Origin of the sequence: Dermatophilus congolensis, assembly GCF_900447215.1 — a bacterium.
GTDB classification, from domain to species: Bacteria; Actinomycetota; Actinomycetes; order Actinomycetales; family Dermatophilaceae; genus Dermatophilus; species Dermatophilus congolensis_A.
Window position 1 is genome coordinate 2,418,716 of sequence record NZ_UFYA01000001.1, and the last position, 57,409, is coordinate 2,476,124.

Sequence of the window (57,409 nt, forward strand, 5' to 3'; positions counted from 1 at the left end):
ACCGCGACCACCGCGTCTACACAGGACACGGCAACACCACAGGTACCGCCGTTCACCCCGGCCTCTACGTCATCGACGGTGCAGCCAGCCCAACATCCCTGGGCGCCAACCCCGCACTCACTATCGCTGCACTCGCAGAACGCGCAGCCGAACGCCTCCTCCACCACGAGAACGAGACCCCATGAACACCTTCCTCAACGCCATACGCAACTGCCTACGCGGCAGCTTCCTCGTCCTCGCCCTCATCATCTCCATCATCGCCACAATCCTTCTCGACGTCCGCGACCTGCGCAGCCCAGCCAACGCAAAAACCGACATGCCACCGGCATCAGTCGCCCCCTGGCACGACCCCTCTTGGACACCTTCTACCACCGTCCCCGGATTACACACCCGCCAACTCGACATAGGCGACCTTGCTGGCGGCGGAACCACCCGCGTCGGTGTCCTCGAACCCACCATTCCAGCCGTCGCCGATGTTCTCTTCATCCACGGCCACGCCGACCGACTCGACAACCACCGCGCACTCTTCACCAGCCTCGCGCAACGCGGCATGCGCGTCATCTCCTACGACCTGCCCTCCCACGGCAAATCCCGCCTAGCTCCCATTGACCGCTGGAGCATCGACGACCTCACCGAACTCACAGCCCGAGTCGAACACGCCACCCACACCAAACACCCACTCATCCTCTCCGGATGGTCCTTCGGCGGACTCATCGCCACCCGCATCGCACAAGAACCAACCCGCCTACATCGATTCTCCCGCCCCATTCGCGCACTTATCCTCGAAACCCCCGCCGTCGCCCCTCTGCCCTTCGTCGGAGGCGACGGCATCGCTCGAGCACGCACCCTCACCCACGACACAGACGCTCCCGTAGCCGCCCCACCCACACCCGCATCACCCTTCTATAACCCTCTCTTCGCCACCCGACTTCTCACCGAAGCCACCATTGCTGCAGCACACCCCCTTCCGGTCGGGCTACCTACGCTCATCATCGGATCCGACCCCGAACACGACCGCTACATCGACGCTAAAAAAGTTGCCACGTGGGCTACAGGTGTAGCTAAAAAGACCGGTGCCAACATCACCTTCCGAACCTGCCACGGTGCTCGCCATGGCGTTGACATCGAAGCCTGGCCAATCGGACCAGCCGCCAATCACCACATCACCAACTTCATCGCCAAAACTCTCACCCTCGCTACTGCTGCTACCCGCACCAGCAACTCAACCCCCACACCCACGGAAGTGACCACAGCATGTCGGTGACCACCTTCACAGAAACCATGCGCGGACAAGGGTTCGACCTCTGCCACTTGCGCGTCCGCCTCAACCACCCCGAAAACCATGACCAAGGGTTCACCGGAATCATTGAAAGTGGGAAAGCGACTGGCCCAGGTTTCTCCGGTTCCATCACCGGAGGAGATGTCACCATCCTCGCCCGCGAAGGCAACGCCCGTGTAATGCGTTATCGACTCGACGTAGCCGACCTAAACGGGCCAGTCGAACTTCACGGTGTCAAAACGCTACGAGCTACCCGCCGGCTCCTGCCTAACCCCCTGCGTGTGTGGAAATCCACGACCACCATCACTCTTGAAGCCACACAGAACGGGACTAGAATTTCTACCGGGACCGCACGCGTTCACGTCAGCGACCTTCTGCCCCAACTTTGTTCACTTCACGGTGCAGTACCGAGATTCATTCTCGGATTTCTCACCCGCGTCATTCGCTGACAGTATTTTCAACCCGAAAAATTTGTCACCACGCGAGCCTGTTTGTAGTAGCGTCATACACGAACTATCGCTCGTTATCAGGCTTGTAACTTTCGGCAAAACCTGAGGCGCGCAATCGAGCCGTGCTGCCCGATTAACGTCGTCAACGTCGCCGAGGAAACATGTCCCCCGTACTGCTCCGCCACTCTGCAGGTGTCACCACCCCTGACCGCGATCCCGCCCAGGCAATAGGCACAGCCCTGGGATGAGCAGAAGCAGGCGTTTCACCCCCTCATCGCGCATGGCAACGTCCCACCTCGCGGGAGTCGATGCCCCCTTCACAACACCTCACACAGTGCGTTCATATCGCGCCTGATTTTTAAGCCCCAGAGCTGGCTCTTACGCCGCGGCTTCAAGGACCAACAATGTGCACCCATCTCCACACGAGCGATCACATCCCTGAGCGCTTTATCTCGCCCCGAAAATCTGTTTATCGCATTCATCGATCATGAGCAGCTCATGTTGCTCTGTGTCGACGCCGTATGTGAGGACGTGGCCAAGGAACACATCAGCTACGCCGTAATCCCGAAAGCGCTAAAGCATTCACGAATGCGCTCAGTTTCGATGACTGAGCCTGAGAAAGGACAGACAAATGTTGGACCTGCTGCGTAAATGGAAACGACAGATCGTCGGAGAGACGCACATGGAGCCGCACGTTGCGCATGAAGCTTTATATCGGCCGGTACAAGGCCGAGCTGTTGATATCACGGAGGTACCGGACCCCGTATTCGCTCAAAAAATTATGGGAGATGGCTTCGCAGTTCTTCCGGATGAGGGTGTGTTCCGTGCTCCGGTGGCAGGTGAGCTTGTGCTGGTAGCTGAGACCATGCACGCGTTTGCGATTCGCACGGACGCTGGTGCAGAAGTATTGGTTCACATCGGTATCGACACAGTGGGTCTTAAAGGTGAGGGGTTTACGGCGCATGCTCAGGCTGGGCGGTGGGTGCAAGCTGGGGAACCGATCATCTCGTGTGACCTTAGGTCACAGGAGGCAAAGGTTCCATCGATGATTACGCCCGTAGTTGTGACAAACGGTGACCGTTTCACAATGACAGGACGCAATTTGAGCGCTGCGAACGATGGTGCTGTTGCAGTCATCGTGTCGAACTGAGGCGTTCTCTACCGATGGGGTCACAGGTAACAGTTCGGCGGGTTTACAACAACAATGTCGTCCTCGGCGTTGAGGATGGCGCGGAGGTTGTTCTTCTCGGTAAAGGCATTGGATTTGGGCGTAAGCCAGGCGATGAGGTTGACACCGAGGGGGTACAGCGTTTCGTTGAGGAGCTGCCATATAAGGCGGCGCGTGTTGCCGATGTGCTCAGCGGGGCGACGATGGAAGAGACAGAGGTTGCGCGTGCCATCGTCGCCATCGGTAGAGATGCGTTGGGGCTTTCGGTAGGGCAGGCGCTGTTGTTGCCAGTGCTGGACCACCTGTCGGTTGCGGTGAAGCGAGTGAAGATGGGTATCACGGTCGACTTCCCGTTGCGGTGGGAGGTTGGGCATGTGTTTCCGGAGGAGAGCGCGGCAGGCCGTGAGGCGATGCATTTGGCGAATGCGCGCCTGGGGGTGGTGTTACAGGAAGACGAGTGGGTGGCGTTTGCTTTGCACTTTGTGAATCATCGGTGGGCTGGTGGTGATTTGAGTCGGACGTTGAGCATGACTGAAACGATTCGGCGGTCGTTCTCGCTATTGGAGGAGTCGTGGGGGAGGGCAATTGACGAGAACTCGATGAATGCTGCTCGGTTTGTGACGCATATGCGTTATTTATTTGTGCGGGCTTTGGAGAGCCGGCAGTTAGATGATGTGGGTGTGGATTTGTTGGCGCCGGTGCGGGCGCGTTCGCCGGAGGCGGTGCGGGCTGCGTTGGGGTTACGTGAGTTGGTAGAGGAGGCGTTGGGGGTGTCTCTGACTGAGGGAGAGGTGGGTTATTTGGTGTTGCATACGGTGCGTTTGTATGCGGAGTTAGGGATGGAACGTCCAGGTTCTGGTGGGTGAGTTGGGCGTGGTTGGGGTGGTTTTTTCGTGTGTGAGAAGCCATTTTTTGGCTTCGGTGCCGCCTCGGTACTGTCCGGGGTTGCCGTTGGCGCGGATGATGCGGTGACAGGGCAGGAGGAGAGGTAGCGGGTTGGTAGCGCATGCGGTGGCTGCGGCGCGGATAGCTGTGGGGTGTCCTGCTTGGGTGGCGAGTTGGGTGTAGGTGAGGGTGGATCCGTAGGGGATGGTGGTGAGGTGAGTTTGGATGGTGCGTCGGAAGGGCGTGCTCATGCGGTGGTCTAGGGGGAGGGTGAAGTGGTGGCGTGTGCCGGTGAAGTATTCGGTGAGTTGGGTTCTGGCGGTGTGGAGGATGGGTGTTTCGTGGTGTGTGCCGGGGCCGGTGGTGTTGGTAATGCGGGTGAGGGCGGTGGTGTGGTTTTCGCTGCCGAAGGCGATGTAGATGACGCGTTCTTGGGCTTGTGCGATGAGTAGTTCGCCGATGGGGGTGTTGATGGTTATGTAGGTGAAGTGGTGAGTGGTCATGGTGTCAGTGTGCTGGTGGGGTCGGGGTGGTTGGTAGGGGCGGGCGAAGTGGCATGCTAGTCCGGGTAGCCTGGGTGTGTCGGTCATCACCGCACCCGAGAAAGGCCGCAGCATGTCTTCGCCGTCTGTTCCTTCCGCATCATTGTTGAGCGCTGGCTCTGTGTTGGAGGGAAGTTCTGATCCTGTGTATGAAGTTACTTTTATTCCTGGTGGGTCGGCGCTTTCTGATTTTCGGGTAGCTGCGCTGCTTCGCCGTTTGCGTAGTGTTGATGAGCGCATTGTTGGTGTTGATGCGCAGTTTGTGCATGTGGTGGCTTCTGATTCGCCGTTGGATGAGGCGGGTTGTGAGCGGTTGGCGTCGATTCTTGAGTACGGGGATGCGTATTCAGGGCCATCAGTGGGTGAGGGCCGGGTTGGTGTGGTTGTGGCGCCGCGGTTTGGAACTATTTCGCCGTGGGCGAGTAAGGCCACGGATATCCTGCACAACTGCGGGATTGCTATTCACCGTGTGGAGCGGGTGACTCAGTTTGTTTTGACGTTGAGTGGGGTGGGTGCAGAGGCTGGTTTGGCTGATGAGCAGTGGGTTGATGCTGCTGGGGTGTTGCATGACCGTATGACGGAGACGGTTTTGCGGGGGGTGGATGAGGCGAGGTTGGTGTTTGCTGAGCGTGAGCCTGCCGATTTGGGGCGGGTTGATGTGTTGGGTCTGGGGCGTGATTCGTTGGTGGAGGCGAACACGGCGCTGGGTTTGGCGCTTTCTGATGATGAGATTGATTACTTGGTGGACGCGTTTGTGGGGTTGGGGCGTAATCCGAGTGATGTTGAGTTGATGATGTTCGCGCAGGCGAATTCGGAGCATTGCCGTCACAAGATTTTTAATGCTGATTTTGTGATTGATGGGCAGCGTCAGGATTTGTCGCTGTTCGGGATGATTCGGCACACCGAGAAGATGAATGGCCAGAACACGATTGTGGCGTATAAGGATAATGCCGCGATTATGGCTGGTGGGGAGGTTACTCGGTGGTTGCCTGCGGTTACTGATGCTCAGGGTGAGGCACATAAGTATTCGGGCCGTATGGGTGATGTGCATGTGTTGATGAAGGTGGAGACGCATAATCACCCGACGGCGATTTCACCGTTCCCGGGTGCTGCTACGGGTGCTGGTGGTGAGATTCGTGATGAGGGTGCTACGGGTCGGGGTTCGGCGCCGAAGGCGGGGCTGACTGGGTTTGTGGTGTCGAATCTGCATCTTCCGGGTACGAATGAGCCCTGGGAGGTGGGTGATTGTGATGAGCAGGGGCGCCGTCGTTTCCCGGCGCATGTGGCTTCTCCGTTGGACATCATGATTGAGGCGCCGATTGGTGCGGCTGCGTTCAACAATGAGTTTGGACGCCCAGGTTTGGGTGGCTTTTTCCGTGTGTATGAGCAGACGGTGGATGGGGTGCGCCGTGGCTATCACAAGCCGATCATGTCTGCTGGTGGTTTGGGCTCTATTGATGCTGGTCAGACGGAGAAGGTTCCGTTTGAGGCTGGTTCGCTTTTGGTTCAGCTGGGTGGGCCGGGTATGCGTATTGGTATGGGTGGTGGCGCTGCCAGTTCGATGGCTGCGGGGACGAATGCTGCTGATTTGGACTTTGATTCTGTTCAGCGTGGTAACCCGGAGATGGAGCGTCGTGCGCAGGAAGTGATTAACGCGTGTTGGTCGTTGGGGTCGGGGAACCCGATTTTGGCGATTCACGATGTTGGTGCCGGTGGTTTGTCTAATGCTTTTCCTGAGCTGGTTAGTGATGCCGGTCGAGGGGCGCGGTTCGATATTCGTGCGGTTCCGGTAGAGGAAAGTGGTCTGACGCCGGCGGAGATTTGGTGTAACGAGTCGCAGGAACGGTACGTGTTGGCGATTGCGCCGGAGTCGTTGCCTATGTTCCGTGAAATTGCTGAGCGTGAGCGGTGTCCGTTCGCTGTTGTTGGTGCGGCTACTGATGATGGCCGGTTGGTGTTGGAAGCTGCGGATGTGCTCTGTGCTGAGGCTGGGGGTGACGGCGCGGTTGAGAGCGGTGCGGATGCGCCGATTGATATGCCTCTTGAGGTGTTGTTGGGTAAGGCACCGAAGATGACACGTGATGTGGCTCGGGTGAGGCGGAGTACGCCTCGTTTGGATGTGGCTGCGTTCCACGGGTCGAAGAAGGGTGCTGGGGCTCTTCGGGATGCTGCGTATGCGGTGTTGCGGCATCCGTCGGTGGCCAGTAAGCGTTTCTTGATCACTATTGGTGACCGCACGGTGGGTGGTTTTTCGCATCGTGACCAGATGGTTGGGCCTCACCAGGTTCCTGTTGCTGATGTTGCGGTGACGTTGTCTGATCATTTCTCTTTCGCGGGTCAGGCGATGAGTTCGGGGGAGCGGATGCCGGTTGCGGCGGTGAATGCTCCTGCTTCTGGTCGTTTGGCTGTGGGTGAGGCCATCACGAATTTGCTGGCTGCTCCGGTTGAGTCACTTGAGAGTGTGAAGATTTCGGCTAACTGGATGGCTGCTGCTGGTGAGGAGGGTGAAGACGCAGCGCTGTATGACACGGTTCGTGCTGTGGCGATGGATTTGCTTCCTGAGCTGGGGATTGGTGTGCCGGTTGGCAAGGATTCGTTGTCTATGCGTACGCAGTGGACTGATGAGGTTACGGGGGAGACGTGCAAGGTTACGTCCCCGGTCTCTTTGGTTATTTCTGCGTTTGCGTCGTTGTCGGATGTGCGTGGCACGCTTACTCCGGCTTTGCCGAAGAATCGTGAGACGACGCTTTTGCTTGTTGATTTGGGTGAGGGCGAGCGTCGTTTGGGTGGTTCGATGTTTGCTCAGGTCAATGGTGTTTTCGGGGGGGCTACGCCTGATGTGGTGAGGCCGTCTCATCTTGTTGACCTGACGCGGGCGATGACTGCGTTGCGGGAAGCGGGAGTGATTGTGGCTTACCACGACCGTTCTGATGGTGGTTTGTGGGCTGCCACGGTTGAGATGGGTTTTGCTGGTAGCACGGGGTTGACTCTCGATGTGCCGGATGTGGCGACGCTTTTCACTGAAGAGCTTGGGGTTGTGCTTGGCATTCCTTCTGAACGGGCAGGTAAGGCTGAGGCTATTCTGGCTGCTCACGGGTTGGGTGAGATCACGCATCGTGTGGGTACTACGCGTGGTGACCGGCGTGTTCAGGTTGTTATTGATGGTGCGAAGGTCATGGATGAGGCTTTGGCTGATCTGGGTGCGGTCTGGGATGAGACGTCTGTTCGGATTAGTCAGCTGCGCGATAACCCTGAGTGTGCGCGACAGGAGCATGAGGCTTTTACGGCGGCGTTGGCTGGTAAATGTGAGGGTGTTACTGAGCTTTCGGTTGCTCCGACGTTTGATCCCAATGATGATGTTGCTGCGCCGTTCTATAACGCTGGGGCGCGTCCACGTCTTGCTGTGTTGCGTGAGCAGGGCGTGAACTCTCATGTGGAGACGGCGTGGGCGTTTGATCAGGCCGGTTTTGACACGTTTGACGTGCACATGACTGATCTGCAGACGGGGCGGATTGACCTGTCGAGCATGGTTGGTTTGGTTGCTGCAGGTGGATTCTCTTATGGAGACACGCTGGGTGCTGGTGAGGGCTGGGCGCGTTCGGTGCTGTACAACCCTCATTTGCTTGAGATTTTCACTGACTTCTTTGCTCGTCCGGACACTTTTGGTTTGGGTATTTGCAACGGATGTCAGATGTTTGCGGCGTTGGCTGACCTTATTCCGGGTGCGCAGGCGTGGCCGCGTTTTTCTCGGAATCTTTCTGAGCAGTATGAGGCGCGTCTTGCTCAAATCGAGGTGTTGGATTCGCCATCGATTTTCTTTGCGGGCATGGCTGGTTCGAGTTTGCCGATTGTGGTGGCTCATGGTGAGGGGCGTGCTGACTTCTCGGTGCGTGGTGATGCTGCCGAGGTGGTGCGTGTGATGCGGTACACGGATGCTAGTGGTGCACCGGCTGTTTCTTATCCCGCTAACCCGAATGGCTCAGCGGAGGGTCTGACTGCGGTGACTACCCCTGATGGGCGTTTCACTGCGATGATGCCTCACCCGGAGCGGGTAGCTCGAAATGTGCAGTTCTCGTGGACGGATCAGCCTGTTGAGGGCACGAGTCCGTGGATGAGGCTGTTCCGGAATGCGCGGGCTCACATCGGGTGATTCGTCGCGTTTGTTTTGGTGAAAGGGCGGTGCAGGGCTCCTTGGTGGTGGTCCTGCACGGCCTTTTCTTTTCGTTGGTGTGGGCTGTTGTTTTTGCGCTGATCGGGTGGGGTGTTCTTCGTTTTGAGGCTGTGGGCGATTCGTTTGCGGCCAAGGTTGCGCGCGGTGTTGATGAGGGGTTTGTCAGGGCGGGGACAGATGCGGTTCGTTCGCATGCTGTTATGCGTGAGTTTTTTGTGGCGTGGCAGTGGCTGAGTGAGCCGTGGCGTGTTTATGCGTGTGGGTTGGTGGTTTTGGGGGTGTTGTGGTGGTGGCGTCGGGCTGGGGTTGTTGGGGCGGGGCAGCGTGTTGGGTGTGGCGTTGTGGGAATGATGTGGGCGTGGTTATTGGCTGCGGTTGTGAAGTGGGTGGTGGCTAGGCCGCGGCCGGTGGTGGAGCCGCCGGTGTGGTGTGCGGAGGGCTTTTCTTTTCCTAGTGGCCATGCAGCGAATGCGACTGCTGTGGTGTGTGGTTTTGTGTTTGTGTTGTGGCCGTTTTTGGGCTGGATGGGGCGTGTTGGTGTGTTGGTCGGTGGGGTGCTTTTTGTGGTGGTGACAGTGGTGGATCGGGTGATGCTGGGTGGTTGTGACAGCTTGGTTCGGCCCCGTTGTGACGGCCTGATCTGGCCCCGCGTGCGACTTGCCGGGGTGTTGACGGTCTGAACTGGCCCCACCCCTTCACGCTGGTCCCCATCACTGGGAACCAGTCGCGAGGGCAAGGGAGCCAAGATGGGATCACGAGTGCAGCTGTACGCCGACATCCGCCACGACGCGCGAGTCGATGGCCTGTCCATCCGCGAGCTCGCCCGCAAACACGGAGTGCACCGCCGCACCGTCCGCCAGGCACTCGCCGCGGCCGAACCCCCACCCCGCAAGAGGCCGGTCCGCACGGCACCGCGTTTGGACCCGTACAAGCCGGCCATCGACCAGATGCTGCTCTACGACCTGACCGCCCCGCGCAAGCAGCGCCACACCGCCACGAGGATCCTGGCCCGGTTGCGTGACGAGCACGGCGCCACGGACCTGTCGTACTCGACGGTGCGGGACTACGTCCGGATCCGGCGCGCGCAGATCGATCTGGAGGCCGGGCGCCGGGTGGAGGCGATGGTGCCGCAGGACCACGCCCCCGGCGCGGAGGCCGAGGTCGACTTCGGCGAGGTCTACGTGATCCTGGACGGCGTCAAGACCAAGTGCCACATGTTCGTCTACCGCCTGTCGCACTCTGGCAAGGCCATTCACCGCGTCTACCCGACGGGCGGGCAGGAGGCCTTCCTCGAGGGACACATCGAGGCCTTCCACGCCCTGGGTGGTATCCCGACCCGTCACATCCGCTACGACAACCTCACCTCGGCCGTGGTGCAGGTCATCCACGGCGGGAACCGGCTGCGCGACGAGAACGAACGCTGGGTGCTGTTCCGCTCCCACTACGGCTTCGACGCGTTCTACTGCCAGCCAGGCATCGACGGCGCCCACGAGAAAGGTGGCGTCGAGGGCGAGGTCGGCTGGTTCCGCCGCAACCACCTCACCCCCATGCCCGAAGTCGCCACCCTGGACGAACTCAACGACAAGATCCGCGCCTGGGAAGTCGACGACAACACCCGCCGCATCACCGGACACGTCAACACGATCGGGCAGGACTACCACGCCGAACTGCCCCACCTGGCACCGTTGCCGGCCGACGACTTCGACCCCGGCCTGATCCTCCACCCGCGCGTCGACCGCTCCGCCCTGATCACCGTCCGCATGGTCAAGTACTCCGTCCCCGCGCACCTCATCGGCCAACGCGTCCGCGTGTCGTTGCGGGCCTCCTGCGTGGTCGTGTTCGAGGGCCGCAGCGTCGTCGCCACCCACCCTCGCCTCGGCACCCGGGGCGTGATCCGTGTCGAGCTGGACCACTACCTCGAGGTCCTACGCCACAAGCCCGGCGCGTTCCCCGGCTCCACCGCCCTCGCGCAGGCCCGCGCCGCGGGGGCGTTCACCGCGGCCCACGACGCGTTCTGGGCCGCGGCCCGCAAGACCAGCGGCGACGTCGCGGGCACCCAGGAGTTGATCGACGTGCTCCTGCTCCACCGATCCCTTCCGGCCGAGGCGGTGATCGCCGGCATCACCTCAGCCCTGTCCGTTGGTGCGATCAGCCCCGACGTCGTCGCCGTGGAAGCCCGCCGCCACGCCACCACCCACACACCCGCCCCAGTCAGCCCGACCAGGCGGGGGACGGTCGTGAACCTGCCACCACGACGCCCCACCGACCCGCACCAGGTCATCGCGCACCTGCCCGAGGACACCCGACCCCTGCCCACCGTCACCGCCTACGACGAACTCCTGCGTCGACGCCAACCCGATCCCGCCCCGGCCTCCGCCGAGACTCACCACCACACCCCGACAGGAACCCCATGACCACCACCAGCACCAGCCGCCCCGCGAGCCTTCGCCGGCGTCAGGGCCTGACCGAACAAGCCGCGCAGGCCGCGATCGACCAGGCCTGCCGCCGCCTACGACTGCCCACCATCCGGTCCGTCGTCGATGAGGCGATCACCACCGCCACCAAGGAACAACTCACCTACCAGGGCTTCCTCGCCGAGCTGCTCCTGGCCGAGGTCGACGACCGTGACCGGCGCTCTACCCTGCGCCGTATCAAGAGCGCCGGCTTCCCGCGCGAGAAGTGGCTGGCCGACTTCGACTTCACCGCGAACCCGAACATCAACCCCGCCACCATCAACGAGCTCGCCACCGGCGACTGGATCCGCCGCGGCGACCCGCTGTGCCTGATCGGGGACTCCGGCACCGGCAAGTCCCACCTGCTCATCGCACTCGGCACCGCCGCCGCAGAACAGGGCTACCGCGTCCGCTACACCCTCGCAACCCGCCTGGTGAACGAGCTCGTCGAGGCCGCTGACGAGAAGCAACTCACCAAGACCATCAACCGCTACGGAAGAGTGGATCTCCTGGTCATTGACGAACTGGGATACATGGAGCTCGACCGGCGCGGCGCCGAGCTGTTGTTCCAGGTCCTCACAGAGCGGGAGGAGAAGAACGCCATCGCGATCGCGTCCAACCAGTCCTTCTCCGCCTGGACCGACACCTTCACTGACCCCAGGCTCTGTGCAGCGATCGTCGACCGCCTCACCTACAACGCCACCATCATCGAGACCGGAACCAACTCCTATCGCCTCGCCCACACCCGAGCCCGACAGGCCGGGTGACACCCTGCAAATAGGCAGTCGCCTACCGCCGGATCCACCAGTTGGGTCCGGCGGGTAGGCGTCACTCCCTGAGTCAGTTGCTGAGAGCGGTGAGCTGTTGCGTGCCGACGGGTTCGCGGGTCTGGGTGGGGATGACGGCCATGCGGTTGGTGGTGGCGGCCACCGCGTCCAGCTGCTGTTGCTCGGAGCGTGCGCGGGTGGCGAGCAGTGGGCTGGTGGGGTGGGCTGCCGCGAGGGAGTTGTTCACGACCCACGCCCACGGGTGGATGTTGGCGCGTTCCAGGTCGCTGGCCAGGGCCTGCGCCTCGGTGACGGGGGTGGTCTCGGGCAGGGTGACCACGATGATCTTGGTGTGGTCGGGGTCTTGGAGCCGCATCAGCGGGGTGGTGACGTGGCCGCGCTGGTCGTCGTCGAGGTGGCGGGTGATGTCGCGGTGGTAGGAACCGGTGGCGTCCATCAGGAGCAGGGTGTGGCCGGTGGGGGCGGTGTCCATGATGACGAACTGGTCGCGGGCCTTGTTCACGGCGCGGCTGAACTGCTGGAAGACGGCGATCTCCTCGGTGCAGGGGCTCATGAGGTCCTCGGCGAGGGCGGCGCGGCCGGCGTCGTCGAGCTTGGCGCCCTTGGAGGCCATGACGTGGTCGCGGTACTCCTGGATGGCCTTCTCGGGGTCGATGGCGCTGACCTCGAGCCCGTCGACGTCGTTGCCGAGGGTGGTCGACAGGTGCGCGGCGGGATCGGTGGTGGTGAGCAGGACCTTCTTGCCGCGCTGGACCAGGGCGATGGCGATGGCGGCTGCGACGGTGGTCTTGCCGACACCGCCCTTGCCCATCGTCATCACGAGCCCATGGTCGGCCTCGGCGAGCTGGTCGACCAGGCCGGCGAGGTGCGGCTGCTGGCCGATGCCCTGCCCGCCGGTGTCCTGCGCGTCGGCCTGCGGGGCGTCCTCGTCGTGGAACAGGGTGGCGAGTGCCTCCAGGCCGACCATGTTGACGCTCTTGAGGCTCACCGTGTCGCGGGGCAGGGCTGCCAGGGCGGCAGGCATGGCAGCGAGCGCGGCCTGTTCGCGGTCGTGGATGGCGCGGGACAGGTCGTCGGTGGCGGCCGCGGCGGGCAAGACGCCGTTGACGACCAGGTTGGTGGCGTGGATGTCGAGCTCGGCGAGCTCGTCCAGGGTGCGGGCGACCTCGCGCAGCGTGGACTGCTGGGCCCGGGCGACGAGCACCAGGCGGGTGCTGGTGGGGTCGGTGAGGGCCTCGACGGCGGCGCGGTAGGTGGCGCGGTTCTTCTCGAGCCCGCTCATGGGCCCCAGGCAGGACGCGTCGCCCTTGCCGTTGTCAAGGTAGCTGGTCCAGCTGCCGGGCAGCTGCAGCAGGCGGATGGTGTGGCCGGTGGGGGCGGTGTCGAAGATGACGTGGTCGTAGCCGGCGGTGGCCTGGGTGTCGGCGAGCAGGTCGGTGAACTCGTTGAACGAGGCGATCTCGGTGGTGCAGGAGCCCGACAGCTGCTCGGTGATGGCCTCGATCTCCTTGATGGGCAGGACCGCGCGCACCGGTTCCAGGATCTTGTTGCGGTAGGCCTCAGCGGCCTCGTCGGGGTCAATCTCCAGCGCGTCGAGGCCGGGCACCTGCGGAATCGGGGTGATCTTGTTGCCGATGGTGGCACCGAACACCTGGGCGATGTTGCTCGCCGGGTCGGTGCTGACCAGCAGCACCCGCTTGCCCTGGTGGGCGAGGTGCACGGCCGTGGCGCACGCGATGCTGGTCTTGCCGACACCGCCCTTGCCAGTGAAGAAAAAGTGCCGGGGCGGGTTGTCGAGAAACTGGGTCATCACAATCTCCTGAAAGTTCGAGTCGGGGTCAGCAGCAGCCGGACACGGTGCTGGTAGTGGCGGGCTGCCCACAGCAGCCAGTGGACGCGGCGGGGGCTTCCTGCTGCGGGCCGCAGCATCCGCCCTGGGGCTGGGCGTCCTTCGTCGGGTTCAGGCCGGCGTAGCGCTCCAGCTCGTCGCGGCGCGGGTGGCGGCCGGCCAGCACGGTGACGTCGTCGACCAGCGTCAGGGGTAGCCCCTCGGAGCCGGCGGCCTGCAGGAACTTGACGACCACGGGGTGCTCCGCGAACTGCGCCGGCTCGCTGGCCAGATTGGCGCGGTGGACGTCCACCCCCTGCGCCTTGAGGGCGTTGACCGCGGCGGTGAAGTCGACCAGCTCCTGGTCGAGGTCGGGGCCGCAGACCCCGGTGTTGCAACACAGTGCAGGTTCGAAGACACGGATGACGGGCATGGGAAACCTCCGGCTCGGGTGGAGGACGACCATCACGCATTGATGACCGTCGATATGAGTGAGCATGTCACACGTATCGACAGGTGTCAATATGAGCGGGTAGCATGTCTTCATGACCGAACTGCTGGAAGCCCCGATGGCCGCCGCCGAGGCCTGCGCGCCGGGTGGTGGCACGATCTCGATGGAGCAGGCGGAACGGGTTGCGCTCGTCGTGAAGGCGCTCGCTGACCCGGTGCGGCTGCGGATCCTGCACCACATCGCGGCCAGCCGGTGCTCCAGCGTGTGCGCGTGCCACATGCCCGAGGTGTTCGGCGTGACCCAGCCGACGCTGTCACACCACCTGAAGAAGCTGGTCGAGGCCGGGCTGGTGGACAAGGAAATGCGCGGCAAATGGGCGCACTTCACCCCGCGACCCGAAGGGCTGGCCGCGTTGCACGAGTACCTCGCCATGCTGGGCTGAGGCCCGGCGACCCGAAAAGGACATCCCCATGCACGTTGTGTGCGTCGGCGGCAGCGATGCCGGCATCTCCGCGGGGCTGCGTGCCCGCGAACTCGACCCGTCGACCGAGGTCACTGTCGTGGTGGCCGACGCCTACCCGAACTTCTCCATCTGCGGGATCCCCTATTACATCTCCGGCGAGGTCGGAGGCTGGCACCACCTGGCACACCGCACCCGCGCCGACCTGGAGGCCGCGGGCCTGCACCTGCTGCTCGACACGCGCGCCACCCGCATCGACGTCGACGCCCGACAGCTCGAGACCATCGGACCCGACGACACCCCCGCCCTGGTCGACTACGACGCGCTGGTGGTCGGCACCGGCGCCCGGCCCGTGCGTCCCCCGATCACCGGACTCGACACCCTCGGCGCCGCCGACGGCGTCCACCTGTTGCACTCCATGGGCGACACGTTCACCCTGAGCGACTCCCTCGAGAAGCTGCAGCCGCGCACCGCCTTGGTTGTCGGCGCCGGCTACATCGGCCTGGAGATGGCCGAAGGCCTCACCACCCGCGGCATCCACGTCACCCAGGTCGAGGCCGCCCCCGAGGTACTGTCCACCCTCGACCCCGAACTCGGTACCCTCGTCCATGCCGAACTCGTGCGGCACGGGGTCGATATCCACACCGGTACGAGCGTCACCGGCATAGCCAAGGGTGCTGACGGCCTGCACGTGACCGGTCAGGCCAGAGACGGCGAAGCCCTGTCGTGGGATGTGGACCTCGTTCTGGTCGTGGTCGGTGTCACCCCCGAGACCGACCTGCTCGTCCGATCTGGAGCCCAGACCGGGCCCCGCGGTGCGGTGCTCGTCGACGAGACGATGGCCACCGGCCTGCCACACGTGTGGGCCGCCGGCGACTGCGTCGCCACCCACCATCGCCTGCTCGGCACCACCTACCTCCCACTGGGCACCACCTCCCACAAACAGGGACGGGTCGCCGGCGAGAACGCGCTGGGCGGCAACGCCCGATTCGCGGGCAGCATCGGCACCCAGGTGCTCAAGGTGTTCGACCTGGTCGCAGCCCGCACCGGGCTGCGGGAGCACGAAGCCATCGCCGCCGGGTTCGACCCCGCCAGCACCACCTCGGCGCCCGACGACCACAAGGCCTACTACCCGGGATCCCACCCCATCACCATCCGCATCACCGGCGACCGCGCCACCGGCAGGCTGCTAGGTGCCCAGCTCGTCGGGCACCTGACCACCGAGACCGCCAAGCGGGTCGACACCTACGCCACCGCGCTCTTCCACGGCATGGACGTGGCCGACATCAATGACCTCGACCTCGCCTACACACCGCCGCTGGGCTCGCCCTGGGACGCCATCCAGATCGCCGCGCAGGCATGGGTGACCCAGCACCAGCCAGCGAGCACTCGCACCCAACCCTGACTCCTTGCAGTAATGAGCGCCCCCGCCGAGCGTAAACCCCTGGGGCGCTCCTCAGCGCGCGCTCACCACCCGCCCACACCCCCGACGGGCCAATCGTCAGCACGCCGCCGCCAAGCCATCCCCACCCCCGCCATGACAGGTGACCTCCACCCGGCCTAGCTCCACGGCCGCACCCCGACGCACCCGAAAGGGTTGAATCTCGACGACGAACACCCTGTGACTTGTCATATTGACGGTTGTCTATATGATGAGGACGTCCATATCGATGATCGTCAATGTGAGGTAGTCATGGCCGTAATCACCACCGAACCACCGTCCACACCGACCCGGACGCCCGTGGCGCAGCAGCTGTCCACGCTCGATCGCTACCTGCCCGTGTGGATCCTCGCGGCCATGGTCGTCGGGCTCCTGCTGGGCCGTGTCGTCCCCGGCATCGGCACGGCGCTGGCCGCCGTCGAGGTGGACGGCGTCTCGCTGCCCATCAGCATCGGGCTGCTCGTGATGATGTACCCGGTGCTCGCCAAGGTCCGATACGACCGGCTCGGGACCGTCACCCACGACCGGCGCATGCTGGTCTCCAGCCTGCTGCTGAACTGGGTCGTCGGTCCCTTGGTGATGTTCACGCTGGCATGGACCTTCCTCGCCGACCTGCCCACCTACCGCACCGGCCTGATCATCGTCGGGCTCGCGCGCTGCATCGCCATGGTCATCATCTGGAACGACCTGGCCTGCGGTGACCGCGAAGCGGCCGCCGTGCTCGTCGCGATCAACTCGATCTTCCAAGTCGTCGCCTTCGCCGCGCTCGGCTGGTTCTACCTGTCCGCCCTGCCCTCCTGGCTCGGCCTCGAGCAGACCAGCCTGAACGTCTCCGCCTGGCAGATCGCCAAGAGCGTCCTGATCTTCCTCGGCATCCCGCTGGTCGCCGGATACCTGACCCGCACCCTGGGCGAGAACGCCTGGGGCCGCGAAACCTACGAGCACAGCTTCCTGCCGAAGATCGGCCCCTGGGCGCTGTACGGGCTTCTGTTCACCATCGTCGTGCTGTTCGCCCTGCAGGGCGAACAGATCACCAGCCGCCCCCTCGACGTCGTCCGCATCGCCCTGCCGCTCTTGGTCTACTTCGCGGTCATATGGGGCATCGGCCACCTGCTCGGACGGAGTCTGCACCTGGGCTACGAACGCACCACCACCCTCGCCTTCACCGCCGCCGGCAACAACTTCGAACTCGCCATCGCCGTCGCCATCTCCACCTTCGGTGTCACCTCCGGCCAAGCCCTCGCCGGCGTCGTCGGCCCCCTGATCGAGGTCCCGGCCCTCATCGGACTCGTCTACATCAGCCTCTGGCTGCGCAAACGCTACCCCGTCGACAGCCAGCACTGACCAGCCTTCTCACCCCCACAGGAGCGCCCATCACCACACCACCCACCCAGTGACCCGGCCAACCACACGACCCCGGGCGACCGCCCCCGCGAACGTCCAACCCCAACCCATTCGCTAGAACGATCAACCCAGGAAGGAACCATGCGCGACTACACCTCCGTCGACGGCTACACCATCGACACAGGAAGCAGCCCGTTCACCCCGCAGACCCCCGCGCCCGCCGTCCAGCCCAAGGCCGAAGCGTCGGCCGTCCAGCCCGAGCGCCAAGAGCCCGCCCCCGAAGCGGCTGCCCCGCGAACCTCCGAAGCCAGCAGCGCGCCGTGGAACTACACCACGCGCCAGGCCACCCACATCGACGAGGCCGGCTACAGGGACACCACACGGGGCACCATCGCCACCGACAACACCGACTGGAAGGGCGTGACCCGCGGGGTCGTCAAGAGGCGCTTTCCGCCCCAGCACTGACACCAACCCCATGGCACGCAACCCCACGCGCGTGCCATGGGCCTGCTGGCTCGCTTCGAAACCGGGCGGGTAGGTGTCCGCTATCCGATCCCGAACGGATCCTGTCCGCACGTAACGGGGTGGAGCCAATTGAGGCCGTCATTCCGGGGCCGGATTAGCTTGACACAGCCAGCTGGGGGTGCATTTCCCGATGGATGTATGTGCGGGGGTAGTTTTTGGTGGTGTTGCGACGTGGATTTTTTACTCGACGGTTAGTGCTCGTCGGTAGGTAGAAAAATCTTGGGGTGGAGTGGGATCTGTGTGGAAGGGGTGGCTTATCTGTCGTTTGTGGGTGGTGGTTGAGGTTGTTAATCGTGTGGCGGGAGTTGGTTTAAGAGGGGTGGTGTGGGCTTGTTGGTGGTGTGTTCGGAGTTTTGGGGTTGGGCGGTTCGGTGGTGGGGATGACGGGAATGATTCCGGTGTAGGTGAATTCGCAGGCGGGTAGGGCGCCGGTTTCGGGTTCTAGGTCATCGAGGATGCTACCGATGGCGGCTTGTGCCTCTTCAGCGTATTTTTCGTCGGCTTCACGGACGAGGCGGCGTGCATCTTCTAGTGAGGTGCCAAGGATCATGTAGTAGTCAACGATGATTGAGCGGACTTGGGCGCGCATGACTTCGGCAGACAGGGGGGCTTCGGCTACGGGGCGTGCGGTGCGGCGCGAGAGGTCCCACATGGTGGATTGGACGTTTTCGCGGGAGCCGCCTTTACCGAAGCAGAGAGCGAGGTCGTCGGAGATGCGGGCTAGTTCAATCATGAGTTGGACGTATTCTTCGGGAATTTCTTCGCCCATTTGGACCGAGATAGTGCCGCGGCGTACGAGGACGCGGGCGTTGCGGACGGCGCGATCCATGGGTTCGAGTGCGTCAGCGATGGTTTTCATTTCTTCGTGTCGGGAGCGGTACCAGGGCAGGATTGTGGTGATTTCGAGGGAGTCGGCGGCGAATCCGCGTAGCGTGGTGAGGTCTTTTTCCATGGCACGGGCTTCTTCGAGGACGTCTTCGGCTGCGTTTCGATCGGCGGTGCGGATGGTTTTGACGCTGCTAAGTAGGAGGCTGCCGAGGCGTTCGAGCAGAAGTGATGCGTGGGAGTTGGGTCTGCGGAACACGGAGCTGGGGACGATGCCTGCGAAGAGCAGACCGATGGATGCGCCGATGAGGGCTTCGCTCCAGCGTCCGGCTGGGGTGGTTGAGCCGGCGAGCATGGCGATGATGAGCCCTTGGATTCCTGCCTGGTTGATCATGAGGGTGGATGCGCCGAAGGCAGAGGCGAGCACCATGGCAATGGCAACGATGGCGCAGACTTGCCAGGCTCCCATTCCGACGGTCATGAAGAAAAGTTCACCGACGAGGGTGCCGATGGCTACGCCAATGGTGACTTCGGCGGCGCGGCTGAATCGTTTGCCGTAGCTCATGCCGAGGGTGAGGATCGCGGCTACGGGGGCGTAGAGGGGTACGGCGACGTTAAAGACGTGTTTAGCAATGAGGTAGGTGGCGCCAGCGGCGATGGAGCATTGCGCGATAAATGAGATTTTGGCGCGTACTTCGCGGGCTCGCTGTTTAGCTTGTCGGCGTGAAAGTTCGGCTGAGTGGTCGATCCAGCGACCACTGCTGCGTATGACGTTGCGTGGTGCGAATCGGAGCATGAGAAGTATTTTCGCGCGTGCTGGGTGTGTGTTCCATCTGGGGTGTGTGGATCCTCTGTGGAAGGACTCGGATTGTATGGCCAAGTGGTGGTGGTTGACCTGCGGTGATGGTGCGGTGTGAAACACATCTGTGTTTTGTTTCCAGGCAGCGTTCAGCAATGGCAGTCTGGTTGCAATTGTCAGACCATTTGCTCCTAGGGGCGCAGAACGGGGGAACTTATGGGCACTAGCCAGTCCGAAAATGCCGGGGTGCTTGCTCCTGAAACTGGTCCACCTCCAGTGGAAGTGGATCCGGCGGCGCGTGAGGCACATGAGCGTGCGTGGCCGGTTAAAAAGATCGCGACGTGGGCGATGATTTCGCTGCTTGGTGGCGTGGCGTGGGTGATGCTCGCGTTTGTGCGTGGCGAGACGGTGAACGCGATTTGGTTCGTGTTTGCTTCGCTGTGTACTTACGCGATCGCGTATCGGTTTTATGCAAAGTACATCGAAGACAAGCTGTTGCGTCCGGATGATTCTCGAGCCACTCCGGCTGAATATGCCGCTGATGGTAAGGATTTTGTCCGCACGGACCGTCGAGTGCTGTTCGGGCACCACTTTGCGGCTATCGCAGGTGCTGGTCCGCTGGTAGGGCCGATTTTGGCTGCGCAGATGGGGTACCTGCCTAGCACGATCTGGATCATCGTTGGTGTGATCTTGGCTGGCGCGGTTCAGGACTACCTCGTGTTGTTCTTCTCGATGCGTCGTGGCGGCCGTTCCATTGGCCAGATGGCTAAGGATGAGCTGGGGCCAATTGGTGGTGCAGCTGCTCTGCTGGCCACGTTGGCGATCATGCTCATCATCATCGCGATCCTCGCGCTGGTGGTTGTGAACTCTCTGGGCGATTCACCGTGGGGTGTTTTCAGCGTGGGGATGACCATCCCGATTGCGCTGTTTATGGGCGTGTACATGCGCTACTTGCGTCCCGGCAAGGTGGGTGAAGTGTCCTTTATTGGCGTGGTGTTGCTGTTGGCCTCGATCATCGCTGGTGGCTGGATCAACGCCAACCCAGGTCTGGCTGAGATTTTCCACATTTCTCGGGGCACGTTGGCGTGGGCGGTCATCATCTACGGATTTGTGGCTGCCGTTTTGCCGGTTTGGATTCTGTTGACTCCGCGAGACTACCTCTCCACGTTCATGAAGATCGGCACGATTGCGCTGCTGGCCATTGGCATTGTCGTGGTGCGTCCTGAGATCGCCACGCCTGCTTTTAGTGAGCTCGCGTTCCGCGATAACGGCCCGGTGTTCTCCGGTTCGCTGTTCCCGTTCTTGTTTGTCACGATTGCTTGTGGTGCGTTGTCAGGTTTCCACGCCACGATCGCCTCGGGAACAACACCAAAGCTGTTGGAGAAGGAACGCCAGGCGCGCATGGTTGGTTACGGCGGCATGCTGGCCGAGTCGTTTGTTGCGATCATGGCGCTTGTCTGTGCGGTCTCTATTGATCGCGGTCTGTACTTTGCTATGAACTCTTCACCGGCTGTCACCCAGGGAACAGTTGAAGGCGCGGCTGCATTTGTTAACTCTTTGGGCCTGATGGGTGTTTCCACCAGTGCTGATGCTCTTGCCGCGACGGCTCAGGCTGTTGGTGAGCCTTCGGTTGTTTCTCGTACTGGTGGCGCTCCAACGATGGCTATCGGGTTGGCGCAGATCATGCACCAGTTCCTTGGCGGGTCGAACATGATGGGGTTCTGGTACCACTTTGCGATCATGTTCGAGGCGCTATTCATTTTGACCAGTGTTGACGCAGGCACCCGTGTGGCACGGTTCATGCTGCAGGACACTCTGGGCAATGTGTGGCCGCGTTTCAAAGATCTTGACTGGTCTTTCGGGAAATGGTTCTGCACAGCAGCGATGGTTGCTGGTTGGGGATCGATTCTTCTTTTGGGGGTTCACGATCCTCTGGGTGGTATCAACACGTTCTTCCCGCTGTTCGGTATCGCGAACCAGTTGCTCGCGGCGATGGCGTTGGCTGTATGCCTGGCGATCGGTGCTCACATGGGCCGCAAGCGGCATTTGTGGATCATTGCTATTCCGCTTGCTTTTGCTGCGGCTGTGACGATCACTGGTTCGATCTACAAGATTTTCAGCCCCGTGCCCTCTATCGGTTACTGGGCACAGCACAATGCTTTCGCTTCTGCGCTGGCGGCAGGTAAGACTCAGTTAGGCACAGCTAAGTCTGTGGAGGCGATGGAAGCGGTTGTGCGGAACACGTTCGTGCAGGGTTCGTTGTCGATCTTGTTCGTAGTGTTGGCTGTGATTGTCATCGTGATGGCGGTGTGGCGGACTGTGCAGGCTATTCGCGGCAAGTCAGTGCTTAATACGGAGGATCCTGTAGTTGCTTCCGAAGTGTTTGCGCCGTCGGGGTTTGTTGCGACTCCGCTGGAGAAAGAGCTGGAGAAGCAGTGGCAGGGGTATTTCGAAAAACACCCTGATATTGCTGCGGCCCATCAGGCGGGTCATTGATGGTTGGTCTTTGTGTTGGAGGTTCTGTCGTGCGTGATGTGTGTGGCAGGGTGCGTGTTGCAGGACGTCTGGCGTGGAAGTCGTGGAAGTCGATTCTTGGCGCAGATAAGTACGAGCATTACCTAGCGCATCACCGCCGATTGCATCCGGGTTGTGAGCCGATGAGTGAGCGGGAATTTTGGGATCGTTACTACCGCGATTGTGAGCGCAACCCTGGTGCTCGGTGCTGTTGAGGCAGCGTGCTCAGTGTTACTCAAGAGTGGGTGGGCGAACACCAGCTGGTGTTCGCCCACCCACTCTTGAGTTAGCTGTTGAGTTGTCGCTGGATGTCTCCTCGTTCGCCAGCGGCGAGGCTGTAAGCCATGACGAGGGAGAACAGCAACGGGATCAAGGGGGCGAATGTGCCCCCTGCAGCCCACATGAGGGCGGCAAGCGCCAGTCCGATGATGAGTAGGGCTGGCGCGTTTTTGCGAGAAGTAAGGAGATTCATGATGGGTCACCCTTTCTCGTATGGGAGGGGGCCGGTGAGAGAGCCTCTCCCGTTCTTTAATGAACAGATGTGGTGCGGCTGTGCCGCAGTGTTGGTGTTGCCTCTGGGCGCTGGGGGCGGTGTTTGTCGTTAGGTGGTGCCTGAGTGCGTGGGGCAGGGGTGCCCTGAGGCTGCGGGCATGGTGATGCGGTGATGCTTGTGCCGGAGGGGAAAGGATGCGCCGGTTCGGCGTGGGTGGTGAGGGGTGTGCCTCATGGCGAACGGGCTCCTTTCGGTGGGGCCCGTGAGCGGGCTGAGCCGGAGTGAACGGTTTTGTACTGCTCCGGAGGGGTAGTGTGCCGCGGCGCCACGCAGTAAGGGGGCGCTAGATAATCCCCTTATGTTACGTGATGATTCAGGCAAATGGAAGTGTTTTGGTGGATAACAGTGTTGGGTAGTTCATCTGGGCAGTCTTGAGAGAGTTCCATCCGCACTCAGTGCTACTCCAGCGGTGCGTCGACCTACCTGAAACGTGTAGATCGTTGTAGTTCCGCTGGTGGTGACGTTCATGCTCACGCGGTCGTTGCTTCCTGAGGAGACAAAGGCTGTAGCAATGCGTGCGCTGCGTCCAGACAAGGCCCGAGAGATAACTGGCGCTGCCGATCGGCTGAAGTGGTTTTTCCACATCCAGCCCTGAATCGGTCGAGTTTTCCCTGCAACGATCGTGTTTTTCGTGCTGGAAGCACCAGGAGCGGGCAGGGTGAGCATGGTGGTCTTGCCAGCCACGTTGGGGGTGGTTGCGGTTGCTGTGTTCCCTCGTAGTGACACTTTTTGACCGGCAGGGAAGTGCCACATCTGTGCGAATGATGTTGCCTTCGGTTCGGAGGCAGTGTCCACGGTGATGACGATGTCGGGGTCGGACAAGAAGATCACGTCACGTTGTCGTTTCACGCCGTTGAGGGGAGCATCGTTCAGGCGGTAATAGTCAGCCCCAGTGGTGATGGAAGTTTTCCTCAACTGTGTGATCGGTGCGGTTTTCATGTTTGTGATGACGAGCTGATTGTGTGCTGCTGGTCCGGTGTAGAAGTCACGCCAGGCGTCGTCTTCGTAGCGTCCGGTTCCTGGGTCTCCTAGGATTTCTCGGCCGTTGCTGTTCCAGGTGAATGAGGTGTGGTCGTTGTGGCCGTGACCAGCTCTTCTGGGGCCGAACCGCAGGGCGTACATGGCTTCCTGGGCAGGGCGACGTCCTGGGGATCCTGCGGGTGTTCCCCACCCGGAGCGGCCAAAGGCATAGCCTGCGCTGTAGACCTTGACCCGTTGGGGTAGGGGAGCGCCTTGGGTGCCGTTGGAGGCGATCCACGCCTGAGCGGGTGTGCCTGTTGCGGCGGTTTCGCGTTTAGTGTCTCCCAATTGAGTCAGGTAGCCGTCTGGTTTGGTGGCGTGGTCGAGGAAAGTGGCCAGTGCTGCTCGTTTGTTTTGGATGGTTCGGGTTGCGGATGTGTTGATGTCGCATTCGGTGATTGCGGCGTCAACATCTCCCCAGATATCCCAGTTCCAGCGCGCATAACCGGTGGATTGTTCGTTGTTGGCGCCTTGGGTGTCGATAACGCGGGAGATTTCTGATGCGAGTTTTGATGCTGCGTAGCTGGTGTAGTCGTGGCGGCGCAGCATGCAGCCCACTCCCATCACGGCCAGGGTCTGCTCGGTGCCCACGTTGTGGTCGGGCCAGGTGTTTTTCTTCAGCCATTCGGCGTGCTGTGCCACTGAGGCATCTAGCCATGCGGGGATGGGCTTATTGAGTTGGATGAGTCCTGCGCGTAGGCAAGCTATAGCGTCGACGCGAGTGTGAGTTGCGTTACCTGCTCCAGGTCCGGTGGGCCATGGTGAGGGATTGTCTTTCACCCAGTCCTGGGTGATGGCAAGTGCTTTGTCGATGCCGGATGGGTCTCGGAATCGGGCTGGGCTGCGCGTGGATGCTTCTACCAGGGAGCCGATCCACATGAGTGAGTGGAACCAGGTGCGCCAGCTTTTGTCTTTATATGGATCAGCTTTCCAGTTGATGTTCTGCCCGGTACCGACTTTGGCTTTGCGTGTCTCTGGCCAGGAGAAATAGCCGGCTTCTACGCTCTTTTTTGGGTTGTGAGAAGGCAGAGAGCCGAACGATCGGCATACGTAGTGTTGGGACTTTCCTGCCTGGTCATAGTTCATTGCTGCCGAGACATATTGCGAAGTCAGGTGTGTTTGGGTAGCTGATGCCAGGGGCGCAGGGCCTAAGAAAGGTGCTGTTGCTGCTGAGGTGATGATGGCCACAGTGAGGGCAGCTGGCAGTGAACGCTTGCGGACGTGGCGTGGCAAGCGAAAAAGTGTGGTCATGAGGTGCCTTCCGTGGCTGTAAGATCCTGATTCTTAACGCCTTATCGCCCACACAACTTTGCACCTGAGCGCACCAATACAAACGTTTAAGACAGCACAACTTTTCAGCTCACACGATGTGAGTTTCGCCTGTTTACCGGCGTCGTAATCGCACCGTGACGCGATGGTGTCCACAGTGGTACCGACGCACCCTAGCCCACACTCTCCGTGCCGCATACGGTTGGTGTTGTGAGGGCGACTTCCCCCATCACAGCGGTACTGGAAACGGTGTCGCACTGCACATCCCACCTCACTACGCACCGATCAGGGTCAGCCATGCATCTCCGTTACATCGCGGCAACCGCCGCCGTCGCATTCACCGCTGCAGGTATCGTGGCGCCCGTCGCCACCCCGGCAGCATCCGCCGCACCCGCAGCAGCGACCACTGTCAAAGCCGACCGTCGGGTACCTACCGGTGCGCTTATTTCCGGAACCCCGCTTTCACGCCAGGCAACCAAACCCGGTAGCGGGCGGTCAGCAGGATACGAATGCACCATGGGGCTGCCAGCGCGTAAAGGTAACCAGCACTATCTGATCGTTTCTGGTCACTGTGGTGAATACGGCGAAACGCTGTACACCGCATGGAACAACGGCCGCCGTACCTCCATCGGCAAAATCACCGGTGTCTCCTCGAAATACGACATTGCCGCTGTTCGGACCACCCGTGCCATTGCAGCGAGCGTGTGGTCTAGCCGCGGTGGATCCAGCTCGGTGAAACGACTCACCGGTGTTGCCGACGCAGTGGCAGGAAGCAAAGTTTGCCAGCACGGTTACCGCTCTGGAACTGTCTGTGGCATCACTGTGCAGCCCATCACCCGTAAGCAGATCGACGCAGGCCTGGTGTTCGGTAAAGCAAGCGCAGGCACAGTAGGTTCACGCCCGGGTGACTCCGGAGGCCTCGTGGTGGACTCCCGCGGCCGAGCTATCGGCATCGTTGCTGAATCGACCGAAGATGGTCAGTGGATCGGTTGGGTCCCCGCTAAGCTCGCCCTTCGCACATGGGGAATGTCCGCTCTGTAATCCCCAATCCCCGAACGCTGTTGCGGCCCGGCGCCCCTCTCCCAGAGGGAGCCGGGCCGCAACAGCGTTGTCAGGGTTTGTCTACAGGTTCCTCACTAGCCTGCTCGATCAGCTCGTACACCTTCTCCGAAGCAGCCTCTACCTGCGGGACTTCACCGAAAAACTGATCCATGTCTAACGCTGGGAACGCAGAGGGAGGGAAGGAGACCGGCCTAGCCGGGACACCTGCCACCGTTGTATGCGGCGCGACCTCCTGCAAAACCACCGACCCCGCTCCGATTTTCGCGCCCTCACCCACCCGAATATTGCCCAATACCTTTGCGCCCGCTCCGATCATCACGCCTCGACCGATCTTCGGGTGCCGGTCGCCGCCTTCCTTACCTGTTCCGCCCAGCGTCACCTCGTGCAGCATCGAGAAGTCGTCTTCCACTACAGCCGTCTCACCGATGACCACACTTGTCGCGTGGTCAAACATCACGCCTTTACCGATGCGTGCGCCTGGGTGAATATCCACCGCAAACACTTCAGAAATCCGGTTCTGTAAGTACAGGGCGAATGCAGTTCTACCCTCCACCCAATAAAAATGCGCCACCCGATACGCCTGCACCGCGTGAAAACCTTTGAAATACAAAAGCGGAGCTGAATACCCTCGAGCTGCCGGATCTCGCGACATCACCGCCTGCAAATCCGCAAGCACTGCGTCCACCAACCCTGGCCCTTGCGCTAACGCCGCCGAAATCAAATCCCGCAACACCAGCGCCGTCATCGCTGTGTTCTCCAACTTCGTCGCTAACAAATGGGTCAGCGCAGCCTCCAAAGAGTCATGCCGCAACACGCAATTGTGCAGAAAACCCGCTAGCGCAGGCTCAGCCGTCGCATCCGCAGCCGCCTCTGCCCTAATCCGCTCCCACACCAGCTCATCAGCCACCAACTTCATACAGCACCAACCCTTTCGCACAAGCCCTCACGAGAGGCACATCACGCGAACTACGCCCCAACCACAAGCAAAAGCCATAACGTGGAAAACCGGGCGGAACTTCCCACCCCCGCCCCAAGGCCAGCCAACCCCTCAACCCTAGGAAGGCCCCGATGCGCGGCGGCAAGCAACGGGAAAACAACCACACCACCGACTACCACGGTAACGACCGCATCCTCACCGGAATTATTTGCGGCGTTCTCACCTACTGGCTCTTCGCCCAAACCACCTACAACGTCGCCCCATCGATGCAATCCGACCTACAACTAAGCAGTAACACCCTCAGCATCGCCATCTCTTTGACCGCGCTCGTATGCGGCATCACCATCGTCATCATTGGCCGGTTCGCCGACCGACACAGACGTGTGCGTATCGCCCTGGCCGGTAACGCTTTGGGCTTAGCTGGGTCGCTCATGCTTGCACTAGCTCCCAACAGCCACCCGCTTACCTTGCCTCTGCTCTTGATTGCCCGCACTCTTCAAGGGCTATCCGCCGCCTGCATCATGCCCGCGACTCTGGCCCTTGTGAAACAGTACTGGCACGGCCCCGCCCGCCAACGCGCCGTCTCTCTTTGGTCTATCGGTTCTTGGGGAGGAGCCTCAGTAGCCTCTTTCCTGGCTGGCCTCATGGAACAAACCCCATCTTGGGGTGGAGAGCAATTTTCCTGACCTCCGCTGTTTTCTCCACAGTTTCTTATTTCGTCATCCGTCGCTGCCCTGAAACCCGTGCCGCCGACCCCAGACACACCTCACCTGACCGCGCTGGCCTACTCGTCTTCACCATCGCAATGATTGCCCTGCAAATATGGATGACTAAAGGTGAAGACATAGGCTGGTCCAGCAGCACAGCTCTCACCCTCCTCGTCATCGCGGTACTGTCCACCACCGCATTCGTCTACATCGAAACCCGCCCCGACAATACCCACCCGTTCATCGACTTCCAGCTCTTCACCAACCGCACCTTCACCGGTTGCCTCATTTCCAACATGCTCCTCAACGGCACAGCAGCTGGCATGGTTCTCGTTGTTTCCCTCGTTCTCCAAACTGCAGGCACCCTCACCGCCCTCCAAGTAGGAAACCTGACCATTGGTTACGCAATCGGCCTCATTCTTTTCATCCGCCTTGGCGAAAAACTTCTCCAACGTTGTGGGCCACGCACAGCGATGATCATCGGCTGTGTCATCGCTGCTGTCGGTGTCGCCATGATGCTGCCGACTAACACCCTGCAAAGCACCTATATATGGCTCACCATTGCCGGTTTCTCCCTCTACGGGATAGGCGTCGGCATTTATGCCACGCCTTCTACCGATACCGCGCTAGCCAACCTGCCTGATGCAATGGGCGCAGCCGGATCAGGCCTATACAAAATGTCTTCCACCATCGGTGGTGCCTTCGGGCTCGCCCTGACCAGCGCTATCTATTTGAACATTCGTGGTCGAGGAGAAGGCGCCGACTGGATCACTCATCTCCTTGATTTTGCCGGTAGACAGGACAACCTCGCCAACCGAGAAGGCGCCATGCTTGCCTTACTGCTAAACGTGGTAGCCCTGCTAATAGCAGTCATTTCCGTAGCCTGGGCAGTCCCGAGAGAGCAGAAAACTCTTACCTGATCTCTTTAGGGATGCATCAGCTCCACCGAAAAGCAGGAAAAACTCACCCTTGCGCAGGCAAGCTGAACTCATGAACGCGCGCCGCTTCAGCGAATTGGACTGGCCTCGCCGTACCCAACGCTTAACCATTCGACCTGCCACTATGGCTGATGCAGACACCAGTTTTGCCCAGCGATCCATACCGCAGGTTGGGCGCTGGATGACCTCCCAGCCTGATAACCGCCAAGCCTTCCAGCAGGCGTTTCGTCTTGGTCTTGAGAACACGCTCATCCTTGAGAGTGACTCTGGGGCTGGCTCGCGTGTCATTGGCGAAATGAGATGTCAGGTCAAAGATGCGTGGGGGCAACGAGAAATTGTCGAACAAGCCCGTCAAAGCCGTGCTGAGCTGGGCTGGTTCATCATTCCGCAAGAGCACGGAAAAGGCTACGGATTGGAGGCAGTTACTGAACTGCTCGCAATCGCTTTCGATGGAGTGGGTGTACGTCGAGTAGAAGCAGGATGCTTCGCGGAGAACGAAGCATCCTGGCGTCTCATGGAGCGGCTAGGTATGCGGCGTGAGGGCCACTACATTGCTGAAAGTTTGCACCGTGACGGTACCTGGCGGGACACGATGATGTACGCGTTATTGGCCAAGGAATGGCGTGACCGGCACAAACACCAGCAGCAATAACCTCAATCGAGGGTGCCTACCTTTGAGCGTGGAACTTTCAGGACTGGCTACCTCCTGAAGAGACAGAGCGATATGTCTGTGCTGATGCTGCGTTCTGCTCGCCGTCGCGGCGCTTTTCAATGATGAGGCGACGGGCCCAGTAATCTTTCTCAGCGATTTCGATACGGGGACGTTGCCCCAGGCGAGCACGCTGGGCGACAACGCGCTCTTCGAGCTTGATGACCCGTGAAACGAGGGAGGCTCGTTTTTCTGCGCTCATTGGTTCGGCCGGGATGGCAGTGCCATCTGGGCGAGAGTCGTAAGGCATTCGGGCAGTTCCGGTGGCTGCCTCGCCACGTAGATTGACGCCAGGGTTGAGGTCAGGGTCGACGTCGATCTGGCCGGTGGCTTTCTGGTACCGCCATTCCAAAGTGCGGGGGACGGAAAGAGTGACGTGGTTGGGATGCTCGTGGTAGTGGACTTCTTCAGGAGTTTCCGGCAGCACCGGGTTAGGTGGGTTGGCGGTGAAAGCCGCGACCATAAGCAGCACACGCGCAAGCAGGTTCACAAAAAGCAGCAGCGTGGCGATGGATGCCGCAGATGCCAAGAGTGGGTTTTTACCGACGGAAGATACAAGGGAGGTGCCCAGGGTTACGACGATCTGGACAACGATCCCACCGATGATGGACCCCATCCAGAGATCTTTGCGGGTGGCGTGAACATGCGCGGTGACGATAAACAGGCAAGCGAACGTGCATGCTGCCACTGCCGAAGCGACGAGTAAACCACCTAAACGGGCGGCAGTAGCGATGAGGGGTACACCATCGAGGCCGATGAGAGCAGCGAAAGTCTTGCCCATCGTGCCCGCGGCGGTGCCCAGGAGCGCAGAGAGCACGATCCCAAAAGACATGCCAATGAACCCGAAGAGGTCTCGGGCTTTTTGCAGGGCAATGTTTTCGGCGGGAGTGGCGATACCGAACATGGCCTGCACACAGGTGCGGATGCAGGTCATGATGTTGACTGCTGACCACAGCAAGACCACCGCAGCAATGATCGAGGTGGGATTAAGAGCGCTGTCCATGATCAGCGAGTCTGGATCGATGAGCCCTGCGCCGGAGCCATCTTTGAGGATGTTGGGAAGTACTTGGTTGACGGCACGGATTACTTGGCGGCGTAGGTCAGCATCGTTGCCCAGGGTGGCCATGAAAAAGGTCCAGGCGATGGTGAGGGCTGAGACAATGGAGAACAGGGCGGAGTAGGCGATTCCACCGGCGAGCATCGCGCCTTTTGCTGCGTTGTACCGGTTCATGGACCGCATGGCCCGTGAGTCCATGACGAAGTCGATGAGTTTTTTTATCGGGGAGGGTTTTTCAGGGGTTTGGGGGAGTGATGTGGCGGATTCGTCCACATCTGTGCTCTTCGCTGCGGCCATGGTGTTCACGGTATGTCAGCAAGTCGTGGGAGACCTGTCAGGGCGGGGTGTGTGGCGTTCTTTCGTGGGGCATCCACGCTGTGAGCGCGGATAAGGTCAAGATCCTTGGCCCTTGCGTTAGCAGGGGTGTTTTGGATGTTTCTGTACAGAAACATCCCCGTTCCGAAAGGGTGTTTTGATGGCTGCACTTTCCGACGTGCTTTGTGACTCGTCTCGACGTGACCAGGTCGTGGCTGAGGTGGTTTCCACGATTGAGCAGGAAGTGACGGGTAAGTCCGGTATCTCCGGTATGGCGTTTAAGACGGCTTTCAAGGCTGTGCAGAAGATGAGCCCGGATCTGGTGCGTACGGCTGTAGACAGGATGTTGCCGGATGCTGCAGAGAAGTTGGACCCGTTGTGGCAGGAGAAAGGCGCTGTTCCCTTTGGCGACTACTTGTTGTCGCGTTCGGATGAAGCTGCCGATGCTCTGCTCTCCGTGACGGATGAGAGGGCTGCTCGTCCGAATAACGCTGCGGTGGCGAAGATCTACAACACGGTGCGGCCCAAGGCCAAGTCTCATGTTGTTGAAGCTCTGCCTGCTATCGGGCGTGTGATTGAAAAGCATGCCGCCTGAATTAACTGGTGAATAAAGTGGACGACTGAGTTCTGCTATGGCAGGGCTCAGTCGTTTGCTGTGTCCAGTGGATTATTGGGTCAGGGCGTGGCCGTAGGGCAGTGAGTCAAGAAAATGGCAGATGGCTTGGGTTAGTGGGGTGGCACGCAGGTCATTGCCGTTGGACCCGCCTTGAATGACGCGAGCTTGCCAGGTGGGTCGTTTGTTTTCGATGCTGCGGAAATGGGTGTAGCCGTTGTAGAAACGGCCGGTGTGAGGGTGTAGCAGCCAGATAGGGATTGTTAGGGCGTCCATACCGATGGCGCTGATGTCTTCGCCTCTGCAGGCGCAATGGCTGTAGGTGTAGAGGGTTTCGCGGGTGGGGGTGCGGAACCACAGGCCTTCTGGGCCAGAACGGATGCTGTGTCGTACTTGGGTGAGTGCTTCTTCACGCAGATCAGTGGGGGACATCCAGTCTTTTTGGAGTGCGGTAGCTGCTGCGTTGACGAACTGGTTGAGGGAGGCTGTGCCGTGCCCGTAGATGTCTAGTCGCAGCCGTTGTGCGATGGAGGACAACACGAAAGGGTCATTGATGAAGGCGAGTAGTTCGGCGTAAGGGGTGGGGGGTAGTGAGATCGGGGCGTCGATGAGACAGGCGGCGCTGACTATCTCAGGTGCGAGCCGAGCGGACCATAAGGCGATATCGCCGCCCCATAGGTGCCCTACGAGTACGAAAGATGTGGTTCCGGTGGCGTTGGCGATGCTGTGCAGGTCCGTTGCGAACTCTGCTGTTTCTCGTAAAGGGGCAGTGCTTTGTCCGTGTCCGCGTAGGTCTAGGGCTAGGACACGTCCGTAGCTGGTGAGTGCCGGAGCGATGTGATCCCATGCCCGCGCGTTGTCGCAGACATTGTGGATAAGAAGGATCGTTGGTTGGTCTATGCCACGATCGCCTCCGAAGTCGCGCACGGCTATGTGGCCAGAAGTGACGCGAATTAACTTGTGTAACGGAAGCATCCTGTCCTCAAGCAGTCGGTTGGTGATGCCTGGACTTTTTCACGGAAGGCAGCAGCGTTCTTTTCCAGATGTGACCGCACTCACGGTAACGGACGGGTAACAATTTTGAAGGCGCTATGGCTGTGCTTTTCTTCCAGCGAATCAAGAATCTTCCTAGAGACCTGTGAAACCCGCTCAGTGATGGACTCTTGCAACTGCGGCAAAGCTTGATTTTTTAATCGCATACCTGGCCGTGAACATGCAGAAACTGCGTCGTTCACTCCAACGAATACAGCTACTGATTCTGAGCATCAGCGCAAAACTCCCAAACGGTACATGTTCGCAAACGGCGAAGCCACCTCCCATAGCGTGAGATCCCTCAATTTGTAAGCAAACTCGCCTCGTCAATGCCACCTGTAAATACCCACGTAAAAGCACATATCTATCTGCATCCAATACCACACACAGACACGTCTATCCGTTAAATCCAGAAGCTCACCAAAACAACCCCAACCCTGGCTAAGACCACAGATGTCATCCACCGCCACAATCACCGGCCACAATGGATCGAGGCGCTTCACAAGATGCTCACGATTCGGCGAGATGTAAGGCTAAACCCACAAGTTATGTCGCAGACTGCCGATCTACCATGAATACTCGTTGCAACGCGATCTGCGGGGCCATCAGCAAGGAGAGTCCATGAACTCGCTCATGAATGTGTCGCTCGTCAGCGACACCGCGGTCTGGGTAATCCGGATCATCGCGATAGTCGCATTCATCGCCTTGATCGTTAAATGGGGGGCCCTGGCACGCAACACCATCGTTCGCGTCATTCTTCGAGTTATCTCCCTTGTTGTCGTGACCGTCCTGGCTGCGCTCGCCCTCGCTGCACCTATCAACGCTGAATATGGCTGGTACTCCACCATCGCTGACTTCTTTCCAGGCAGCGCCACCTCCAACAGCAGCTCCACCGGCGCCTCAGCCACCCAAGCCCTAGGAAACAACCACTCCTCCAGCCCCCTCATCACCGGAGCTCGTAACAGGCCAGCAGTGAACCTTTCTCCTCGGCCCACCAAAACTAACTCCGGCGCAGGATTCCAAGACTTCACCGTTGCAGGACAACGCAGCGGAGTTACCAGCAAGGTCACAGTCTGGTTCCCCAAGGAATACTTCGAAGACCCCAACGCGACCTTTCCCGTCATTGAAGCCTTCCACGGCATCAAACCCGCACCGTACGCCTACTTCAACGTAGTCCAGATCGACAAAATCATCACCGACCTGGTTGCACAAGGAAAAATGAAACCCTCCATTGTGTTGGTCCCGCACTGGGCCGTCGGTGGTAAAGACAACGAGTGCGTCAACTCCGCTGCCGGTGGCAACGTCGAAACCTGGATCAGCGAAGACATCCCAGCATGGGCATACAACACCTTCCGCGTCACCCCCGGCCGGGACTCCTTCTCCGCTTACGGCCTCTCTGCTGGCGGATACTGCGCCAGCATGGTCTCGATGCTTCACCCCGATGTCTTCGCTACCGGCATCTCCCTAGGTGGCTACTGGGCACCCCTGTTCGACCAGCCTTTCGTACCCTTCAAACCCGGCAGCGAACAATGGAAGCGCTACGACCTCATCAACGTCGAGAAAAAGAGCGCACCCCCCGTTGCCCTATGGACGCTCTACGGCGCAGGTGACAACCTCGCCCTCGCCGGCACCGCCGAATTCGCCAAAGCTGTTCGGCCTCCCTCGTCTTTCACCGAAACCAAGCTCTCCCAAGGCGGCCACAACACCTCGGTGTGGACACCCCACGTGCCTGCATCTCTGGAATGGCTCGCTGAGCACTCCCCGGCATTCAAGAAATGACCGATTCCATGAGCACCACCCGCACAACCCCGACCACGGAATCCCAAGCGTCCCCGGCAGACAACACTGCTGACCAGCTAACACCCGAAGAAACACAAAAACACAACAATCGACGCCGCCTACGAGCCCAGGCCACCCCCGCGCAAGAAAACGCTGCCCGCGTCCTCATCGCGGTATTTGCCACTACCTTGGCCCTCACAGTGGTGTTCTACTTCGTCGGAGGGCGACTTAGCGGATTTGCCCTGCGCATCGTCTACGGCACCATCAACATCCCTGCAACCACAAGCCTCGTATCCATCCTGGTGCTTGCTCTGCTTGTCGGTGCTCTTCTCCGGCGTAAACGCATGGCTTTGTACATCGTTGCGTCTTTCCAGATCCTTGGATTCCTCTGGTCAGCTCAACGGCTTGCTTCTGTCCTCGTCGGAACTTTCTCCCCACCCACTGAGGCGATTCGGGTATCACCAGAGCGCCTCATCCTCGTGGACAGCCTTGCGATCATTTTCGGTCTGACCGTCCCTGTGATTCTGTGGTGGGTCCGTCCAGCATTCCCGGCTCGTGTTCAACGCGGATCCTTCATCCGTGCCTCACTCATCGCCATCTGCGGTTCGCTTATTTCTGTCGGCATCGCTTTCGCCATCATGGAAGCCACCGCAGAGGAACGCTCCGTTCTCCGCGCCTTCGGTGCTGTTGTGCGTAACTCTCTGGGCGTTGCCGGAGTCGCTGACCGGCACGTGCTCCACACCGTCGGCCACGGCGTACCCGTTCTTCTCGAGATCTGCCTATCAGCTACTTTCGTTCTGGCTATCTGGGCCTTCTTGCGCTCCTCTGGTTCACCCCAGAACTGGACTGGCATGAGTGAGGTCGCGGTCCGTGAACTCCTTGCCCAACACGGCCAAGCTGACTCCCTGGGTTACTTCGCCACCCGCCGCGACCGCTCCTACTCTTTTTCCGATGACCAGAAAGCCGTCTTGGCTTACCGCGTCGTCGGATCTGTTGCACTGGCCTCTGGTGACCCCATCGGTGAACACACATCGTGGAAGTCTGCCGTTGACAACTGGCTCGAATCCTGCCGTGAATACGGTTGGATTCCCGCTGTCACTAGCGTTGGAGCCGAAGCAGGTCGCTTCTTCGCTGCCCGAGGGTTCGGCATCGTCCCGCTCGGTGACGAAGCCATCCTTCACCCTGACCGTTTCACTCTCGACTCCACCTCCATGACCTCCGTACGGCAGGCCGTTACTCGCGCTCGCCGAGCCGGACTGACCGTCACCATCCGCCGCCACAGCGATCTCACTGAGGCTGAGATGGCCGAAATGATCCACCTCGCCGACTCCTGGCGCATCGGTGGGCCTGAACGTGGCTTCTCTATGGCTCTAGAACGCCTCGGAGATCCTGCCGATGGACGCTGTGTCCTTGTCATGGCTCACACCAAAGACGGCAAACCCGTCGGCATGCTTTCCCTAGTCCCATGGGGACGAACCGGACTGTCACTGGACGTCATGCGTCGTTCGCCTGAGGCACCCAACGGCGTTACCGAACTCATGGTCGCCGAACTCATGGACCGCGCCGAATCCCTCGGCCTTATTCACGTTTCTTTGAACTTCGCTGTTGCCCGGTCAGTTTTCGCGGACGCAGACGAGCTCGGTGCCTCCCCATTTACTCGGGCAGGATCTGGGCTGCTGGGCCTTGTTGACCGCTTCACCCAGATCGAAAGCCTCTACCGCAACAACGACCGGTACCGGCCTGAATGGGTGCCTAGGTATGTCTGTTTCGAAGGTGCCGCAGCGCTACCCGCCGTGGCTCTGGCCATCGGCGCCGCCGAAGGATTCCTGCCGCTGCCAGGTCGCAACACCAGCGTCGGTAACCAGCTCACCCCCTTCGAACTCGAACGAGCCAGCGAAGCTGAACGAATCACCTTCGAGGTCACAGCTGTTGAACCACGGCGCAGCAACTCCACCCGTCACCGCATGCGTCATCTCGACGCGCTCTGCGCCGCAGGACGTAACCCTTACACGGTTGGTCGCCCCGGCGGAGAAGCCTTGGCCACACTGAGCGCGCAGACTCCTGCTACCGGCACTGAGGTGCACGTGCACGCGCGTGTACGCAGCGTCCGACGCCACGGAGGAGTCATCTTCGTGACCCTCATCGATAACGGAGTCCAGGCTCAAGCCATCCTCGAGCGCGACACTCTCGGTGCTGACCAGATCGAACTGTTTGGTCGCAACATCGATACCGGAGACCTGCTCTCCTTCCAAGGTCACATGGGAATCTCCCGCAACGGCACCTCCTCGATCATCGTCAGCTCCTGGGACATCGCTGCCAAGGCGCTACACCCTGTCCCTTACGGCGGTTTGACAGATCCTGGTCAGCGAGCCCGTGCGCGAACCATGGACCTGCTTGTTCACCCTCAAGCCGCAGCTAAATTGCGTGCCCGCTCGCGGGCCATCGGAGCAGTTCGCTCCGTCCTGCTCGAAGAGGGATACCTGGAAGTCGAGACGCCCATGCTGCAAAGCACAAATGGTGGCGCTACTGCTCGACCGTTCCGGACGTTCTCCAACGCCTATGGAACTGACCTAGTCATGCGTATCGCCCCAGAGCTTGCACTCAAGCGTCTTCTTGCAGGCGATATGGGGCCCGTGTTCGAAATTGGCCGTAACTTCCGTAATGAAGGCGCCGATTTAACGCACAACCCAGAATTCACCGTTCTGGAGGCCTACCGTCCTTTCTCGGACTACAACGGAATGCGGTTGCTCACTCAACGAGTGATCCAAGCTGCTGCGCGTGCTGTGCATGGGGCCGAAGTCATTCCACTGCCGATGGGTCCTGAAGATGAAAACGGCAACCGCACCGTTATCCCGGTTGATATTTCTGGGGACTGGCCAGTTATTTCTGTTGCCGATGCTGTTTCCGAAAAGGTTGGTCAGCGCGTCTCGCACACTACCGACCTAGAAACTTTGCTTGCACTGGCGCGTAAGCATGAGGTCGCTGTAGCCAATGACATGGGGCCTGGGGCAGTTCTTGAGGAGTTGTACGCAGAGCTGGTCGAGGGTGAAACGGTATATCCCACGTTCTATGTGGACTTCCCTGTTGAAACCTCTCCGCTGACTGGTCCGCACCGGTCGATTCCGGGCCTGGTTGAGCGTTGGGACCTTGTCATTCGGGGCGCTGAACTTGGAACGGCCTACTCCGAACTCAATGACCCAATCGAACAGCGTCGCCGTCTTACTGAACAGTCCTTGAAAGCGGCTGCCGGTAACGTGGAGGCCATGGAGGTTGACGAAGACTTCCTAGCAGCTCTCGAGGTGGGAATGCCCCCAGCAGGTGGTCTCGGTATTGGACTGGACCGGCTGGTCATGATGCTCACCGAATCCAACATTCGCGAGGTACTCAGTTTCCCGTTTGTGCGTCCGCGTCAGAAATAGCAGACACAGAATGTAGTTCTGTCTGTGAGGTAATCCATCACACCGCAACGCCCTGTGTGGCGTTGCGGTGTGATAACGGGAAAGTATGCAGCGGGCAAAACCACTTATCAAGGACGACAACACACCGATGCAACGAAGGAGCGTCAATTCGCGCCGCCCCTCCCGCCCTGGAGTGTCAATGTCTTCGTCCACTCGCCAACGTCCGAATGCTCCTGGCCCTGCCGCTGCTGACACGCTAACCGGCGGTACGCGTCGTCGGTCAGTGGCCTCTCAGGCCTCACGCGCACAAAAAAAACAGAAACAGACTGCCGAAGAGGTTGCTTCTGCTGTTCGAGCTGAGGCTGCACGGAGGGCGGCATTGTCGCCGTGGTACTTGCGTAAGCGTTATGTTGCTCCGCTTTTTGCTGGTGGTCTGGCTGCGGTGGCTGCTATTTCTTTGATGAGTTCGATTCCGGGGCCAGCTTCCCCGCCGCCGGTAAAAGTAACACCAACGATTGCTGCTGCTTCTATTGGCAAACCATTCAAAGACGGCGATATGACTTTCAGGATCAGGTCTATTGCTCTTCCTGGTTCAACAATTGGGGAGACCGTCGCTGCTGAGAAAGCCCATGGAACGTGGGTGCTTGTGACTGTTGACATCACGAATAAAGGCACAGATTCCAATACTATCGACGTTGCTGGACAACGTCTGACAACAGCTAACAATGCTGTTCATGAGGCATCCGTGGTGCCTTCTTTGAGTGGGTGGGATGACGCGTACATCTCCGGTATTGCGCCTAACAGCACTACTACTGCACAGATTGCGTTTGATATTCCTGCAGGTTCAACTCCTGCAGTTCTTACGTTGCGGGGTGGCCATTCAGGAGTGGGTGCCAAAGTTCCGCTGAGATAAAAGCGGGGTTATGCGGATGGTGTGGGCTGCTGCCTAGGACAGATTTCGTTGTGTTCTGAGTTCGAGTCGTCAGTTCTGTCGTTTGTTGTCTTCGGCCATGAATGCTCGCAAGATGTTGCCGATTCCTTCTGCTGTGACGGCAACGTCTTTATTTGCGTTTGCGATGGCTGTTTCAATGTCGTGGGTTTTTTCTGAGGTAGTGCCAGGCGTGGTGCGGTTGGGGTGTGGGCGCGATTGGTTGTGACTGTGCTGCATGGGGCCTCCTTAGGTTGGTGTTGTTCTTATCGGTCTTTGAGGTGAAGGTTCGAGCGGGTATGTGGGGTGGCAAAAAGTAAATTCTGTAATAGATGGCCAAAACAGCTGTGCCTTAACGGGTTTAAGTCCTACGCCTGTATTCACTGATGTGTGTATGTATTCAAGACGGTGGTCCAGGCGGCTGTCCGTCTATGAGCGGAAGGACGAACCTCCATGTCTGGTAGAAAACTCCGCAGTATTTCGGTTGCGTCTGGTGCGGCATTACTGCTGTTCAGCGGTGGCATGTCAGCGGCACCGGTACCTGCGCGAGCGTTGGAAACAACGAAGCCGTCAACGGAAACGCTCGCGGGTGACGCCGGGAAAATTGCGTGGAAGCGCTGTAACAAAGGTATGCAGTGTGGTGAGCTAACGGTTCCCCTTGACTATAAAGATGAGAAAAAAGGCACCATTGACCTCGCGATTAGTCGTCGACCTGCTGACGATCAAAAAAACAAACTGGGTGTTTTGTTTGTGAACCCTGGCGGTCCGGGAGGTTCTGCTGTCTCGGCGGTAGGAATGTTTTCCTCCAAGATGGGGCGAGACATCCGTAAAAACTTCGACATCGTGGGAGTGGATCCCCGAGGAATCGGTGGTTCAGATCTTGCTTTATGCAAGATGAAAGCGAATGATATCGCTGAAGAAGGAGAGCCGTATCCGATTTCTCCAGAACAAATCGCAAAAAGAAAAGCGCAGGATGAAAAGAAGCGGAAGGCATGCGAAGATAGTAAGACTCGCATTCTCCCCTACATGACTACTGCCGATGTAGCTCGGGATATGGATCGAGTTCGGGGAGCCTTGGGGCAGAAAGTTATCAACTACTACGGCATCTCGTATGGGACCCAGCTAGGGAACACGTATGCCGCGATGTTCCCGAACCGTGTTCGAACTATGGTGATCGACGGAGTTCTGGACCCAGTGCAGTGGTCAACGGGCGGTTCTGAAGTTGGTTCAAAGGTGCCGTCGACTACCAGGATTCGTAGTGGTGTAGGCGCTCATCAGGCGATGAAGTCGGCTATCTCTGAGTGTGAGCGAGTTGGTTCTGACTGCGAGCAGAGCGACACGATTCGTAATGACTGGAATTACCTGACGTCGCGGCTTCGTGGAAAGTCAGTGGTTCTTGAAGGCCCCTTCGGTTCAAAGACTTTCACTTATCAAGATTTGTTCGCCGCAAGTACTTCAATGTTGTATGGGACAGAATCCATCCCTGATCTTTTGGCTTTTATCTCCTCGCTGCGAGCTGATGTGGAGAAAGTGAAAGAATCCTCCTCGCAATCGGCAGGTAAAACTGCTCAGAAAGCTTCAGAAAAGTCAGTTAAGTACTACGGGAAGCTACTGGACCATGAGCGTCGAATGAAGCGCGACTTAATCTCTTATGATCCGCCTGCTCCGATTTCGGACTCGGATAAAGAGGAGGGTCTAGACGTGCCTTTTGGTTTCGGGGGCGTACTATGCTCAGAGACCAATAACCCTTCTACCTTTGAATCATGGCCAGCAGCAGCGAAAATCGCAGAACAGGTTGCGCCAGGATTCGGGCCGCTGTGGACATGGAATTCTTCGATCTGCTCCGGCTGGAAGTTTAAGGGAGCTAACGCCTACAAAGGCCCATACACGAGTTCTCCCGCCGGTGGAATTCTGGTAATGAGCACGTTGGAGGATCCAGCTACCCCATACTCAGGTGCCAAAGCAGTGCGTTCGCTGGTGAAAAACAGTCGTTTGATCACAGTGCCGACATGGGGGCACGGAGTAGTTGATGTAAGTGAATGTGCGGAGAAAGCACGTAATAAATATCTCATGAGTGGAAAGTTGCCGGAGAAAGACATGACATGCCGCCCAGATCAGCGTTTGTTCACACCATTGGATTGATGGTGTTATTTCGCGTTATGCGTTTTATCCGCATTTTTTGCTTTTCGGGATAACACTCTTGAATACAGCGAATGGTGGCGAGATCGGTATATTGACCGATCTCGCCACCATGTAGTTAGGGGCGGGGAGTGCGCCTCGAAACGGAATTAGAAGCAGGTATAAAAACCTGTTTCTGAGCTACGTGTGAGTGGAGTCAGATTCTGGTGCCGGCGTGGTCTTTGCGGTGTTCTCGGGTGCGGTTTCAGCTGTAGCTGCGATGGCAGAACGGGGTTCGGGCTCTGACTGTGTAGTGGCGGAAAGTCCTTCTCGGTCGAAAAAGCGGCGGAGCAGGAAGGTTCCTAGGGCGAGTAGGGCGAGCGCGTAGAAGGTTGACCAGAAACTGACCTGGGTTTCTGCTGTGATCTGTCCTTTTCCTACAGTGTTGGTGAAAATGGAGATCAGGATGAGGGAGAGGTTGTTGGCTACGTGGATGGCGATAGCGGCTTCGATACCGCCGGTGTGCCATACGAGGTAAAGCGCCATGATGGACATGCCAACGAGGTTGGCGACAACCCAGGGGTGTGATGAGCCGTGGAGAGCGGTGAAGACAAAAGTAGATATGGCCCCCGCTATGCAGAACCCCACTTTTGCGTTACTGAAGTAGCTGGAAATTGTCGTGACGAGCAGACCTCGGACGATGTATTCCTCACCGGCAGCTTGCAGGGGGGTGAGGATGAGGGTGAGGGCTACTTGCAGGGCCCACGCTTTGGCGGGGGAGAATGTGCTTTCACCGTTGACGACGGTTTCGGCAAGATTTCCCACAAGCCAGATAGGGACGGTGGTGGCTAGGCCGGTTGCTAGCCATTTCCAGCGCATTCGGCCGCTGATGGAGTGCAGGTATCCGCCGCTGATGCGGTACACGGCGGCAACAGCGCCGATGGAGATGGGATGAAAGAAGCCAGAGCGAGGTTGAGGGCTGCTGCTGCGGCTGGGGTTGGTGTTCCGTTGGGTTCGGCTGTGGTGAGAGCGGGTAGGGAGAAGCGTACGGCGGCGACGGCCAGTATGGCGCCGCCGAAGGTGGTTGCTATTGCTGCTGGTCCTTTCCACCAGTGGGTGGTGGCGCGCCGCAGGATGTGTGGGTAACGGATTCCAGTGGTGGTGTGGTTTTGCGGTGGTTGGGTTTGCGGTTCGCGCGGTGAGAGGCGCGAAGAGAGAAAGGAGATGAGAGACATGGCATCAGTGTGGCTGAGTGGAACGCCTGGTGGCATGGCTCTTTCGGTGTAGGCGTAAAGGCTAGGGATGTGATTGTGCTCTCAGTGGCATCCCATGACATTGCTGCTGAGTTGAGTGATCACTCGATGGTGATGGCTCACGTCGTAGCTAGGTTTTGAATCCTTCGGGCTGTGAAGTACTGGGGCGAGCCTTGAGCCTTTTGCCGTCGATAAGGTGTGCGATATGCGCATTTGGAGTCTGCATCCCTCGCTGCTGGATAGAGCCGCTTTGGTAGCGCTGTGGCGGGAGACGTTATTGGCGCAGAAAGTATTGCAGGGGGAGACCAAGGGATACCGCAATCATCCTCAATTGGAGCGGTTTAAAGCATTGGTTGACCCGGTGGCTAGTGTGGCTGTGTATTTGCATGGTGTAGCCGACGAGGCCGATGCGCGCGGGTATCGGTTTGACCGGTCACGGATTGGTGAGGTTGGGGTAGCGCGATTGTCGGTGGCACGTTCTGCAAAGTTTGCGGTGACGGAAGGGCAACTTGTCTATGAGTTTGCGCATCTGCGTGCCAAGGTTGCTGTCCGTGATCTGCAGTGGCTCCCGCGGTTAGATTTGATTACTGGTGTTCCTCCAGCTCACGCGAGTTTGACTATTGTTCCTGGGGGTGTTGAGCCGTGGGAGGTTATCTGATTTCCACTGATTGGATACCTCACGTGGCCCGAACACGACTTTGTGTTCCGGCCACGCGGGGCGTCTAGGGGTTAAGGAGTGGCGTGTACTGCTGAGGCGATACGGCGCACAGTTTGGGTGGCGCGAGCTTCAGCTCGTTCACGGCTTTCGTTGAAACGGGCACGTAGGCGGTGGCCATCGCGCACTACTGCGGCAGCGAAAGCGAGGCCAGCAGTGATTCCGAACAATGTTGCCAGCACAATAAGTAGTAGTGCAGGGATAGCTCCCAGACCGCTGAGGGTGAAACCAGTCCAGCCACCTACTGCGATGAGAAGTAGACCGAGAACGAGCGGGATACTGCCGGTGGGTTTAAGGTTGCCGTCACGTGTGGTCAGCGCTCCAATAACGAGGAGTGCGATACCGGGGCATAGCAGAGCAATGAGAGCGGCGATAGTGAATTGCAGGCCGTTGTCTTCGCCGGTCCATGTGGTTTGGCGGGTGGATACCAATACGACTGCGCCTAGAGAAGTGGTTGCTGCGCCTGCGAATGTGGCGGCTAGCGATCGCATGTCTGATCGGTGCCAAAGAAAGTCGATATCGCGAGTGAGCGCGTAAATGGTTGCGGTGGTGGTAACTAGACCGGCGATAAGGAAAGCAGGTGGGAAGGCTGGTGAAGTGAAGCCGGCAGCGATTTGGGTAGTGATGTCGAACAGGCCATGGGGAGTGGACAGTGCTGCGCTGATTCCGGCAGCGGTGATGATTGTTGTAGCTGCCAGGAGCATGTAAGTACGGATTAAGGCGGTGAAGTTCGCAGCGATGAGGGTGAGCCAACCGATCACAGCTGTGGCGATGCCGGTGGTGTTGGACCAGCTGGCCGCGTGGGCGCCTAGAGCGGTCGCCCAGGTGAGGGCGAGCCCGGTGGCGGTGACTGCGGTGGTTGTGGCGCTGTGGACTCTAGGGGAGATGGTCCAGGTGTTGTGGGGCAAACGGGTAATGGCCAGTGTGATGAGGATTGCGGTGGGGGTGAGAGAAAGGGGGCTGTCGCCGAGGCTGCTGGATAGGGCGGTGGCGAGTCCGATGATGGCGAAACCGATGATGAGATGGGCGCCGAGTTGTCGGGTGAGATTGGGTGAAGACGTGGTGTGGTGTTGTGTGTTTACTGATGTCGTGGTCGAACCGTCGCGCATCGGTTGAGGTACCCCCTGCCGTATCGGCTGCGTTGTTTGCTGTGGTGCGTGTGCCGTCCCTACTTATTCTGTCGCGTAGTGGGGGATGGTGTGCAGTTGGCTCGGCGTAGTTTGAGTTGCCATTCGGCAACAGTTTCTTCCGTGATTCTTCAATTGGACGGGTGGTTAGGTTGTTTCGCTTGCGAGTGTTGATTTTTCGGGGGTTTTTCTGATGATGCGGTGGGTGCGTGGATGTGGCTGGGGGATTGTTGGTATAGGGGTGCTGGTGGCATGTGTGTCATTGGTGGATGGTGAGCAGTGGAGTTTTGTGCCCTTGTTGCAAGCGTTGGCGCCTGCGTTGGCGTTGGCGGCTGTGCCGGTGGCGTTGGGGTTGTGGTGGATATCGCGGCGACAGGCGCTAGTGATGGCTGTGGTGGGGGTGGCGTTGTTCGTGCCGGTGTTAGGGGATGTGGTTGATCGGCAGCCGTCGGTGCCAGTGACGGTGGGGCAACGTCCGTCAGACATGTTGACGGTCTTGTCTGTGAATACGTATTTCGGGATTGAGGTTCCGACAACGACCGTTGAGCAAGTGAGGCAGCTGCGGCCGGATGTGTTGGTGTTGGTGGAGGAATCACCTACGAATTGGCAGGGGTTGTTGAAGGCGGGGTTAAAAGAGTATTTGCCGTATGCGACGGGCACGGTAGGTGGCTCTTCGGCGACAGTGGTGGCGACGCGTGAGCCGATGTCGTGTGTGGATATTGGTGCTCGGGCGCGATGTAACGAGGTGGTGGATGTGGGTTCTGGTGAGGTGGAGCAGTTCGATATGCCAGCAGTGCGGTTGGCTGATGGGACGTTGTTTCGGGGAGTGCATCCGTGGTCACCACGACTTGACCCAGTGAACCGGTGGTATCGGGATCAGGTGGGATTGGTGGACTGGGTGCAGCAGCGTAGTAGTGAGCAGCGGTTGGTGATGGCGGGGGATTTCAACGCTTCGCGCTCGCATCCGGTGTTCAGGAGGTTGTTGAACGGGATGGTGGAGGCTCCATCGGGTGGGGTTCCTTGGACTCGGACGTGGCCGATGGGATGGTTTTTCCCGCCGTTCGTGCAAATTGATCATGTGGTGGCGCGGGGGTTCCAGGTTGCTGCTGCTGGAGTGTTGCCTTCGAAGGTGAGTGATCATGCGGCGGTGTGGGCACAGTTGGTGCGGAAGTGAGCCGGGAGCGAGGTGCGTTCTTATAAGACAGAAGTAGTGAATTTTGTGTTGATAACAAGAGGGTGAGCTATTCATTTCAAGCGATATTTGCGATTCGTGGTGCGATTTTGAATCGCTGTGTATTCGTGAGCTTTTGGGAAATTTATTATTGAGCTTTTCGGATCCATGTTTTTCTGAATGCATAGTGCGTAGCGAGGGGTGGTCGGCGCAGGATGGGGCAATGAGTTTTGTGTGCAGTGAGGGTTCTGGTCTGCAAGCGTGGAAGGGCCAGGTTGAAGGTGCATATGGGGTGCTATTAGGTGGGTATGTGTGGCGCCCGCGCGGGCAGGTGCGTGGTGTGGTGTATCTGGTGCACGGGATGGCTGAGCATGCGGGGCGGTATGCAGGTGTGGCGGAGTTTTTGGTGGGGTTGGGGTGGGCGGTGTGTGCGCATGATCAGCGAGGGCATGGCCGTTCGGTGGGCGGCTCTGGTCATTTAGGGCATGTGGAGGGTGGCTGGGATGCGTTGGTGGGTGATGTGCAGACGCGGTTGAGGGCGGTTGCAGAAGAATTCCCGGGGGTTCCGTTGGTGGTAGTAGGGCACAGCATGGGTTCTTTCGTTGTGCGTGAGGTAGCTATGCGTCACGCGGTGGCAGAGGTGCGGGTTGATGGGTTCGTGTTTGTGGGTTCGGGAGGGCCGCTTGCGGTGCCGGTGCTGTTGACGGATGTTTTGTTGGGCGGGTTGGCCTCGATATGGGGGTGGGCGCGGCCGTGTGGCTTGATGGATCGGTTGGTGTTCGGTGGGTATAACGCTCAGTGTGGGCGCACGCGAACAGGCAATGACTGGTTGAGCGTGCGGTCGCAGGTGGTGGATGCCTATGAGGCGGATCCGTTGGCTGGGAATGCTTCGTCGTTGGGTTTGTGGCGTGATCTGGTCAGGGCTGTTGGTCGAGTGAATCGGCGTGATGGGCGGTATCTGCAGGTGCCGGTGTTGTTTTTGTCTGGGGTAGATGATCCGGTGGGAGGTATGGGTGCGGGGGTGCGTCAGGCTGCTGCGCGGGTGCGGGGCGGGCTGGGTGCGCAGGTGGAGTGTGTGGTGTTGCCTGGTGAGCGTCATGAAGTGCTCAATGGCGGGCCTGGTTGTGCTGCTTGGGTGGTGCTTGAGCGTTGGTTGGGGGCGCATTGGCCTGTCGGGAATGTCGGTGGGGGATAGTGATGCTCAGGTGAGGTGGTGGGAGGATTAGGTGCATGACTTCTTTGAAAGAGCAGTTGCACTCTGATTTGAACGCGGCGATGAAGGCTCGTGATGAGGTGGTCACGGCGACGCTGCGGATGGTGATGACGGCGATTTCGAATGCCGAAGTTGCTGGTAAGGAAGCGCGTTCGTTGAGTGACGACGAGGTGCTCAAGGTGCTGGCGAAGGAGGCGAAGTCGCGTAAGGAGTCGGTGGTTGCGTACTCCGAGGCTGGTCGTCCGGAGTTGGCTGATCGGGAAAGTGCCGAGCTGGCGGTGTTGGAGAAGTATTTGCCAGCACAGTTGGAGGATGCCGAATTGGCGCAGGTTGTGGATGAGGCAGTGGCGCAGGTCGGAGCGACTGGCATGAAGCAAATGGGTCAAGTGATGAAGGTGGCGACCGCGGCGGTTGCTGGGCGTGCTGATGGTGGTCGGGTCTCGGCTTTGGTTAAGGCGCGTTTGATGGGTTGATGGTTTTCTTCGGTGTGGGCGGCGTGAGGTGGTGGGCGCCGCTCTCATCGGCTGGTTGACCGATTGTGTTTGCGTGGGTGACTGGGGCAGAGCGTTTTTGGTGGGTCCGGGTTGCGTGCGTCGAGTTCGTGCATGGTGCTGTATCCGCATAGGGTTCCTCCGACCTGTCTATGTCTCTGTACGTGGCCGATAGGTGGTTCACGTACATGCTTGAGCGCAGTGGAGGAGCCACTTCATGTCGGAGCAGTGCGATGAAACGAGTTCTGTGGGTGGCGGTATCGCGGTAGAGGCGTTTGAGGCGTGTGCGCCGCAGACGTGGGCGCAGGCGTCGTGGCCGTTAGGGGCTCATGAGGCGGGACGGCTGGTGGTGACTGCTGAGGAGATCTTGTCCGGATCGGTGCCGCCGGTGCGGGTGGAGCGTGGGCATCGCGGGTTCTGTGAGGATGTCCCGGCCGAGGAACGGGTGGGGTGCACGTTCGCTGTGTATGCGCCGCGTGCGCAGCGGGTGTTGCTGGAGTTTTACGCTGAGGCTGTTGGGGTGGATGCGGCAGCTGAGTTTGACATGGCTCGAGGTGAAGACGGTGTGTGGCGTGCGCGGGTGCAAGGCCCAGGGCACGGCACGTTGTATGGGTTCCGTTGTTGGGGCCCAAACTGGGTAGTTGATCCGCAGTGGTGTCGAGGTGGTTCAGCGGCGGGGTTTGTGGCGGATGTTGATGAGGTGGGGGACCGTTTCAATCCGAACAAGGTGCTCTTTGATCCTTATGCCCGAGAAATTACGCACAATCTGGCATCGGATTTGATTAGTGAGCACGGTGGATGCGCGGATGTGTTTGCAACTGGTGGGGTGGAAGTGGATGGGCGTGCACGTCGGGAGCTTGATTCGGGCAGGTGGGCGCCCAAAGGCGTGATTGTTCTCGATGGCACGTCTACGGGGGCGCGGCCATTCACGCATATTTCGGACGCGATTATTTATGAGACGCATCTACAGGGACTTACGGCGCATCCAAGTTCGGTGCGGTTACCGGAGTTGTTGGCTGATGTGGCTGGTTTTGGTGAGGTTGTTGGAGTTCCTGATGAGCTACGGGGCACGTATGCCGGTGCTGCGTATATGGCTCCGTATTTGCGGGCGCTGGGTGTAACGACGATCGAGTTTTTGCCGGTGCAGGAGTCTACGTCTCGTAACGCGCCGGTGGGGCCAGAAGATCCCCGCGAGAATTATTGGGGATACACAACTTTGGCTTATTTCGCGCCGAATCGGGCGTACGCCCATGACCGTTCGTTGGGTGGGCCGACGCGAGAGTTTAAAGATATGGTGGCTGCGTTCCACGACGCCGGTATCGAGGTGTACGTGGATGTGGTTTACAACCACTCTGGTGAAGGAGGGCACTGGGAAGGGGATCTGGATACGGTCTCGTTCACGTCCTTAGGTGGTTTCTCCACCTCGGAGTATTACGTGTTGACGGCGGAAAACCGGTTGGTTGATGGGGCCACAGGTGTATCAAACCAGATGAATTTCTCCAGCTCATGTACAGCGGCGGTGACATTAGATTCGCTGGCGTACTGGCTACATGACATGGGCGTGGATGGGTTCCGCTTTGATCTAGCGCCGGTGTTGGGGCGTAAACCAGATGAGGCAGAGCGCGACGATTGGGAAGAGCAACGACGATTCTTTGATCAGCATCCGGTGTTGATCGGTATTGCCAGGCTGGGGGAACTGGCTGGAGCGGAAGTTATCGCCGAAGCATGGGACCTGTGGGGTTACGAGGTCGGTAACTTCCCACCGGGGTGGTCTGAATGGAATGGCCGTTTCCGTGATGCGGTGCGACGTTTCACAAAGGGTGATGCGAACACGGATTCGTTCATCGACATGATGAATGGCGATTACGAGCATTTCTACAACGAGAAAGATCCGGGAAAGTCGATCAATTTCGTTACTGCTCATGACGGCTTCACGATGATGGATCTGGTCTCGTACAACGGAAAAACAAATGAGGCCTTGACGTGGCCGTTCGGGCCTTCTGACGGTGGCAGTGATGACAACGAGTCGTGGGATTCCGGTGGTGATCAGGCACTGCGGCGTACCCGGTTGCGAAACTTCCTCGCAATCCTGATGTTTTCTCGCGGGGTTCCCATGATTGTGGGTGGAGACGAGTATGGGCGGGGTCAGAACGGAAATAACAACCCGTGGAACCTGAATTCGGTCGGCATGTGGAACAACTGGGCGCAGGCTGGTTCGAATGCGCCGATGCAGCTTCTGGTTGATCCAGATGACCCGGAAAACGGTGGCATGTACTACGACGTGTTTGGGGTGGCGGATTGTCGAGAAACCGTCAATCCCATTCTCGTTTTCACGCGAGCTCTCACGTGGATTCGGCATACCTCTCCGGAGCTGCGCCAACGGTATTGGGGAGCTTATGCCGGTGAAGAAGAGGTGCAGTATCTGTTCCGTGATCCTTCGGGTCGTCGATGGACGCAGCCTGGTGATCGCGCGTTGCAGGTGCGGTTGGGGACAGCGCAAAGTCCCGACGGTGATTTTGTCTTGTTGATCAACATGGAGGATCACGAGGTCGAGTTCACCTTCCCGAGCCTGGAAGAGCCCTGCGCTGAGGAGACAGAGCTGGTTGAGGAGGAGGCGGCAGGTCCTGGTGGCCGGTGGGAGCGCCTCATCGATACGGCACCGTGGGCAGAACGGTTTTACAACGTGTTCGGTTCACTGGCGACTGCGGTCCGTGGGCAGGCATATGCCGATCAGGTGCGTGAGGCGATCGCTGAGGCTGAAGCCCAGGGAATGGATGTTCACGAGGCGATTGATTCAGCAGCGGGGGTGGATGCTGATCGGGTGCCGCGTGACTATCTCGATGGTGACCGTTATCGGATGGCTCCGTGGTCGATTGCGGTGGCTCGTCAAACACCTCCTGAGCCTGCGGACGAGGCTGAGTCTGCTGAAGGGCAGCTTGCTGAAGAGTCTGAATTGGTAGAGCAGCAGGAGTAGAAGAAGTCACCGCTCTTTGCGGTTCATATCCGTCTAGGTGGTTGCTGCGTTGCACTATTTGTAGTGATTTTTGTGACATAGCAGGGCTGTTGGTGCAGGCTGGGCTGCGTCCGGCCTGCGCCAACAGCCCGGGTGGGTGTTACCTTCGCTGCGTGCACATCGACATCGACCTGCAGACCGCCACTGTTGTGGTGGTCGGCCCAGAACGCGAAGCGAACTGGGCGGTAAAGCGTTTCGCACCGCTGGCGGCAGAGACGATCGTTGTTGACGATCCTGCTGCCGTTCCTGCTGGCGGCAGCGTCCTCGTTGACGTCACTGGTGGCGCAGCCAAATGGGCTGAGACAGTTGCCGCGTTGCGTGTTGGGCGGGTCACGCTGTGTCTTGATGTTCCGGATAGCGGCGGTCAGATCGTTCTTGTCGGTGCAGGTCCGGGGCATCATGATCAGCAGAGCGTTGCTGTGCGTCGTGAACTGTTTAACGCGGATGTTGTTTTCACTGACAGGCTTGCCACCTATGACGATCACGTCACGATCGCTCGTTTAGCTCCGGCAGCTCGCATTGTTGATGTCGGTAAGCTTCCTGGCGCCCACCGGGTTCCCCAGCGTGAGATTGAGGACCGCATGCTTCAGGCTGCCCAGGCAGGTGACTACGTGGTGCGCCTCAAAGGCGGAGATCCATTTGTGTTCGGCAGGGGTGGTGAAGAGGTCGCTGCGGCGGTGGAGGCGGGTATTGAAGTGCGGGTGTTGCCGGGGATTACTTCGGCGGTGGCGGTGCCAGAGTCGGTGGGCATTCCGGTGACACATCGGGGTGTTGCGCGTGCGTTCACGGTGGTCAGTGGGCATGAACCTCTCACTGAGGAGCAGAGTCGTGGATTGGTGCAGGCGGGAGGGACGATTGTGGTGTTGATGGGGGTGGCGACGATGGTTCGTTCGATGGGTGCTTTGGTTGCTGCGGGGATGGACCCGGATACTCCGTTTGCGGTGGTGGAGCGGGGGTTCACTGATGAGGAACGTGTGGCGCGGGGGGTGGTGGGGCAAGTGGAGGCGTTTGTTGAGCGGGAGTCTCCGGCTGCTCCGGCAGTCATTGTTATTGGTGGTGTTGCGGATGTGAGCCTGTTGCAGGGTGGGGTTGGTGAGGTTGTGTCATGAATGGGCGGGGTGCCTCACATTTGTGAGGCACCCCGCCCATTCATGTGGAGCTGGTTAGTTACCGGCTGAGGGTGGAGTGTTGCCGGTGTTTTTGTCGTCGTCGGAGCGTTGTGAAGTTTCATTGTTTGTTTCGACGCGTTGCCCGTATCGGGGCTCTTCGGTGGGAGATTGCTGGCCGTATCGCTGGGGTGTTTCAGCCGCAGGTTCAGGTGTAGTGGCCCCGTAGCGTTGGCCTTGTGGCTGGCCCCACTGGGTTGTTTCGGCTTGCCAGGGAGCGTCGATGACGTGCGCTGTGGGGGCGGGGTCTTCTTCGTTGCGGCGGCGGCGTTCATCCAAGTAGAGGATTGACATGAAGCACGCCATGAGCGGTGCAAAAAGGATGTTGAGCAGTGTGCTCAAAATATTTGCGGTGACTGCGCCACCTGAGGTTGCGGGATTGTTCCCGAAGGTTTCTTCCATGGGGGCGCCGAATGCCATGCCTAGCGCGGCTGTCACGATGAACCAGACGATTCCTACAGCGATGTTGAACAGGATCAGACGTCCAAAGACGCGCCAGAAAGCACCTTTAGTTAGGTGCCAAGAACGTCGCAGCGGGTTGAGCCCCTTGCCGGTTTCTAGGGTCAGGGTTGCTAGGTAGAAGCACCAGCGGATAGCAACGTAGGTCACGATGACGGATATCGCTATGAGGGTGATGAGGAGAGCAATCCCGGCGGTGGGGCCTTCTAGGCCGCTTACGCCGATGCCGAACAAGACGGCGGTAAAGAGCACGATTGAGAGCACAATCGCCGCAGTCATAAACGCGATGGTGGGCAGAGCGCGTCGGAAGAGCCCTTTGGTGCTGCGGGAAAGGTCGCGGTATGTGGGACGGCGGGTGGCTTCAGTTTCGATGGCCAGCACGTACAGCATGCCGTTGATCTTCACGGTGACGGCTAGGTAGAGGAACGCCGAGATGAGGAGAACGACCGCAGCTGCTAGGCCTCCCGCGGCTAGCTTCCCGGAGGAGATGGATACTCTTCCGAGGCTGTCGAAGCTTCCTGCTGCGGTAATCAGGGCGATGAAAGCGACCGCGAGGACGGTGACTGCGCCGATGATCAAGAGCACAGCGTTCGATAGCAGCGAGATACCGATGAACAACCCGGGGCGTTTGCCGAAGAGGGCGAAAGCTTTCGTGAAGGCTGTGGTGGCCTTGATCGAGGAGGGCGGTAGTAGGCGGGTTGGTGGTGGTGTGAGGGGTTCCATGACTCCACCGTAGGCGACTGGGGTGAGTTTGAGATGTGGGGGATAAGAGGAGTTTGTGGGGCAAGGTGAGCGTGGGTGGGAGTTTCTTTATCCCCTAAAGGTTTCGAGGTTAACCTCCAATTATTGCATATGTAAGTGCGTGGGAGTCCCCACATGTGGTCGGTCGTTTACAAAGCGTGCGCAAGGATGAGGCAGGCTCGCCGGGCCACCCACCTTCGGGATGTGTCAGATGTCGAGGGAGGGGCGAGCTTTTGTGCTTTGTGCCGGGTCAATGACCTGCAAAGCCCTCGCTGAGGGGCGTGAAGTCTAGGCGATCCTGTCTCGTAGTAGATGGCTTACTGCGGGAGGGGGTGGGTGGTCACCTGAACGGTGCCTCCGGCGTGTTGAGGTCATGGCGGTAATGTTCCGGGGTTGCTGACCGTTAAGCATGTCGATCAGTGACGCGCTACACCCCATTGAACGTGGAAGAAAGTGAATCCGGGGGGAACGTGAGTTCGTTTCCGGTCGAAGGGAGGTGCCGGAGTGACAAGAACCCGGCTAGAAGAGCAGGTCCGGTCTGAAGAACAGCCCGTGGAAAGGACTGTTGACGACGCGTTGATTCGCATTCTTCGCGCCATGTCCAGGGAGAGCACGCGGCGTAGCCGCTGCGCGGGCATGCGGCCTGCTTTGTCAAACACGGATGTGTGGCTGCTGGGATTCATCCATGAGCATGAGAATGTGCGGCCCACGGATCTTGCCAGCTGGCAGGACGTGGATAAGTCAACAATCACAATGCAGTTGAAGCGACTTGTTGCGGCGGGTTTGGTCAAGCGGGTTGCTTCACCGCGGGACCGCCGTTCGATCAACGTCACTTTGACGGTGAAAGGTAAGGCCGCTTTGGCCAATGTGCATGAGCAGGGGATTGGCTTCTTAGCCGATTTGCTGTCCACCTGGAGCGTGGAGGATCGAGGAGAGTTGGCGCGCTCGATCTCCCGGCTGGCAGATGTGATGGAAGCTCGTGTAGCGCCAGTGCGTGATGGCTGTGACGCTGCCTAACTAGTGTTCAGTTGAGTCGTCGTTGTCGTCACGGGTCGGGGCGGCTCTCTCCAAGAGATGGAGAACTGTGACGACGTCGTCGACGGCGAGCTGACCGGGAGCAGAGGACGCGGCCACCCGTGCGAAGGTGGCCGCGCTCCCGAACGCTGCGCCAACAAGTCGGCTGGCGGCGCCGAGGGAGCCCATGGCGATCGTGATCAGGGGGATTTGGGCTTTTTGGTGGCGCAGGCTGGTAGCAGTGAAAAGATGCGCCAGATCCAGCGAGGTGGTGGCTGTGACAGCAAGTTTGGCGATATCGGCGCCAGCATTTTCCATATCGGCAAGTAGAGACACCATGGCGCTCACTTCGGGAGTGGCAGTGAAGTCGTGTGCGGATGCGATGACGAGGGCGCCTTCGGCCTGCGCGACGTGGATAGCGGTGGGTCCTACCGGGTGTCGGTATTCGATATCGATGAAGTCAGCGCCAGCACCTGCAATGGTTTCGATGAGGTGGAGGTAGTCGGTTTCGGTGGCTGACCCGTTTCCTCCTTCTCTCACGGTGCGGTAGGTGAAGCAACATGGCAGGTCCCGGCCAGTTGAGGCGATGTGCTCGGTGAGCTGGCCGAGGGTGTCTGCGTATGCCTTGACGGAGTGCGCGTGGCGGAACTGGTCGGCGCGCCATTCGAGCATGTCGGTTTCGGTTGCTGCGGCACGGGTGATTTCTTCACGGAGCGTGTCGATGTCAGAGCCAACTAGGGGGGTGATGATGGTGGTGCGACCGGCGCCAATCGCTCCGGCAGCGCGGATGGTGGGCAAAGGTGTGGTGTCCATGATTGGCTCCTGCCAGGTGCGAGGGTCCGTTACCGACATGTGCATGTTTTTCATGCTGAATTCTGTGACGGCTCATACGATGCCAGGCATGACCATGTCTTCTAGCAATGATCACGTACTCATCACTGGCAACGTTAAGCGCCAAGGTCGTCACCGTTCTCGTGCGGCGGCGGAGCAGAAAAAAACTGTCTTACGTGATCCAGAGTCGGTGAATACGGCATTGGTGACTGCTTGCGGACTGATCGGGGGATTTGCCGCAGCCCAGCAGACAGGCATACGACCCTTGGGAGGTGTGGTTTTAGCAGCGGCTGGACTATATGCCGGGCGTAGCTGGGTAAAGGTGGCTGGTCCGGGTGTTGCCGGTGCGCTGGGCGCGGTGTACATGGGCGCTTTTGGTTTGTCGCATCCGTTGGCGAAGAAGATCGGGGCGTGGCCGTCTGTGTTCGCGGTGACTGCGGTCGCTGCGGGAGCAGCGTGTGCACTATCTGACAGTCGCGCTGAGCGCTGCTGCGTGAAACATCACCGTTCGTGAAATTTTTAAAGTCCTGAAAATCCCTCAGTATTAGGTGTTTTCATCCTTGAGGGTGGAGTGGGTTGTTGATTAGCTCACCTAGTGTCCACATAGATACTTCCGTGGTGGCCGTTTCCGCTGTGGCTGTGAGTTACCAAAAATGGTTCTGACTGCCCCTTCAACGTGCCCGGTTGCCGCGGGCGTTTCTGATTTCAGAACCGCACGAAAGGTGAACTGATGCTTGCGCTTGGATGGATCGGCTGGATTGTTATTGGCGGCCTCGCTGGGTGGATTGGCAGCAAAATCATGGGTACAGATGCGCAGATGGGACTGGTTGCCAACATTGTGGTTGGCATTATCGGTGGTCTTATCGGCGGATTTGTTTTGAATCTGGTTGGTGTCAATGTAGCTGGCGGTGGGCTTATTTTTAGCTTCCTGACAGCTCTGCTTGGCGCTGTCATTCTCTTGTGGATCGTGAAGATGGTTACGGGGCGTCGCTGAAAAACCTCTACCTAAACCCGTGTAGGTGTTTGCCTTCTCGAAAAACATCGAGAAGGCAAACACCTACACGGGTTTATAAAATCCAAAAAGATTCGGAGATTCACTCTGAATGGAATCCACATCCCTGCCCACCAGCGTGAATACTGTCTCGCTTAGGCCTAGGGTTCCCATGTGACCAAGGGCAAGTTTCAGTCCTTCAACGGAAACGTCTATCAGTTTCCGCGCGGGGGTCGTGACGGTCAGGCCAATCGGCTTGACACCACTAACTCGAGTGAGCAGACCTCGAGCTCTACCGAGCTGCCCGAAGTCGTGACAGCAAACATCACCGCACCCACACAGGATCGACTGGCGTGGAGCGTGCCCCGCATCACGCGCATGACACTGCACGTGCAGCTAGAAAACTCCTACCCCTCTACATGGCGCCGAATCGAGATAGACGCCTCCATACACCTGGATCAGCTACACGAAGTCCTCTGCGCAGCAATGGGATGGGACGGCACGCACCAACACCAGTTCACCTTCCCCCACGCTCCAGATCCTCAACAAGCCACACTCATCCCTCTTACAGAGCTGGAACAGCTGACCCACACACGAACCATCCAGCCACCCCAGCAGAACAGCCACCGCGACAACGACGAGGAATCCCACACCCAGGTGGCAGACGTCTTGCCCGCATCAGGAGCAGTCCTGCAATACAGCTACGGGCTGGCGCACAGACAGCAACACACCATCACTGTCGAAACAATCCAACGAGGCTTTCCCGGCCAACCCCGCGCCCGCCTCATCGACGGAAACCCCGACCGGTTCGAAAAAGAAAAAGCAGCACGGCGAGTCCAAAACGTAGACCTACTGGAACAACCTCCGCCAACACCAATGCTGGAATGCCTCGATCCTGCCGTAACCGACATTGCAGGCATCGTCGACAGCCACGGATGGCAAGCCTTACGTCACCTCATTGGAGCATCACGGTTAGATACCTCATCCCTGATCCACGAGTATGTCCTGACCGCCCAAACAGATGTGACTGACATCTCACATATATGGACAGTGGACAGTAATCCCACCGAACTACCTACCTACCTCGATGAGCAGACCTGTGCCCTCATGGTTGAGCCATTTGCTCAACTCTTACGTCAATGCGGCGGCCCCCACGGGTGGGCCCTGGGGGCCGACACAACTCACCGCGGCCCCTCCAATACCGGCCTCGACGCCGAACTGCTTGACGCCGCAGTTGGACTACGCCTCATACACATCGTGGACGATCACGCCTACATCCACCCAGAACTTCCCTACCTAGACACTCCCCGCGACCTAGCAGAAATCATCGCCCGCAGACTGCCCCTAGGCGGATCCGAACATGCCTGCGCAGCAGGTGTTTTGGCACTACTTACCGCAGCATCAGGAGTGGTCAGTCCCGCCCTGCTAGCCGACCCCACCGCCCAAGACCCCTACACCCACCACGCAGCCCGCATCGCGCGGCTATGTCTGGATGTTGTGCACGGCCTCGGGTGGGACCCACGCGAAGGGGACCTCCATGACCCCACCGTTGCGTTCTGGGGTGCCCAGACATGGTCCGTCATCGCGATCCTGTCCGGAGGAAACGGCATAGCTGGACGAATGCCAGAAGCATTCCCCGGCACATTCCCCGCCTCCGATCTTGCCGAAAGCGTTTCCCTGCTAGCGCGCTCAGCATTACGCATGTGGTGACAAGGCATAGTTCGCGCGTTCCACACACCCACCCACGGTGAACGGTCACATACTGTCGAGGTGCATGTCCTGTAAAAGTAAGACGGGGCGAGCATGGTCTGTGAGGAGTGAGTTGCATGCCCGGAAGGCTCTTCATCAACGCCAAGGTGTTCACGGGCCGTGGTGAGGATGATTTCGCTAGCGCCTTCCGTATTGACGGAGGACGCTTCTCATGGGTGGGAGGCCCGTACCGCGAATACACCGAACCGGCAGACATCCCCGAAGCAGTACGGGACGTTCCCACCGTCGACCTCCAAGGCGCCACCGTCGTCCCTGGATTCCTCGACGTGCACCAGCATCCGGTACTCGTCGCCACCCTCGCCGCAGGCCCCTCACTGATGCCGCCCTTGGTGCGCACCATCCCGGACATCATCAAACGCCTGCGCTATCACGCAGACCTAGCCCCAGAAAACGAATGGATCCTCGGCTGGGGCTACGACGAAATGTACCTAACAGAGCGTCGCCAACTCACCCGCAAAGATCTCGATCTCGTTAGCCGCGACCGGCCAGTATTCGTTCGACGTTCAGACCTACACACCGCCTCCTGTAACTCCGTAGCACTACGAATGGCAGGCATCACCCGAGACACCCCCGACCCCGAAGGCGCCCGCTTCGAACGACACAGCAACGGCGAACCCAACGGCATCCTGACCGAATTCCGTGCCGTAGAAGCCGTAGCCTCAGCCATCCCACCCATGGGACGTGACCACCTCATCCGCGAACTGCTCGCCGTAGGAGACCACCTCACCCGTCACGGCATCGTCGGCGTGGGTGATGACCTGGCTGCCGTCGCAGCTACCGACATACTCGACATTCTCCGCGAAGCGCAACAAGCCGGATTCGCCCAGCACGTCAACATCTACCTGCCATGGACCGTCCTGTCCGATGAAATCGCCGCCGGCAAAACCCGCGTCCTCACCGACGACGACAGATTCGGCCGCATCAAAATAGCTGGTACCAAAGTCTTTATTGACGGAGCCATCTCCAACGCAACCGCCTGGATGGCCCGCCCCTACCGCGGCACCTTCGACCAATTCGGCCGCCGCACAATCAACGCAAAAGAACTCCGCGCCGCCGCCGAATGGGCCCGTGACAACCGCGTCCAACTCGCCGCACAC

At 59.5% G+C, this 57,409-nt stretch carries 50 protein-coding genes (2 of these 50 cut by a window edge); 35 read left to right on the top strand and 15 right to left on the bottom strand.

The window, feature by feature from the left end:
• The 5 genes from DXZ77_RS10605 to DXZ77_RS10625 form a co-directional block, all read left to right on the top strand.
• On the top strand, positions 1 to 185 hold the 3' end of the coding sequence (locus DXZ77_RS10605; RefSeq protein ID WP_115032060.1) for a GMC family oxidoreductase N-terminal domain-containing protein. It extends 1,510 nt beyond the left edge of the window; only the last 185 of its 1,695 coding nucleotides appear in the window; the start codon falls outside the window, past its left edge; its stop codon occupies positions 183 to 185.
• Positions 182 to 1,264, top strand: a complete 1,083-nt coding sequence (locus DXZ77_RS10610) for an alpha/beta hydrolase (protein ID WP_115032062.1) — start codon at positions 182 to 184, stop codon at positions 1,262 to 1,264. The genes DXZ77_RS10605 and DXZ77_RS10610 overlap by 4 nt, the downstream gene beginning before the upstream one ends.
• Positions 1,261 to 1,728 carry a hypothetical protein gene (locus tag DXZ77_RS10615; RefSeq protein ID WP_115032064.1) on the top strand — a complete coding sequence of 156 codons (468 nt, stop codon included), beginning with the start codon at positions 1,261 to 1,263 and terminating at the stop codon, positions 1,726 to 1,728. The genes DXZ77_RS10610 and DXZ77_RS10615 overlap by 4 nt, the downstream gene beginning before the upstream one ends.
• 631 nt (positions 1,729 to 2,359) lie before the next feature.
• Positions 2,360 to 2,878, top strand: a complete 519-nt coding sequence (locus tag DXZ77_RS10620) for a PTS sugar transporter subunit IIA (RefSeq protein WP_208304209.1) — start codon at positions 2,360 to 2,362, stop codon at positions 2,876 to 2,878.
• Between the two features lie 14 nt (positions 2,879 to 2,892).
• On the top strand, positions 2,893 to 3,762 hold the full coding sequence (locus DXZ77_RS10625; protein WP_115032066.1) for a PRD domain-containing protein: 870 nt from the start codon (positions 2,893 to 2,895) through the stop codon (positions 3,760 to 3,762).
• On the opposite strand, the gene DXZ77_RS10630 is transcribed toward DXZ77_RS10625, so the two are convergent.
• A complete protein-coding gene (locus DXZ77_RS10630) occupies positions 3,730 to 4,371 on the bottom strand; it encodes a methylated-DNA--[protein]-cysteine S-methyltransferase (RefSeq protein ID WP_181816126.1) in 642 nt (213 codons plus the stop codon). The genes DXZ77_RS10625 and DXZ77_RS10630 overlap by 33 nt on opposite strands.
• Between DXZ77_RS10630 and purL the strand changes: the two genes are divergently transcribed.
• The 4 genes from purL to istB all read left to right on the top strand — a co-directional run bounded on the left by purL (position 4,361) and on the right by istB (position 11,714).
• Positions 4,361 to 8,473: a phosphoribosylformylglycinamidine synthase gene (gene purL, locus DXZ77_RS10635; RefSeq protein WP_503465806.1), complete on the top strand. Its 4,113-nt coding sequence runs from the start codon at positions 4,361 to 4,363 to the stop codon at positions 8,471 to 8,473. The two genes, DXZ77_RS10630 and purL, sit on opposite strands and share 11 nt — an antisense overlap.
• A gap of 29 nt (positions 8,474 to 8,502) precedes the next feature.
• Entirely contained in the window at positions 8,503 to 9,174 is a 672-nt protein-coding gene (locus DXZ77_RS10645; protein WP_220181638.1) for a phosphatase PAP2 family protein, read from the top strand.
• A gap of 66 nt (positions 9,175 to 9,240) precedes the next feature.
• Positions 9,241 to 10,908: an IS21 family transposase gene (istA, locus tag DXZ77_RS10650; RefSeq protein WP_115031395.1), complete on the top strand. Its 1,668-nt coding sequence runs from the start codon at positions 9,241 to 9,243 to the stop codon at positions 10,906 to 10,908.
• A complete protein-coding gene (gene istB, locus DXZ77_RS10655; RefSeq protein WP_115031393.1) occupies positions 10,905 to 11,714 on the top strand; it encodes an IS21-like element helper ATPase IstB in 810 nt (269 codons plus the stop codon). Before istA ends, istB begins: the two co-directional genes overlap by 4 nt.
• Before the next feature lie 73 nt (positions 11,715 to 11,787).
• Here the strand turns inward: istB and arsA are convergent, their stop codons facing one another.
• Both arsA and arsD read right to left on the bottom strand, forming a co-directional pair.
• Complete coding sequence (gene arsA / locus DXZ77_RS10660) at positions 11,788 to 13,545, bottom strand: arsenical pump-driving ATPase (protein ID WP_055344895.1); 1,758 nt, start codon at positions 13,543 to 13,545, stop codon at positions 11,788 to 11,790.
• Between the two features lie 28 nt (positions 13,546 to 13,573).
• Positions 13,574 to 13,996, bottom strand: coding sequence for an arsenite efflux transporter metallochaperone ArsD (arsD, locus tag DXZ77_RS10665; RefSeq protein ID WP_008598604.1), 423 nt, complete (start codon positions 13,994 to 13,996; stop codon positions 13,574 to 13,576).
• Positions 13,997 to 14,108: 112 nt separating this feature from the next.
• Here arsD and DXZ77_RS10670 point away from each other — a divergent pair, with 112 nt between their 5' ends.
• The 4 genes from DXZ77_RS10670 (at position 14,109) to DXZ77_RS10685 (ending at position 17,724) form a co-directional block, all read left to right on the top strand.
• Positions 14,109 to 14,456, top strand: coding sequence for an ArsR/SmtB family transcription factor (locus DXZ77_RS10670; protein ID WP_002546835.1), 348 nt, complete (start codon positions 14,109 to 14,111; stop codon positions 14,454 to 14,456).
• Positions 14,457 to 14,484: 28 nt separating this feature from the next.
• On the top strand, positions 14,485 to 15,879 hold the full coding sequence (locus DXZ77_RS10675; protein ID WP_115031389.1) for an FAD-dependent oxidoreductase: 1,395 nt from the start codon (positions 14,485 to 14,487) through the stop codon (positions 15,877 to 15,879).
• A gap of 288 nt (positions 15,880 to 16,167) precedes the next feature.
• Complete coding sequence (arsB, locus tag DXZ77_RS10680) at positions 16,168 to 17,259, top strand: ACR3 family arsenite efflux transporter (protein WP_057374826.1); 1,092 nt, start codon at positions 16,168 to 16,170, stop codon at positions 17,257 to 17,259.
• Between the two features lie 141 nt (positions 17,260 to 17,400).
• Positions 17,401 to 17,724, top strand: a complete 324-nt coding sequence (locus DXZ77_RS10685; protein ID WP_057374825.1) for a hypothetical protein — start codon at positions 17,401 to 17,403, stop codon at positions 17,722 to 17,724.
• A 370-nt stretch (positions 17,725 to 18,094) separates the two neighbouring features.
• On the opposite strand, the gene DXZ77_RS10690 is transcribed toward DXZ77_RS10685, so the two are convergent.
• Complete coding sequence (locus DXZ77_RS10690; RefSeq protein ID WP_181816127.1) at positions 18,095 to 19,405, bottom strand: FUSC family protein; 1,311 nt, start codon at positions 19,403 to 19,405, stop codon at positions 18,095 to 18,097.
• Positions 19,406 to 19,624: 219 nt separating this feature from the next.
• Here DXZ77_RS10690 and DXZ77_RS10695 point away from each other — a divergent pair, with 219 nt between their 5' ends.
• Together DXZ77_RS10695 and DXZ77_RS10700 are read left to right on the top strand one after the other, a co-directional pair.
• On the top strand, positions 19,625 to 21,904 hold the full coding sequence (locus tag DXZ77_RS10695) for a carbon starvation CstA family protein (protein WP_115032893.1): 2,280 nt from the start codon (positions 19,625 to 19,627) through the stop codon (positions 21,902 to 21,904).
• Complete coding sequence (locus DXZ77_RS10700; RefSeq protein WP_115032076.1) at positions 21,904 to 22,137, top strand: YbdD/YjiX family protein; 234 nt, start codon at positions 21,904 to 21,906, stop codon at positions 22,135 to 22,137. The genes DXZ77_RS10695 and DXZ77_RS10700 overlap by 1 nt, the downstream gene beginning before the upstream one ends.
• A gap of 71 nt (positions 22,138 to 22,208) precedes the next feature.
• On the opposite strand, the gene DXZ77_RS10705 is transcribed toward DXZ77_RS10700, so the two are convergent.
• Both DXZ77_RS10705 and DXZ77_RS10710 read right to left on the bottom strand, forming a co-directional pair.
• A complete protein-coding gene (locus DXZ77_RS10705; protein WP_028327460.1) occupies positions 22,209 to 22,394 on the bottom strand; it encodes a hypothetical protein in 186 nt (61 codons plus the stop codon).
• 438 nt (positions 22,395 to 22,832) lie between these two features.
• Positions 22,833 to 24,746: a heparinase II/III domain-containing protein gene (locus tag DXZ77_RS10710; RefSeq protein ID WP_115032077.1), complete on the bottom strand. Its 1,914-nt coding sequence runs from the start codon at positions 24,744 to 24,746 to the stop codon at positions 22,833 to 22,835.
• 315 nt (positions 24,747 to 25,061) lie between these two features.
• Here DXZ77_RS10710 and DXZ77_RS10715 point away from each other — a divergent pair, with 315 nt between their 5' ends.
• A complete protein-coding gene (locus DXZ77_RS10715; RefSeq protein ID WP_115032079.1) occupies positions 25,062 to 25,805 on the top strand; it encodes a chymotrypsin family serine protease in 744 nt (247 codons plus the stop codon).
• Between the two features lie 70 nt (positions 25,806 to 25,875).
• On the opposite strand, the gene cysE is transcribed toward DXZ77_RS10715, so the two are convergent.
• Positions 25,876 to 26,742, bottom strand: coding sequence for a serine O-acetyltransferase (gene cysE, locus DXZ77_RS10720; protein WP_115032081.1), 867 nt, complete (start codon positions 26,740 to 26,742; stop codon positions 25,876 to 25,878).
• Positions 26,743 to 26,894: 152 nt separating this feature from the next.
• Between cysE and DXZ77_RS10725 the strand changes: the two genes are divergently transcribed.
• The 3 genes from DXZ77_RS10725 (at position 26,895) to DXZ77_RS10735 (ending at position 29,060) form a co-directional block, all read left to right on the top strand.
• The gene (locus DXZ77_RS10725) at positions 26,895 to 27,449 is read left to right on the top strand and encodes an MFS transporter (RefSeq protein ID WP_115032083.1); all 555 of its coding nucleotides are present in this window, start codon (positions 26,895 to 26,897) and stop codon (positions 27,447 to 27,449) included.
• A complete protein-coding gene (locus tag DXZ77_RS10730) occupies positions 27,425 to 28,390 on the top strand; it encodes an MFS transporter (RefSeq protein ID WP_181816128.1) in 966 nt (321 codons plus the stop codon). Before DXZ77_RS10725 ends, DXZ77_RS10730 begins: the two co-directional genes overlap by 25 nt.
• A 70-nt stretch (positions 28,391 to 28,460) precedes the next feature.
• Positions 28,461 to 29,060 carry a GNAT family N-acetyltransferase gene (locus DXZ77_RS10735; protein WP_115032087.1) on the top strand — a complete coding sequence of 200 codons (600 nt, stop codon included), beginning with the start codon at positions 28,461 to 28,463 and terminating at the stop codon, positions 29,058 to 29,060.
• Positions 29,061 to 29,097: 37 nt separating this feature from the next.
• Here the strand turns inward: DXZ77_RS10735 and DXZ77_RS10740 are convergent, their stop codons facing one another.
• A complete protein-coding gene (locus DXZ77_RS10740; protein WP_115032895.1) occupies positions 29,098 to 30,471 on the bottom strand; it encodes a YihY/virulence factor BrkB family protein in 1,374 nt (457 codons plus the stop codon).
• Between the two features lie 178 nt (positions 30,472 to 30,649).
• Between DXZ77_RS10740 and DXZ77_RS10745 the strand changes: the two genes are divergently transcribed.
• Entirely contained in the window at positions 30,650 to 31,084 is a 435-nt protein-coding gene (locus tag DXZ77_RS10745) for a DUF6918 family protein (protein WP_034401354.1), read from the top strand.
• Between the two features lie 72 nt (positions 31,085 to 31,156).
• Here DXZ77_RS10745 and DXZ77_RS10750 read toward each other — a convergent pair whose 3' ends face one another.
• Complete coding sequence (locus tag DXZ77_RS10750) at positions 31,157 to 32,029, bottom strand: alpha/beta fold hydrolase (RefSeq protein ID WP_181816129.1); 873 nt, start codon at positions 32,027 to 32,029, stop codon at positions 31,157 to 31,159.
• 726 nt (positions 32,030 to 32,755) lie between these two features.
• On the opposite strand from DXZ77_RS10750, the gene DXZ77_RS10755 reads away from it, so the two are divergent.
• From DXZ77_RS10755 to DXZ77_RS10765, 3 genes are all read left to right on the top strand, one after another.
• Positions 32,756 to 33,913 carry an alpha/beta hydrolase gene (locus DXZ77_RS10755; RefSeq protein ID WP_115032093.1) on the top strand — a complete coding sequence of 386 codons (1,158 nt, stop codon included), beginning with the start codon at positions 32,756 to 32,758 and terminating at the stop codon, positions 33,911 to 33,913.
• A gap of 8 nt (positions 33,914 to 33,921) precedes the next feature.
• Entirely contained in the window at positions 33,922 to 37,332 is a 3,411-nt protein-coding gene (lysX, locus tag DXZ77_RS10760) for a bifunctional lysylphosphatidylglycerol synthetase/lysine--tRNA ligase LysX (protein WP_115032897.1), read from the top strand.
• 178 nt (positions 37,333 to 37,510) lie between these two features.
• Complete coding sequence (locus DXZ77_RS10765) at positions 37,511 to 38,224, top strand: DUF4352 domain-containing protein (protein ID WP_181816130.1); 714 nt, start codon at positions 37,511 to 37,513, stop codon at positions 38,222 to 38,224.
• 69 nt (positions 38,225 to 38,293) lie between these two features.
• On the opposite strand, the gene DXZ77_RS10770 is transcribed toward DXZ77_RS10765, so the two are convergent.
• Positions 38,294 to 38,479: a hypothetical protein gene (locus tag DXZ77_RS10770; RefSeq protein ID WP_115032097.1), complete on the bottom strand. Its 186-nt coding sequence runs from the start codon at positions 38,477 to 38,479 to the stop codon at positions 38,294 to 38,296.
• A 213-nt stretch (positions 38,480 to 38,692) separates the two neighbouring features.
• Between DXZ77_RS10770 and DXZ77_RS10775 the strand changes: the two genes are divergently transcribed.
• On the top strand, positions 38,693 to 40,381 hold the full coding sequence (locus DXZ77_RS10775) for an alpha/beta hydrolase (RefSeq protein ID WP_115032098.1): 1,689 nt from the start codon (positions 38,693 to 38,695) through the stop codon (positions 40,379 to 40,381).
• A gap of 177 nt (positions 40,382 to 40,558) precedes the next feature.
• Here the strand turns inward: DXZ77_RS10775 and DXZ77_RS10780 are convergent, their stop codons facing one another.
• Positions 40,559 to 41,281: a CPBP family intramembrane glutamic endopeptidase gene (locus DXZ77_RS10780; protein ID WP_147279282.1), complete on the bottom strand. Its 723-nt coding sequence runs from the start codon at positions 41,279 to 41,281 to the stop codon at positions 40,559 to 40,561.
• Complete coding sequence (locus DXZ77_RS10785) at positions 41,218 to 41,592, bottom strand: hypothetical protein (RefSeq protein ID WP_147279283.1); 375 nt, start codon at positions 41,590 to 41,592, stop codon at positions 41,218 to 41,220. The genes DXZ77_RS10780 and DXZ77_RS10785 overlap by 64 nt, the downstream gene beginning before the upstream one ends.
• 223 nt (positions 41,593 to 41,815) lie before the next feature.
• Between DXZ77_RS10785 and DXZ77_RS10790 the strand changes: the two genes are divergently transcribed.
• Positions 41,816 to 42,268: a pyrimidine dimer DNA glycosylase/endonuclease V gene (locus DXZ77_RS10790; RefSeq protein WP_115032104.1), complete on the top strand. Its 453-nt coding sequence runs from the start codon at positions 41,816 to 41,818 to the stop codon at positions 42,266 to 42,268.
• 71 nt (positions 42,269 to 42,339) lie between these two features.
• On the opposite strand, the gene DXZ77_RS10795 is transcribed toward DXZ77_RS10790, so the two are convergent.
• Positions 42,340 to 43,434, bottom strand: coding sequence for a hypothetical protein (locus DXZ77_RS10795; protein ID WP_115032106.1), 1,095 nt, complete (start codon positions 43,432 to 43,434; stop codon positions 42,340 to 42,342).
• 274 nt (positions 43,435 to 43,708) lie between these two features.
• On the opposite strand from DXZ77_RS10795, the gene DXZ77_RS10800 reads away from it, so the two are divergent.
• The 5 genes from DXZ77_RS10800 to cobA all read left to right on the top strand — a co-directional run bounded on the left by DXZ77_RS10800 (position 43,709) and on the right by cobA (position 50,449).
• Entirely contained in the window at positions 43,709 to 44,626 is a 918-nt protein-coding gene (locus tag DXZ77_RS10800; RefSeq protein WP_181816131.1) for an endonuclease/exonuclease/phosphatase family protein, read from the top strand.
• Positions 44,627 to 44,846: 220 nt separating this feature from the next.
• Positions 44,847 to 45,818, top strand: coding sequence for an alpha/beta fold hydrolase (locus tag DXZ77_RS10805; protein WP_115032110.1), 972 nt, complete (start codon positions 44,847 to 44,849; stop codon positions 45,816 to 45,818).
• Between the two features lie 35 nt (positions 45,819 to 45,853).
• Positions 45,854 to 46,309: a GatB/YqeY domain-containing protein gene (locus DXZ77_RS10810; protein ID WP_115032112.1), complete on the top strand. Its 456-nt coding sequence runs from the start codon at positions 45,854 to 45,856 to the stop codon at positions 46,307 to 46,309.
• Positions 46,310 to 46,544: 235 nt separating this feature from the next.
• Positions 46,545 to 49,301: an alpha-amylase family glycosyl hydrolase gene (locus DXZ77_RS10815; protein ID WP_115032113.1), complete on the top strand. Its 2,757-nt coding sequence runs from the start codon at positions 46,545 to 46,547 to the stop codon at positions 49,299 to 49,301.
• Between the two features lie 152 nt (positions 49,302 to 49,453).
• Positions 49,454 to 50,449 (top strand): uroporphyrinogen-III C-methyltransferase, encoded by a 996-nt coding sequence (cobA, locus tag DXZ77_RS10820; RefSeq protein ID WP_258553277.1) that lies wholly within the window; start codon positions 49,454 to 49,456, stop codon positions 50,447 to 50,449.
• Positions 50,450 to 50,503: 54 nt separating this feature from the next.
• On the opposite strand, the gene DXZ77_RS10825 is transcribed toward cobA, so the two are convergent.
• Positions 50,504 to 51,688, bottom strand: a complete 1,185-nt coding sequence (locus DXZ77_RS10825) for a glycerophosphoryl diester phosphodiesterase membrane domain-containing protein (protein WP_115032115.1) — start codon at positions 51,686 to 51,688, stop codon at positions 50,504 to 50,506.
• Between the two features lie 615 nt (positions 51,689 to 52,303).
• On the opposite strand from DXZ77_RS10825, the gene DXZ77_RS10830 reads away from it, so the two are divergent.
• On the top strand, positions 52,304 to 52,723 hold the full coding sequence (locus tag DXZ77_RS10830) for a MarR family winged helix-turn-helix transcriptional regulator (RefSeq protein ID WP_147279284.1): 420 nt from the start codon (positions 52,304 to 52,306) through the stop codon (positions 52,721 to 52,723).
• On the opposite strand, the gene aroD is transcribed toward DXZ77_RS10830, so the two are convergent.
• Positions 52,724 to 53,533, bottom strand: a complete 810-nt coding sequence (aroD, locus tag DXZ77_RS10835; protein ID WP_181816132.1) for a type I 3-dehydroquinate dehydratase — start codon at positions 53,531 to 53,533, stop codon at positions 52,724 to 52,726.
• A gap of 88 nt (positions 53,534 to 53,621) precedes the next feature.
• Here aroD and DXZ77_RS10840 point away from each other — a divergent pair, with 88 nt between their 5' ends.
• The 4 genes from DXZ77_RS10840 to DXZ77_RS10855 form a co-directional block, all read left to right on the top strand.
• On the top strand, positions 53,622 to 54,065 hold the full coding sequence (locus tag DXZ77_RS10840) for a hypothetical protein (RefSeq protein WP_306747198.1): 444 nt from the start codon (positions 53,622 to 53,624) through the stop codon (positions 54,063 to 54,065).
• Between the two features lie 216 nt (positions 54,066 to 54,281).
• On the top strand, positions 54,282 to 54,545 hold the full coding sequence (locus tag DXZ77_RS10845; RefSeq protein WP_115032119.1) for a GlsB/YeaQ/YmgE family stress response membrane protein: 264 nt from the start codon (positions 54,282 to 54,284) through the stop codon (positions 54,543 to 54,545).
• Between the two features lie 171 nt (positions 54,546 to 54,716).
• On the top strand, positions 54,717 to 56,252 hold the full coding sequence (locus DXZ77_RS10850) for a plasmid pRiA4b ORF-3 family protein (RefSeq protein WP_147279285.1): 1,536 nt from the start codon (positions 54,717 to 54,719) through the stop codon (positions 56,250 to 56,252).
• Between the two features lie 116 nt (positions 56,253 to 56,368).
• Positions 56,369 to 57,409, top strand: partial view of an amidohydrolase gene (locus DXZ77_RS10855; protein WP_115032123.1) — the 5' portion only. The gene runs 603 nt beyond the window's last position; only the first 1,041 of its 1,644 coding nucleotides appear in the window; the start codon lies at positions 56,369 to 56,371; the stop codon falls past the right edge of the window.

Bases quoted from the DNA above. Each gene is read 5' to 3' on its own strand.
- DXZ77_RS10610 (WP_115032062.1), top strand. From the start codon at position 182: ATGAACACCTTCCTCAACGCCATACGCAACTGCCTACGCGGCAGCTTC.
- DXZ77_RS10620 (WP_208304209.1), top strand. From the start codon at position 2,360: ATGTTGGACCTGCTGCGTAAATGGAAACGACAGATCGTCGGAGAGACG.
- DXZ77_RS10625 (WP_115032066.1), top strand. From the start codon at position 2,893: ATGGGGTCACAGGTAACAGTTCGGCGGGTTTACAACAACAATGTCGTC.
- DXZ77_RS10630 (WP_181816126.1), bottom strand. From the start codon at position 4,371: ATGACCGACACACCCAGGCTACCCGGACTAGCATGCCACTTCGCCCGC.
- istA (WP_115031395.1), top strand. From the start codon at position 9,241: ATGGGATCACGAGTGCAGCTGTACGCCGACATCCGCCACGACGCGCGA.
- istB (WP_115031393.1), top strand. From the start codon at position 10,905: ATGACCACCACCAGCACCAGCCGCCCCGCGAGCCTTCGCCGGCGTCAG.
- arsA (WP_055344895.1), bottom strand. From the start codon at position 13,545: ATGACCCAGTTTCTCGACAACCCGCCCCGGCACTTTTTCTTCACTGGC.
- arsD (WP_008598604.1), bottom strand. From the start codon at position 13,996: ATGCCCGTCATCCGTGTCTTCGAACCTGCACTGTGTTGCAACACCGGG.
- DXZ77_RS10670 (WP_002546835.1), top strand. From the start codon at position 14,109: ATGACCGAACTGCTGGAAGCCCCGATGGCCGCCGCCGAGGCCTGCGCG.
- DXZ77_RS10675 (WP_115031389.1), top strand. From the start codon at position 14,485: ATGCACGTTGTGTGCGTCGGCGGCAGCGATGCCGGCATCTCCGCGGGG.
- arsB (WP_057374826.1), top strand. From the start codon at position 16,168: ATGGCCGTAATCACCACCGAACCACCGTCCACACCGACCCGGACGCCC.
- DXZ77_RS10685 (WP_057374825.1), top strand. From the start codon at position 17,401: ATGCGCGACTACACCTCCGTCGACGGCTACACCATCGACACAGGAAGC.
- DXZ77_RS10690 (WP_181816127.1), bottom strand. From the start codon at position 19,405: ATGCTCCGATTCGCACCACGCAACGTCATACGCAGCAGTGGTCGCTGG.
- DXZ77_RS10695 (WP_115032893.1), top strand. From the start codon at position 19,625: ATGGGCACTAGCCAGTCCGAAAATGCCGGGGTGCTTGCTCCTGAAACT.
- DXZ77_RS10700 (WP_115032076.1), top strand. From the start codon at position 21,904: ATGGTTGGTCTTTGTGTTGGAGGTTCTGTCGTGCGTGATGTGTGTGGC.
- DXZ77_RS10705 (WP_028327460.1), bottom strand. From the start codon at position 22,394: ATGAATCTCCTTACTTCTCGCAAAAACGCGCCAGCCCTACTCATCATC.
- DXZ77_RS10710 (WP_115032077.1), bottom strand. From the start codon at position 24,746: ATGACCACACTTTTTCGCTTGCCACGCCACGTCCGCAAGCGTTCACTG.
- DXZ77_RS10715 (WP_115032079.1), top strand. From the start codon at position 25,062: ATGCATCTCCGTTACATCGCGGCAACCGCCGCCGTCGCATTCACCGCT.
- cysE (WP_115032081.1), bottom strand. From the start codon at position 26,742: ATGAAGTTGGTGGCTGATGAGCTGGTGTGGGAGCGGATTAGGGCAGAG.
- DXZ77_RS10725 (WP_115032083.1), top strand. From the start codon at position 26,895: ATGCGCGGCGGCAAGCAACGGGAAAACAACCACACCACCGACTACCAC.
- DXZ77_RS10735 (WP_115032087.1), top strand. From the start codon at position 28,461: ATGAACGCGCGCCGCTTCAGCGAATTGGACTGGCCTCGCCGTACCCAA.
- DXZ77_RS10740 (WP_115032895.1), bottom strand. From the start codon at position 30,471: ATGGCCGCAGCGAAGAGCACAGATGTGGACGAATCCGCCACATCACTC.
- DXZ77_RS10745 (WP_034401354.1), top strand. From the start codon at position 30,650: ATGGCTGCACTTTCCGACGTGCTTTGTGACTCGTCTCGACGTGACCAG.
- DXZ77_RS10755 (WP_115032093.1), top strand. From the start codon at position 32,756: ATGAACTCGCTCATGAATGTGTCGCTCGTCAGCGACACCGCGGTCTGG.
- lysX (WP_115032897.1), top strand. From the start codon at position 33,922: ATGAGCACCACCCGCACAACCCCGACCACGGAATCCCAAGCGTCCCCG.
- DXZ77_RS10765 (WP_181816130.1), top strand. From the start codon at position 37,511: ATGTCTTCGTCCACTCGCCAACGTCCGAATGCTCCTGGCCCTGCCGCT.
- DXZ77_RS10770 (WP_115032097.1), bottom strand. From the start codon at position 38,479: ATGCAGCACAGTCACAACCAATCGCGCCCACACCCCAACCGCACCACG.
- DXZ77_RS10775 (WP_115032098.1), top strand. From the start codon at position 38,693: ATGTCTGGTAGAAAACTCCGCAGTATTTCGGTTGCGTCTGGTGCGGCA.
- DXZ77_RS10785 (WP_147279283.1), bottom strand. From the start codon at position 41,592: ATGTCTCTCATCTCCTTTCTCTCTTCGCGCCTCTCACCGCGCGAACCG.
- DXZ77_RS10790 (WP_115032104.1), top strand. From the start codon at position 41,816: ATGCGCATTTGGAGTCTGCATCCCTCGCTGCTGGATAGAGCCGCTTTG.
- DXZ77_RS10795 (WP_115032106.1), bottom strand. From the start codon at position 43,434: ATGCGCGACGGTTCGACCACGACATCAGTAAACACACAACACCACACC.
- DXZ77_RS10805 (WP_115032110.1), top strand. From the start codon at position 44,847: ATGAGTTTTGTGTGCAGTGAGGGTTCTGGTCTGCAAGCGTGGAAGGGC.
- DXZ77_RS10810 (WP_115032112.1), top strand. From the start codon at position 45,854: ATGACTTCTTTGAAAGAGCAGTTGCACTCTGATTTGAACGCGGCGATG.
- DXZ77_RS10815 (WP_115032113.1), top strand. From the start codon at position 46,545: ATGTCGGAGCAGTGCGATGAAACGAGTTCTGTGGGTGGCGGTATCGCG.
- DXZ77_RS10825 (WP_115032115.1), bottom strand. From the start codon at position 51,688: ATGGAACCCCTCACACCACCACCAACCCGCCTACTACCGCCCTCCTCG.
- DXZ77_RS10830 (WP_147279284.1), top strand. From the start codon at position 52,304: ATGTCCAGGGAGAGCACGCGGCGTAGCCGCTGCGCGGGCATGCGGCCT.
- aroD (WP_181816132.1), bottom strand. From the start codon at position 53,533: ATGGACACCACACCTTTGCCCACCATCCGCGCTGCCGGAGCGATTGGC.
- DXZ77_RS10840 (WP_306747198.1), top strand. From the start codon at position 53,622: ATGACCATGTCTTCTAGCAATGATCACGTACTCATCACTGGCAACGTT.
- DXZ77_RS10845 (WP_115032119.1), top strand. From the start codon at position 54,282: ATGCTTGCGCTTGGATGGATCGGCTGGATTGTTATTGGCGGCCTCGCT.